Annotated in this window: 47 protein-coding genes (1 of these 47 running past the window's edge); 30 read left to right on the forward strand and 17 right to left on the reverse strand. The window is 57.9% G+C overall.

The features are described from left to right. Positions 1-209: 209 nt before the first annotated feature. Positions 210-599 (reverse strand): aspartate 1-decarboxylase autocleavage activator PanM, encoded by a 390-nt coding sequence (gene panM, locus K5E19_RS15685; protein WP_023310021.1) that lies wholly within the window; start codon positions 597-599, stop codon positions 210-212. 424 nt (positions 600-1023) lie between these two features. On the opposite strand from panM, the gene livK reads away from it, so the two are divergent. The 10 genes from livK (at position 1024) to ugpQ (ending at position 11072) form a co-directional block, all read left to right on the forward strand. Beyond that, complete coding sequence (livK, locus tag K5E19_RS15690; protein WP_024906696.1) at positions 1024-2133, forward strand: high-affinity branched-chain amino acid ABC transporter substrate-binding protein LivK; 1110 nt, start codon at positions 1024-1026, stop codon at positions 2131-2133. 46 nt (positions 2134-2179) lie between these two features. Then, positions 2180-3106, forward strand: a complete 927-nt coding sequence (gene livH, locus K5E19_RS15695) for a high-affinity branched-chain amino acid ABC transporter permease LivH (RefSeq protein WP_221552028.1) — start codon at positions 2180-2182, stop codon at positions 3104-3106. Next, a complete protein-coding gene (livM, locus tag K5E19_RS15700) occupies positions 3103-4380 on the forward strand; it encodes a branched chain amino acid ABC transporter permease LivM (protein WP_063145307.1) in 1278 nt (425 codons plus the stop codon). The genes livH and livM overlap by 4 nt, the downstream gene beginning before the upstream one ends. After that, positions 4377-5144, forward strand: coding sequence for a high-affinity branched-chain amino acid ABC transporter ATP-binding protein LivG (gene livG, locus K5E19_RS15705; RefSeq protein ID WP_023310024.1), 768 nt, complete (start codon positions 4377-4379; stop codon positions 5142-5144). Before livM ends, livG begins: the two co-directional genes overlap by 4 nt. 1 nt (position 5145) lies before the next feature. Next, positions 5146-5859, forward strand: coding sequence for a high-affinity branched-chain amino acid ABC transporter ATP-binding protein LivF (gene livF / locus K5E19_RS15710; RefSeq protein ID WP_008500102.1), 714 nt, complete (start codon positions 5146-5148; stop codon positions 5857-5859). A 247-nt stretch (positions 5860-6106) separates the two neighbouring features. Further along, positions 6107-7423, forward strand: a complete 1317-nt coding sequence (gene ugpB / locus K5E19_RS15715) for a sn-glycerol-3-phosphate ABC transporter substrate-binding protein UgpB (protein WP_221552030.1) — start codon at positions 6107-6109, stop codon at positions 7421-7423. Between the two features lie 104 nt (positions 7424-7527). Continuing rightward, positions 7528-8415 (forward strand): sn-glycerol-3-phosphate ABC transporter permease UgpA, encoded by an 888-nt coding sequence (ugpA, locus tag K5E19_RS15720; protein ID WP_033144396.1) that lies wholly within the window; start codon positions 7528-7530, stop codon positions 8413-8415. After that, positions 8412-9257 (forward strand): sn-glycerol-3-phosphate ABC transporter permease UgpE, encoded by an 846-nt coding sequence (ugpE, locus tag K5E19_RS15725; protein ID WP_028015153.1) that lies wholly within the window; start codon positions 8412-8414, stop codon positions 9255-9257. The genes ugpA and ugpE overlap by 4 nt, the downstream gene beginning before the upstream one ends. A 1-nt stretch (position 9258) precedes the next feature. After that, positions 9259-10329: a sn-glycerol-3-phosphate import ATP-binding protein UgpC gene (locus K5E19_RS15730; RefSeq protein WP_080329950.1), complete on the forward strand. Its 1071-nt coding sequence runs from the start codon at positions 9259-9261 to the stop codon at positions 10327-10329. After that, on the forward strand, positions 10326-11072 hold the full coding sequence (gene ugpQ / locus K5E19_RS15735) for a glycerophosphodiester phosphodiesterase (protein ID WP_221552032.1): 747 nt from the start codon (positions 10326-10328) through the stop codon (positions 11070-11072). Before K5E19_RS15730 ends, ugpQ begins: the two co-directional genes overlap by 4 nt. Here the strand turns inward: ugpQ and K5E19_RS15740 are convergent. Then, positions 11056-11433, reverse strand: coding sequence for a DUF2756 family protein (locus tag K5E19_RS15740; RefSeq protein ID WP_126816077.1), 378 nt, complete (start codon positions 11431-11433; stop codon positions 11056-11058). The two genes, ugpQ and K5E19_RS15740, sit on opposite strands and share 17 nt — an antisense overlap. A 123-nt stretch (positions 11434-11556) precedes the next feature. Here K5E19_RS15740 and ggt point away from each other — a divergent pair, with 123 nt between their 5' ends. Continuing rightward, positions 11557-13302, forward strand: a complete 1746-nt coding sequence (gene ggt / locus K5E19_RS15745; protein WP_221552034.1) for a gamma-glutamyltransferase — start codon at positions 11557-11559, stop codon at positions 13300-13302. 86 nt (positions 13303-13388) lie between these two features. Here ggt and yhhY read toward each other — a convergent pair whose 3' ends face one another. Both yhhY and K5E19_RS15755 read right to left on the reverse strand, forming a co-directional pair. Then, positions 13389-13877 (reverse strand): N-acetyltransferase, encoded by a 489-nt coding sequence (gene yhhY / locus K5E19_RS15750; protein WP_221552036.1) that lies wholly within the window; start codon positions 13875-13877, stop codon positions 13389-13391. A gap of 220 nt (positions 13878-14097) precedes the next feature. Further along, positions 14098-14742 carry a polymer-forming cytoskeletal protein gene (locus K5E19_RS15755; protein WP_221552126.1) on the reverse strand — a complete coding sequence of 215 codons (645 nt, stop codon included), beginning with the start codon at positions 14740-14742 and terminating at the stop codon, positions 14098-14100. 157 nt (positions 14743-14899) lie between these two features. On the opposite strand from K5E19_RS15755, the gene K5E19_RS15760 reads away from it, so the two are divergent. From K5E19_RS15760 to gntU, 5 genes are all read left to right on the forward strand, one after another. Continuing rightward, positions 14900-15937, forward strand: coding sequence for an oxidoreductase (locus K5E19_RS15760; protein WP_221552038.1), 1038 nt, complete (start codon positions 14900-14902; stop codon positions 15935-15937). A gap of 123 nt (positions 15938-16060) precedes the next feature. Beyond that, on the forward strand, positions 16061-16756 hold the full coding sequence (locus tag K5E19_RS15765; protein ID WP_221552040.1) for a pirin family protein: 696 nt from the start codon (positions 16061-16063) through the stop codon (positions 16754-16756). Positions 16757-16847: 91 nt separating this feature from the next. After that, positions 16848-17843, forward strand: a complete 996-nt coding sequence (gene gntR, locus K5E19_RS15770) for a gluconate operon transcriptional repressor GntR (RefSeq protein ID WP_089598541.1) — start codon at positions 16848-16850, stop codon at positions 17841-17843. Positions 17844-17969: 126 nt separating this feature from the next. After that, a complete protein-coding gene (gene gntK, locus K5E19_RS15775) occupies positions 17970-18497 on the forward strand; it encodes a gluconokinase (RefSeq protein WP_008503362.1) in 528 nt (175 codons plus the stop codon). A 3-nt stretch (positions 18498-18500) separates the two neighbouring features. Continuing rightward, on the forward strand, positions 18501-19841 hold the full coding sequence (gene gntU / locus K5E19_RS15780) for a gluconate transporter (protein ID WP_181594201.1): 1341 nt from the start codon (positions 18501-18503) through the stop codon (positions 19839-19841). A 77-nt stretch (positions 19842-19918) separates the two neighbouring features. On the opposite strand, the gene yhgN is transcribed toward gntU, so the two are convergent. Next, positions 19919-20512, reverse strand: a complete 594-nt coding sequence (gene yhgN / locus K5E19_RS15785) for an NAAT family transporter YhgN (protein ID WP_003861574.1) — start codon at positions 20510-20512, stop codon at positions 19919-19921. 177 nt (positions 20513-20689) lie between these two features. Between yhgN and asd the strand changes: the two genes are divergently transcribed. The 6 genes from asd (at position 20690) to glgP (ending at position 31411) form a co-directional block, all read left to right on the forward strand. Then, positions 20690-21793, forward strand: a complete 1104-nt coding sequence (gene asd / locus K5E19_RS15790; RefSeq protein ID WP_033146834.1) for an aspartate-semialdehyde dehydrogenase — start codon at positions 20690-20692, stop codon at positions 21791-21793. A gap of 249 nt (positions 21794-22042) precedes the next feature. Continuing rightward, positions 22043-24229: a 1,4-alpha-glucan branching enzyme gene (gene glgB, locus K5E19_RS15795; protein ID WP_221552042.1), complete on the forward strand. Its 2187-nt coding sequence runs from the start codon at positions 22043-22045 to the stop codon at positions 24227-24229. Further along, entirely contained in the window at positions 24226-26199 is a 1974-nt protein-coding gene (gene glgX / locus K5E19_RS15800; protein ID WP_221552044.1) for a glycogen debranching protein GlgX, read from the forward strand. Before glgB ends, glgX begins: the two co-directional genes overlap by 4 nt. A gap of 17 nt (positions 26200-26216) precedes the next feature. Continuing rightward, entirely contained in the window at positions 26217-27512 is a 1296-nt protein-coding gene (gene glgC / locus K5E19_RS15805) for a glucose-1-phosphate adenylyltransferase (RefSeq protein WP_221552045.1), read from the forward strand. Then, positions 27512-28945 (forward strand): glycogen synthase GlgA, encoded by a 1434-nt coding sequence (gene glgA, locus K5E19_RS15810; protein ID WP_221552127.1) that lies wholly within the window; start codon positions 27512-27514, stop codon positions 28943-28945. Before glgC ends, glgA begins: the two co-directional genes overlap by 1 nt. 18 nt (positions 28946-28963) lie before the next feature. Then, positions 28964-31411, forward strand: coding sequence for a glycogen phosphorylase (gene glgP, locus K5E19_RS15815; RefSeq protein ID WP_221552047.1), 2448 nt, complete (start codon positions 28964-28966; stop codon positions 31409-31411). 95 nt (positions 31412-31506) lie between these two features. On the opposite strand, the gene glpD is transcribed toward glgP, so the two are convergent. Then, positions 31507-33015 carry a glycerol-3-phosphate dehydrogenase gene (gene glpD / locus K5E19_RS15820; RefSeq protein WP_221552049.1) on the reverse strand — a complete coding sequence of 503 codons (1509 nt, stop codon included), beginning with the start codon at positions 33013-33015 and terminating at the stop codon, positions 31507-31509. A 284-nt stretch (positions 33016-33299) separates the two neighbouring features. On the opposite strand from glpD, the gene glpE reads away from it, so the two are divergent. Genes glpE through K5E19_RS15835 form a run of 3 tightly spaced genes read left to right on the forward strand, consistent with a single transcriptional unit; the run spans position 33300 to position 35285 of the window. After that, positions 33300-33632, forward strand: coding sequence for a thiosulfate sulfurtransferase GlpE (gene glpE / locus K5E19_RS15825; RefSeq protein ID WP_006177908.1), 333 nt, complete (start codon positions 33300-33302; stop codon positions 33630-33632). A gap of 47 nt (positions 33633-33679) precedes the next feature. Continuing rightward, positions 33680-34510 (forward strand): rhomboid family intramembrane serine protease GlpG, encoded by an 831-nt coding sequence (gene glpG, locus K5E19_RS15830; RefSeq protein WP_108417707.1) that lies wholly within the window; start codon positions 33680-33682, stop codon positions 34508-34510. A gap of 16 nt (positions 34511-34526) precedes the next feature. Then, positions 34527-35285, forward strand: a complete 759-nt coding sequence (locus K5E19_RS15835; RefSeq protein ID WP_008503060.1) for a DeoR/GlpR family transcriptional regulator — start codon at positions 34527-34529, stop codon at positions 35283-35285. An 81-nt stretch (positions 35286-35366) separates the two neighbouring features. Here the strand turns inward: K5E19_RS15835 and malT are convergent, their stop codons facing one another. Beyond that, complete coding sequence (gene malT / locus K5E19_RS15840) at positions 35367-38072, reverse strand: HTH-type transcriptional regulator MalT (protein ID WP_221552050.1); 2706 nt, start codon at positions 38070-38072, stop codon at positions 35367-35369. 574 nt (positions 38073-38646) lie between these two features. On the opposite strand from malT, the gene malP reads away from it, so the two are divergent. Beyond that, positions 38647-41040 carry a maltodextrin phosphorylase gene (gene malP, locus K5E19_RS15845; RefSeq protein WP_221552051.1) on the forward strand — a complete coding sequence of 798 codons (2394 nt, stop codon included), beginning with the start codon at positions 38647-38649 and terminating at the stop codon, positions 41038-41040. Between the two features lie 9 nt (positions 41041-41049). Beyond that, a complete protein-coding gene (malQ, locus tag K5E19_RS15850; RefSeq protein ID WP_221552052.1) occupies positions 41050-43128 on the forward strand; it encodes a 4-alpha-glucanotransferase in 2079 nt (692 codons plus the stop codon). Positions 43129-43238: 110 nt separating this feature from the next. Here malQ and gntT read toward each other — a convergent pair whose 3' ends face one another. The 3 genes from gntT to gntX form a co-directional block, all read right to left on the reverse strand. Next, complete coding sequence (gene gntT, locus K5E19_RS15855; RefSeq protein WP_108417710.1) at positions 43239-44555, reverse strand: gluconate transporter; 1317 nt, start codon at positions 44553-44555, stop codon at positions 43239-43241. 362 nt (positions 44556-44917) lie between these two features. Continuing rightward, the gene (nfuA, locus tag K5E19_RS15860) at positions 44918-45493 is read right to left on the reverse strand and encodes a Fe-S biogenesis protein NfuA (RefSeq protein ID WP_010436427.1); all 576 of its coding nucleotides are present in this window, start codon (positions 45491-45493) and stop codon (positions 44918-44920) included. A 61-nt stretch (positions 45494-45554) separates the two neighbouring features. Then, positions 45555-46238, reverse strand: a complete 684-nt coding sequence (gene gntX / locus K5E19_RS15865; protein ID WP_221552053.1) for a DNA utilization protein GntX — start codon at positions 46236-46238, stop codon at positions 45555-45557. 35 nt (positions 46239-46273) lie between these two features. On the opposite strand from gntX, the gene bioH reads away from it, so the two are divergent. Further along, on the forward strand, positions 46274-47056 hold the full coding sequence (gene bioH / locus K5E19_RS15870; RefSeq protein ID WP_221552054.1) for a pimeloyl-ACP methyl ester esterase BioH: 783 nt from the start codon (positions 46274-46276) through the stop codon (positions 47054-47056). On the opposite strand, the gene feoC is transcribed toward bioH, so the two are convergent. The 5 genes from feoC to greB all read right to left on the reverse strand — a co-directional run bounded on the left by feoC (position 47028) and on the right by greB (position 53062). Continuing rightward, positions 47028-47267 (reverse strand): [Fe-S]-dependent transcriptional repressor FeoC, encoded by a 240-nt coding sequence (gene feoC, locus K5E19_RS15875; RefSeq protein ID WP_221552055.1) that lies wholly within the window; start codon positions 47265-47267, stop codon positions 47028-47030. The genes bioH and feoC overlap by 29 nt on opposite strands. An 11-nt stretch (positions 47268-47278) precedes the next feature. Continuing rightward, on the reverse strand, positions 47279-49597 hold the full coding sequence (feoB, locus tag K5E19_RS15880) for a Fe(2+) transporter permease subunit FeoB (protein ID WP_221552056.1): 2319 nt from the start codon (positions 49595-49597) through the stop codon (positions 47279-47281). Positions 49598-49626: 29 nt separating this feature from the next. Next, on the reverse strand, positions 49627-49854 hold the full coding sequence (gene feoA / locus K5E19_RS15885) for a ferrous iron transporter A (protein WP_010436417.1): 228 nt from the start codon (positions 49852-49854) through the stop codon (positions 49627-49629). Positions 49855-50173: 319 nt separating this feature from the next. After that, positions 50174-52501: a Tex family protein gene (locus K5E19_RS15890; RefSeq protein WP_221552058.1), complete on the reverse strand. Its 2328-nt coding sequence runs from the start codon at positions 52499-52501 to the stop codon at positions 50174-50176. 87 nt (positions 52502-52588) lie between these two features. Beyond that, on the reverse strand, positions 52589-53062 hold the full coding sequence (gene greB / locus K5E19_RS15895; RefSeq protein WP_221552059.1) for a transcription elongation factor GreB: 474 nt from the start codon (positions 53060-53062) through the stop codon (positions 52589-52591). Between the two features lie 228 nt (positions 53063-53290). Here greB and ompR point away from each other — a divergent pair, with 228 nt between their 5' ends. Continuing rightward, positions 53291-54010, forward strand: a complete 720-nt coding sequence (ompR, locus tag K5E19_RS15900) for a two-component system response regulator OmpR (RefSeq protein WP_001157751.1) — start codon at positions 53291-53293, stop codon at positions 54008-54010. Further along, the gene (envZ, locus tag K5E19_RS15905; protein ID WP_221552061.1) at positions 54007-55353 is read left to right on the forward strand and encodes a two-component system sensor histidine kinase EnvZ; all 1347 of its coding nucleotides are present in this window, start codon (positions 54007-54009) and stop codon (positions 55351-55353) included. Before ompR ends, envZ begins: the two co-directional genes overlap by 4 nt. Before the next feature lie 126 nt (positions 55354-55479). Here envZ and pckA read toward each other — a convergent pair whose 3' ends face one another. Together pckA and hslO are read right to left on the reverse strand one after the other, a co-directional pair. Continuing rightward, entirely contained in the window at positions 55480-57096 is a 1617-nt protein-coding gene (gene pckA / locus K5E19_RS15910; RefSeq protein WP_221552062.1) for a phosphoenolpyruvate carboxykinase (ATP), read from the reverse strand. Positions 57097-57429: 333 nt separating this feature from the next. Continuing rightward, positions 57430-57671, reverse strand: the 3' portion of a protein-coding gene (gene hslO, locus K5E19_RS15915; RefSeq protein WP_010436401.1) for an Hsp33 family molecular chaperone HslO. 637 nt of this gene lie beyond the right edge of the window; the window shows 242 of its 879 coding nt (coding positions 638-879); the start codon falls outside the window, past its right edge — the gene reads right to left on this strand; the stop codon is at positions 57430-57432.

Raw genomic sequence — 57671 nt, forward strand, 5'->3', positions numbered from 1 at the left:
TACGTAATGACATGGTATCTCTCGCATCCCAGGGCATAAGCGACTCCATAAACGGGTTCTTATGCCTTAGTTGTAAGTGTCTACCATGTCCCCGAACAAGTGTTCACTATGTCCCCGGACCGTACACTCCCACGGGGGAGAGGGGACCGCTCGGTGTTCTCCCTCTCCCCGTGGGAGAGGGCCGGGGTGAGGGCATCAGGCCGCACAAATCAACCCTGGCGCTTCTCCCACCCGCTCTCCTGAGCCGTAAACCCTAACGCCTGCATAAACGCCGCCATCACGCCGCGGTCTTCCACGCCCACGTCGGCCATCCACCATGAGGTCACGCTCGGGTTTTCACGGATCACTTCTTCAATTAAATACTGTCCCACACCGCGACGACGGGTGACGTCACGTACGCGCAGCGAGTCCAGCGCCCCTTCAGTACCGCTCAGTGTTACGCGAACCGCAGCCAGCAGGCGCTCGTTAAAACGCGCGGCATAAATACGGTGGGTCTCATCAACGCGCAGCGACGAAGGGGAATATTCCGGCCAGATCTTGCCCAGGTCGATATGATCCTGGTCGCTAAAGGTCACCAGACGCACGATAGTCAGTTTCATTAGCTACTTGTCCAAATCAGATTGAGTAGGGGCAGTGTACTCAATTTATTCACTCAGCGGCTTCCTCTTTTTATTCTCATTAACCAGGTGATTAGTTTTTTGGCAACGCGATGGGCAGTTTGAAAACACATGGATCGAAAAATAAGCAGAATTTTAACCTGAAGGGTAGTGTTTTATTCGGCGCTTTGTACCGTTATTTTATGCTGCAAACTGCGCTTTTATTTGTTTATCTCTGCCTGATTTCAGAATATTATCTTTGCTTAATCGCCTGAAAAATAGAGATTTTAGTCTGGTTTTTGACAAAAACCTGCGCTAAACCATTAAAGGCACTGGTAAAAATAGCGTTGTTCATTAAAAGTACAGAATGCTTTTTAACCATAATAAAACAAAATATAAACACGACATCACGAATGGGGATTCAGAGATGAAAAGGAACGCGAAGACGTTAATCGCGGGGATGGTCGCACTGTCGATCTCGCATGCCGCTATGGCGGAGGACATTAAAGTTGCGGTAGTGGGTGCGATGTCCGGCCCTGTTGCCCAGTGGGGTGACATGGAGTTCAACGGCGCGCGCCAGGCCATTAAAGACATCAACGCCAAGGGCGGCATCAAGGGCGACAAGCTGGTGGGCGTGGAATATGACGACGCCTGCGATCCGAAACAGGCCGTCGCGGTCGCCAACAAAATCGTCAACGACGGTATCCAGTATGTGATCGGCCACCTGTGTTCATCCTCCACCCAGCCTGCGTCTGATATCTACGAAGACGAAGGCATTCTGATGATCACCCCAGGCGCAACGAACCCGGAACTGACCCAGCGCGGCTATCAGCACATCATGCGTACCGCCGGTCTGGACTCCTCGCAGGGTCCCACCGCCGCCAAATACATCCTCGAGACCGTTAAGCCACAGCGCATTGCCATTATTCATGACAAACAGCAGTACGGCGAAGGCCTGGCGCGCTCCGTGCAGGACGGCCTGAAAAAAGGCGGCGCGAATATCGTCTTCTTCGACGGCATTACCGCAGGCGAGAAAGACTTCTCCGCGCTGATCGCCCGTCTGCAAAAAGAGAACATCGACTTCGTTTACTACGGCGGCTACTACCCGGAAATGGGCCAGATGCTGCGTCAGGCGCGCGCCACCGGCCTGAAAACCCAGTTTATGGGGCCAGAGGGCGTGGGCAACGCCTCTCTGTCGAACATCGCGGGGGATTCTGCCGAAGGCATGCTGGTGACGATGCCAAAACGCTATGACCAGGATCCGGCCAACAAGGCTATCGTGGATGCGCTCAAGGCGCAGAAGAAAGATCCGAGTGGTCCGTACGTCTGGATCACCTATGCAGCCGTACAGTCTCTGGCCACCGCGCTGGATCGCTCCGGCAGCAAAGAACCGCTGGATCTGGTGAAAGATTTAAAAGCACACGGGGCGAACACCGTGATTGGGCCGCTGAACTGGGATGAGAAAGGCGATCTGAAGGGATTTGAGTTTGGTGTCTTTAAGTGGCACGCCGACGGTTCGTCCTCGGCCGCCAAATAATTATCCCACCGCCCGGCATGACGGGCGGGTATAAAAAGGTTTGCATATGTCCGAGCAGTTTCTCTATTTCCTGCAGCAGATGTTTAACGGCGTTACGCTGGGAAGCACCTACGCGCTGATCGCCATCGGCTATACGATGGTTTACGGCATTATCGGCATGATCAACTTCGCCCACGGCGAGGTGTACATGATCGGTAGCTACGTCTCCTTTATGATCATTGCCGCCCTGATGATGATGGGCATAGACAGCAGCTGGCTGCTGGTCGCCGCCGGGTTTGTCGGCGCGATTGTGATAGCCAGCGCCTACGGCTGGAGCATTGAGCGCGTGGCCTACCGGCCGGTGCGCAGCTCCAAGCGCCTGATTGCGCTGATCTCCGCGATCGGTATGTCCATCTTCCTGCAAAACTACGTCAGCCTGACCGAAGGCTCGCGCGACGTGGCGCTGCCAAGCCTGTTTAACGGCCAGTGGATTGTGGGGGCAAGCGAAAACTTCGCGGCCACTATCACCACCATGCAGTTGGTTATCTGGGTGGTGACCTTTATTGCGATGCTCGCCCTGACCATTTTTATCCGCTACTCACGCATGGGTCGCGCCTGCCGCGCCTGCGCAGAAGACCTGAAGATGGCGAGTCTCCTCGGCATCAACACCGACCGCGTGATTGCCCTGACCTTCGTGATTGGCGCAGCGATGGCTGCCGTCGCAGGTGTCCTGCTCGGCCAGTTCTACGGCGTGATCAACCCGTACATCGGCTTTATGGCCGGGATGAAAGCCTTCACCGCGGCGGTTCTGGGCGGTATCGGCAGTATTCCGGGCGCGATGATCGGCGGCCTGATCCTGGGCGTGGCGGAAGCGCTCTCCTCGGCGTACCTGAGCACGGAATATAAAGACGTGGTGTCGTTTGCCCTGCTGATTCTGGTTCTGCTGGTGATGCCTACCGGTATTCTGGGCCGTCCGGAGGTAGAGAAAGTATGAAACCGATGCATTTTGCAATGGCGCTGCTCTCTGCCGCCATGTTCTTCGTGCTGGCGGGCGTCTTTATGGGCGTCCAGTTAGGTCTGGACGGCACGAAGCTGGTGGTGGACACCGCCCCCGACATCCGCTGGCAGTGGGTGTTTATCGGCACCGCCGTGGTGTTCCTGTTCCAGCTGCTGCGTCCGCTGTTCCAGAAGACGCTGAAAAACGTCTCCGGGCCCAAATTTGTGCTGCCGGCAATCGACGGCTCTACCGTTAAGCAGAAGCTGTTCCTCGTGGCGCTGCTGGTGGCCGCCGTGGCGTGGCCGTTTGTGGTGTCTCGCGGCACCGTGGATATCGCCACCCTGACCATGATCTACGTGATTCTCGGTCTTGGTCTGAACGTGGTGGTGGGGCTCTCTGGCCTGCTGGTGCTGGGCTACGGCGGCTTCTACGCCATCGGTGCCTACACCTTCGCGCTGCTGAACCACTATTACGGCCTCGGCTTCTGGACCTGCCTGCCGCTGGCGGGGCTGGTCTCTGCCGCCGCGGGCTTCCTGCTCGGCTTCCCGGTGCTGCGCCTGCGCGGTGACTACCTGGCGATTGTGACCCTGGGCTTCGGCGAAATCGTCCGTATCCTGCTGCTCAACAACACCGAAGTGACCGGCGGCCCGAACGGCATCAGCCAGATCCCGAAACCGACCTTCTTCGGCCTGGAGTTCAGCCGTACCGCCCGCGAAGGCGGCTGGGATACCTTCAGCAACTTCTTTGGCATCAAGTACGACCCGTCCGACCGCGTGATCTGGCTCTATCTGGTGGCGCTGCTGCTGGTGGTGATTACCCTGTTTGTGATCAACCGTCTGCTGCGCATGCCGCTGGGTCGCGCGTGGGAAGCGCTGCGTGAAGATGAAATCGCCTGCCGCTCCCTGGGCCTGAACCCGACCCGCATCAAGCTGACCGCGTTCACCATCAGCGCCGCGTTTGCCGGTTTCGCCGGAACGCTGTTTGCCGCGCGTCAGGGCTTCGTCAGCCCGGAATCCTTCACCTTTGCCGAATCCGCCTTCGTGCTGGCGATTGTGGTGCTCGGCGGGATGGGCTCGCAGTTCGCCGTGATCCTCGCGGCCATCCTGCTGGTGGTCTCGCGCGAGCTGATGCGCGACTTTAACGAATACAGCATGCTGATGCTGGGTGGTTTGATGGTGCTGATGATGATCTGGCGTCCGCAGGGTCTGCTGCCGATGACCCGTCCACAGCTGAAGCTGAAGAACGGGCAAGCGAAAGGAGAGCAGGCATGAGTCAGCCATTATTATCCGTTAACGGTCTGATGATGCGTTTTGGCGGCCTGCTGGCGGTCAACAACGTGAATCTGGATCTGCACAAGAAAGAGATTGTCTCCCTGATTGGCCCGAACGGCGCGGGAAAGACCACGGTCTTCAACTGTCTGACCGGCTTCTACAAGCCGACGGGCGGCACCATCATGCTGCGCGACCAGCACCTGGAAGGGCTGCCGGGCCAGCAGATCGCCCGCATGGGCGTGGTGCGTACCTTCCAGCACGTGCGTCTGTTCCGCGAGATGACGGTAATTGAGAACCTGCTGGTGGCACAGCATCAGCAGCTGAAAACCGGGCTGTTCTCCGGCCTGCTGAAAACCCCGGCCTTCCGCCGCGCGCAGGATGAAGCGCTCGACCGCGCTGCCACCTGGCTCGACCGAATTGGCCTGCTGCAGCACGCCAACCGTCAGGCGAGCAACCTGGCCTACGGCGATCAGCGTCGCCTGGAGATTGTGCGCTGCATGGTGACGCAGCCGGAAATCCTGATGCTCGACGAACCGGCGGCAGGGCTCAACCCGAAAGAGACCAAAGAGCTGGACGAGCTGATTGCCGAGCTGCGCGATAGCCACGACACCACCATCCTGCTGATTGAGCACGATATGAAGCTGGTGATGGGCATTTCTGACCGCATCTACGTGGTCAACCAGGGCACGCCGCTGGCAAACGGCACGCCGGAAGAGATCCGCAACAACCCGGACGTGATCCGCGCATACCTTGGTGAGGCATAAGATGGAAAAAGCGATGTTAACGTTCGACAAGGTCAACGCGCACTACGGCAAGATCCAGGCGCTGCACGACGTCAGCCTGCATATCAATCAGGGGGAAATCGTGACCCTGATTGGCGCCAACGGCGCGGGCAAAACCACGCTGCTCGGCACCCTGTGCGGCGACCCGCGCGCCACCAGCGGGCGGATTGTGTTCGATGGTAAAGACATTACCGACTGGCAGACCGCCAGAATCATGCGCGAGGCGGTGGCGATTGTCCCGGAAGGGCGTCGCGTGTTTTCCCGCATGACGGTGGAAGAGAACCTGGCGATGGGCGGGTTCTTCGCTCATCGCGATGAATACCAGACCCGCATCAAGTGGGTGTACGAGCTTTTCCCGCGCCTGTGGGAGCGCCGCATCCAGCGTGCGGGCACCATGTCCGGCGGTGAGCAGCAGATGCTGGCGATTGGCCGCGCGCTGATGAGCCAGCCGCGCCTGCTGCTGCTGGACGAACCGTCGCTCGGTCTGGCGCCGATCATCATTCAGCAGATTTTCGACACCATCGAACAGCTTCGCAAAGAGGGGATGACCATCTTCCTCGTCGAGCAGAACGCCAACCAGGCGCTGAAGCTCGCCGACCGCGGCTACGTGCTGGAGAACGGCCGCGTGGTGCTGGAGGATACCGGCGACGCGCTGCTGGCGAACGAAGCGGTGCGGAGCGCGTATTTGGGCGGCTGAGCCGTCTGTATCGCCCGGTGGCGCTGCGCTTACCGGGCCTACAGGGATCGAGTAGGCCGGGTAAGGCGTAGCCGCCACCCGGCTTTTTTAACCACAACACCCCTTCACACAACCATCATCCCCCTGACGCCTGGTTGTCACTTATCTGTAAACAAACAGTTATTTTTCTGTAATTCGAGCATGTCATGTTACCTCGCGAGCATAAAACGCGTGATATCGCGCATCCGGCACAATAAGAGAGATGACAATGACATCGTTACGACACACAGCTTTGGGTCTGGCAATCGGTCTGGCTTTTGCGACGAACGCAATGGCTGTGACCACCATTCCGTTCTGGCATTCCATGGAAGGGGAGTTGGGTAAAGAGGTTGACTCCCTGGCGCAGCGTTTCAACGACACCCATCCGGATTACAAAATTGTGCCGGTATACAAAGGCAACTACGAGCAGAGCCTGAGCGCGGGCATCGCCGCCTTCCGTACCGGCAACGCGCCAGCCCTGTTACAGGTTTATGAAGTGGGCACCGCCACTATGATGGCCTCCAAAGCCATCAAGCCGGTGTATGAAGTGTTCAAAGAGGCGGGCATCAACTTCGACGAATCCCAGTTCGTGCCGACCGTTTCCGGTTACTACACGGATTCCAAAACCGGCCACCTGCTGTCCCAGCCGTTTAACAGCTCCACGCCGGTGCTGTACTACAACAAAGACGCCTTCAAAAAAGCCGGTTTAGACCCGGAGCAGCCGCCAAAAACCTGGCAGGATCTGGCCGAGTACACCGCGAAGCTGAAGGCGGCGGGAATGAAGTGCGGCTACGCCAGCGGCTGGCAGGGCTGGATCCAGATTGAAAACTTCAGCGCCTGGCACGGCCTGCCGGTTGCCACCAAAAACAACGGCTTCGACGGCACCGACGCGGTACTGGAGTTCAACAAGCCGGAGCAGGTGAAGCACATCGCGCTGCTGGAAGAACTCAATAAGAAGGGCGACTTCAGCTACTTCGGGCGTAAAGACGAATCCACCGAGAAGTTCTACAACGGCGACTGCGCCATTACCACCGCCTCTTCCGGCTCGCTGGCGGATATTCGTCACTATGCCAAATTCAACTACGGCGTGGGCATGATGCCGTACGACGCTGACGTGAAGGGCGCGCCGCAGAACGCCATCATCGGCGGGGCGAGCCTGTGGGTGATGCAGGGCAAAGACAAGGGCACCTACAAAGGCGTAGCCGAGTTCCTCGACTTCCTGGCCAAGCCGGAAAACGCCGCCGAGTGGCACCAGAAGACCGGCTACCTGCCGATCACCAAAGCCGCGTACGACCTGACCCGCGAGCAGGGCTTCTACAGCAAGAACCCGGGCGCAGACATTGCGACGCGTCAGATGCTGAACAAGCCGCCGTTGCCGTTCACCAAGGGCCTGCGTCTGGGCAACATGCCGCAGATCCGCACCATCGTGGATGAGGAGCTGGAAAGCGTCTGGACCGGTAAGAAAACGCCACAGCAGGCGCTGGATTCAGCGGTAGAGCGCGGAAATCAGCTGCTGCGCCGCTTTGAGCAGTCGACCAAATCGTAAAAAAATGCCCGGTGGCGGCTACGCCTTACCGGGCCTACGACGTGCCCCATGTAGGCCGGGTAAGGCGTAGCCGCCACCCGGAATTGTTCAGGAACCAAATCTCAATGTCATCATCCCGTCCGGTGTTCCGTTCCCGCTGGCTGCCGTACCTGCTGGTCGCGCCGCAGCTGGTCATCACCGTTATTTTCTTTATCTGGCCTGCGGGCGAAGCGCTGTGGTACTCGGTACAAAGCGTCGATCCGTTCGGGCTTTCCAGCCAGTTTGTCGGGCTGGACAACTTCACCGCGCTGTTCCATGACAGCTACTACCTGGACTCCTTCTGGACGACGATGAAGTTCAGCGCGCTGGTGACCGTCAGCGGCCTGGTTGCCTCGCTGTTTTTCGCCGCGCTGGTAGACTACGTGGTGCGCGGCAGCCGTATTTATCAAACCCTGATGCTGCTGCCTTACGCCGTGGCTCCCGCCGTCGCCGCCGTGCTGTGGATCTTCCTGTTTAACCCGGGGCGCGGGCTGATTACCCACTTCCTGGCAGAGTTCGGCTACGACTGGAACCACGCCCAGAACAGCGGGCAGGCAATGTTCCTGGTGGTGTTCGCCTCGGTGTGGAAGCAGATCAGCTACAACTTCCTGTTCTTCTTTGCCGCGCTGCAGTCCATTCCGCGTTCGCTGGTGGAAGCCGCGGCAATTGACGGAGCAGGGCCCATTCGTCGTTTCTTCAGGTTGTCACTGCCGCTGATCGCCCCGGTGAGTTTCTTCCTGCTGGTAGTTAACCTCGTGTACGCCTTCTTCGACACCTTCCCGGTGATCGACGCGGCGACCGCAGGCGGCCCGGTGCAGGCGACAACGACGCTGATCTACAAGATCTACCGCGAAGGTTTTGCGGGGCTGGATCTATCCGCCTCTGCCGCCCAGTCTGTCGTGCTGATGTTCCTCGTCATCATCCTCACGGTGGTGCAGTTCCGCTATGTCGAAAGTAAGGTGCGCTACCAATGATTGAGAACCGTCGCGGGCTGACGATTTTCAGCCATACCATGCTGATTTTAGGGATTATCGTCATCCTGTTCCCGCTGTACGTGGCGTTTGTCGCCGCCACGCTGGACACCAAAGCTGTATTTGATACGCCGATGACGCTGATCCCCGGTGGGCATCTGTTCGAGAACATGAAGACCATCTGGACCCAGGGCGTGGGCGCCAACAGCGCGCCGTTCTGGCTGATGATGCTCAACAGCTTCATCATGGCGTTTGGCATTACGGTCGGCAAAATTACGGTGTCGATGCTGTCGGCCTTCGCCATCGTCTGGTTCCGCTTTCCGCTGCGTAACCTGTTCTTCTGGATGATCTTCATCACCCTGATGCTGCCGGTGGAAGTACGTATCTTCCCGACGGTGGAAGTGATCGCCAACCTGAAGATGCTCGACAGCTACGCGGGCTTAACCCTGCCGCTGATGGCCTCGGCGACCGCCACCTTCCTGTTCCGCCAGTTCTTTATGACCCTGCCGGACGAGCTGATTGAAGCGGCGCGCATCGACGGCGCGTCGCCGATGCGCTTCTTCCGCGACATCGTGCTGCCGCTGTCGAAAACCAACCTCGCGGCGCTGTTTGTGATCACCTTTATCTACGGCTGGAACCAGTACCTGTGGCCGCTGCTGATTATTCAGGACGTCAACCTCGGCACTGCCGTGGCGGGCATCAAAGGCATGATCGCCACCGGCGAAGGCACCACCCTCTGGAACCAGGTGATGGCAGCGATGCTGCTCACCCTTATCCCACCCGTAGTCATTGTTTTAGCCATGCAGCGTGCGTTTGTCCGCGGCCTGGTCGATAGCGAGAAATAAGATGGCAGGTTTAAAACTTCAGGCAGTAACCAAAAGCTGGGACGGCAAAACCCAGGTCATTCAGCCGTTAACGCTCGACGTGGCGGACGGGGAATTCATCGTGATGGTCGGCCCGTCCGGCTGCGGCAAATCCACCCTGCTGCGCATGGTGGCGGGGCTGGAGCGCGTGACCTCCGGGGATATCTGGATTGACCGTCAGCGCGTCACCGAAATGGAGCCGAAAGACCGCGGTATCGCGATGGTGTTCCAGAACTACGCCCTCTATCCGCACATGAGCGTGGAAGAGAACATGGCCTGGGGGCTGAAAATCCGCGGTATGGGCAAAGGCCATATCGACGAGCGGGTGAAAGAGGCGGCGCGTATCCTTGAGCTGGACGGTCTGCTCAAGCGTCGCCCGCGCGAGCTCTCCGGCGGCCAGCGCCAGCGCGTGGCGATGGGGCGCGCCATCGTGCGCGATCCGGCGGTATTCCTGTTCGACGAGCCGCTCTCAAACCTCGACGCCAAGCTGCGCGTGCAGATGCGTCTTGAGCTGCAGCAACTGCACCGTCGTCTGAAAACCACCTCCCTGTACGTGACCCACGATCAGGTCGAAGCCATGACCCTCGCCCAGCGCGTAATGGTGATGAACAAAGGCATCGCCGAGCAGATTGGCACCCCGGTGGAAGTGTACGAGAAACCGGCCACCCGCTTTGTGGCGAGCTTTATCGGCAGCCCGGCAATGAACCTGCTGGAAGGGCGTATCAGCAGCGCGGGCACGCATTTTGAGCTGGAAAGCGGGATGGCGTTGCCGATCAACTGGTACTATCGTGGCTACGCCGGGCGTAAGATGACGCTCGGTATCCGCCCCGAGCATATCGGTTTAACCTCGCAGGCGGACGGCGGCGTGCCGCTGGTGATGGACACGCTGGAGATGTTGGGTGCAGATAACCTGGCGCACGGGCGCTGGGGCGAGCAAAAAATGGTGGTGCGCCTGGCACATCAGGAGCGCCCTAAAGCAGGCAGCACGCTGTGGCTGCACCTGCCGGAAAACCATCTGCACCTGTTTGACGGTGAAACAGGACAACGAGTATGAGCAACTGGCCTTATCCCCACGTCGTCGCCCACCGGGGCGGCGGTAAGCTGGCGCCGGAAAACACCCTGGCGGCGATTGACGTTGGCGCGCGCTACGGTCACACGATGATTGAGTTCGATGCCAAGCTGTCGAAAGACGGCGAAATTTTCCTGCTGCATGACGATAACCTCGAGCGCACCAGCAACGGCTGGGGCGTGGCGGGCAAACTGCCGTGGCGCGATCTGCTGAAGGTGGACGCCGGAAGCTGGTACAGCGGCGAGTTCAAAGGCGAACCGCTGCCGCTGCTGGCGGAAGTGGCGGATCGCTGTCGCCAGCACGGCATGATGGCCAATATCGAAATCAAACCGACCACCGGCACCGGGCCGCTGACGGGCAAAGTGATTGCGCTGGCCGCGCGCGAGCTGTGGGAAGGGATGACCGCGCCGCTGCTCTCCTCGTTTGAAATTGACGCGCTGGAGGCGGCACAGGCGGCCGTGCCGGAGCTGCCGCGCGGGCTGCTGCTTGACGAGTGGCGCGAGGACTGGCGCGAGCTGACGACGCGCTTAGCGTGCGTCTCTATTCATCTCAATCACAAGCTGCTGGATGAGGCGCGGGTGAAGATGCTGAAAGACGCGGGTCTGCATATTCTGGTCTACACCGTTAACAAACCCCAGCGCGCAGCCGAGCTGCTGCGCTGGGGCGTGGACAGCATCTGTACCGATGCGATCGACCTCATCGGCCCGGACTTTAGTTCTGCGGATTAAGCATACTGCCATTCGACTGCGGCGGCAGCATATGCTGCTGGCCGCTGTTCAGGGTTGACCCCCCGCCTAACATCCCGCCGTTTTTATTCGGCAGCGGCTGCTCACGCACCTGACCCTGTTGGATGCGCTGGGTATTGGCGTTCATCTGGTTTTGCAGGCTCTGCTGTTGCATCTGGGTCTGCGTTTTCAACTGCTGATTGAGCATCCCTTTCTGCTGCTGTTGCTGGCTCATCATCTCCGTCTGCATACGCTGCTGGCTCGGGATAACGTAACCCTGCTGGTTCGGGTTGTTCATCGTATTGAGTGGCTGTGCGAGCGCGGCAAACGGGATCAGTGCCGTAAGAATCATCAAGCGTTTCATTGTCATCTCCTCCTTTTGAGGTTTCTCTTAAGTTTACCCCGATTTCACCATGACGATGATTTTTTAGGAGTTGTGAACCAGGCTTAAGCGGGGAGTATGGACCCCTTCACCTGGAGAACAATAATGATGAAACCAACGTTTTTGCGCTGGGTAGCGATCGCCGCGCTGATGGCAGGCGGCACATTTAGTGTGGCGGCCAACCCGCCCGCGGCACCTCCTGTCTCCTACGGCGTGGAGGAAGACGTTTTCCATCCCGTGCGGGCGACGCATGGCATGGTGGCCTCGGTTGACGCGCTGGCAACCCAGGTTGGGGTCGATATTCTCAAGCAGGGCGGTAACGCGGTAGATGCGGCGGTTGCGGTAGGGTACGCGCTGGCGGTCACGCACCCGCAGGCGGGTAACCTCGGCGGCGGCGGGTTTATGATGCTGCGGACCAAAGACGGGAAAACCACCGCCATCGATTTCCGTGAGATGGCACCGAACCAGGCCTCCCGCGATATGTTCCTGGACGAGCAGGGCAACCCGGACAGCAAGAAATCCCTGACCTCGCACCTCGCCTCCGGCACGCCGGGTACCGTCGCGGGCTTCTCGCTGGCGCTGGAAAAGTACGGCACGATGCCGCTGAACAAGGTGGTACAGCCTGCCATCAAGCTGGCGCGGGAGGGATTTGTGGTCAATGACGCGCTTGCGGACGATCTCAAAACCTACGGCAGTGAAGTCATTCCGAATCATGAAAACAGTAAGGCCATCTTCTGGAAAGACGGCGAGCCGCTGAAGAAGGGCGATAGGCTGGTGCAGAAGAACCTGGCAACCAGCCTGGAGCGGATTGCGGAACACGGCCCGGATGCCTTCTATAAAGGCGCAATTGCTGACCAGATTGCCGATGAAATGCAAAAGAACGGTGGGCTCATCACCAAAGCGGATCTGGCGGAGTACAAAGCGGTGGAGCGCGAGCCGATTAGCGGCACCTATCGCGGCTACGAGGTCTTCTCCATGCCGCCGCCGTCCTCCGGCGGGATCCACATCGTGCAGATCCTCAATATTCTTGAAAACTTCGATATGCACAAGTTCGGCTTCGGCAGCGCGGACGCCATGCAGGTGATGGCGGAAGCGGAAAAACGCGCCTACGCCGACCGCTCGGAATATCTCGGCGATCCGGACTTCGTGAAGGTGCCGTGGCAGGCGCTGACCAACAAGGCCTATGCCAAATCCATTGCGGAACAGATCGACATCAACAAGGCTAAGCCGTCGAGCGAGATCCGCCCAGGCAAGCTGGCACCGTATGAAAGCAACCAGACCACCCATTTCTCGGTGGTGGATAAAGACGGCAACGCGGTGGCGGTGACCTATACGCTGAATACCACCTTTGGTACCGGGATTGTGGCGGGCAACAGCGGTATTCTGCTGAACAACGAGATGGATGACTTCTCCGCCAAACCGGGCGTGCCGAACGTCTACGGGCTGGTAGGCGGCGATGCGAATGCGGTAGGGCCGAAGAAGCGTCCGCTGTCCTCCATGTCGCCTACCATCGTGGTGAAAGACGGGAAAACCTGGCTGGTAACCGGCAGCCCGGGCGGGAGTCGAATTATTACCACCGTGCTGCAGATGGTGGTGAACAGCATCGACTTTGGGATGAACGTCGCCGAAGCGACCAACGCTCCGCGCTTCCATCACCAGTGGCTGCCGGATGAGCTGCGCGTCGAGAAGGGCTTTAGCCCGGACACCATCAAGCTGCTGGAACAGCGAGGTCAAAAGGTGGCGGTGAAAGAGGCAATGGGCAGCACCCAGAGCATTATGGTGGGGCCGGATGGGGCACTGTTTGGCGCATCGGACCCGCGTTCGGTGGATGATTTGACGGCGGGGTATTGATGTTTTGCCCGGTGGCGCTGCGCTTACCGGGCCTACAACTGCACGAACGTAGGCCGGGTAAGGCGAAGCCGCCACCCGGCAAATAACTACTTCATTCTCGCCATATAATACGCATCCACATACTCGCCGTTGCGCAGGGCAAATTTCCTGCCGGTGCCTTCGATTTCAAAACCAAACTTCCGGTACAGCGCCAGTGCAGCAGGGTTATCGGCAAAAACCGTTAACTCGATACGTTCGATGCGCATCCAGTTATCGCACAGGTTGATCATCTCGCGCATGAGCGCACTCCCCACGCCGCGCCCCTGGGCGTGCGCCGCAACGCTGATACCAAAGGTTGCCACATGGCTGCGTCGCGGGCTGGCTTCTACCTGCAGCGCCAGGTCACCGACGATGTTCTCATCAATGCAGGCGACCAGACGTTTTTGACCGGATTTAGGATTCAGGCGTTCTTGCCACATCTCAAGGGAAGGATGAGGTAGCTGTAGCGTGTCGTGATACACCCCCGGATGCATATAGTTCTGGCGTAAAGCTTCGGCATCTTTCGGTTCTGCGTGGCGTATCACTATCTCACTCATTCCTTGTTCCTCAGTCAGTTAAATGTCCTTTCCAACATCAATGACTTTAAAATTTGAGTCAACCGCTATTTTTTGCAAAAAAAAGTGGACAAGTGCGAATGAGAATGATTATTATTGCTCTGCATTCAGGAAGACCGCTACGGGAACCTGAAAGCACGACATTGCTCACATTGCTTCCAGTATTACTTTAGCCAGCGTTTCGCTGGCTTTTTTTTGCTTATTATTTAGCGAGTTCGCACGCTTCCGGAGCGTCAGTGGTGCTGTCCTTGATCAGGCCAACGACGTTGTTCTTTTCGATAGCGGCGGGAAGCATCTCTGCAATACCGGAAAACATCCCGCCTTTTTTGACGGCCAGCGCCCGGTAGGAAAGCGTTCCCGTGACCTCACCATTTTCGCAGATTTCAATGGCATCGCTGTGGCATTCGCCAATCACGGCCCCGTCAATAATCAACTCGCGGCAGGTGATGTTTCCCTCAACCCGTCCCCCGCGCATGATTTTGATCAGACTCTGTTCAGAGGCAATATTGCCGATGAGCTCACCGTGCACATAGACGTGACCCGCCGAAACGATATTGCCTTCAACGCGGACGTCAGTGGCAATCACCGTGGTGCCGTGCTTCTCGGTGGCGGTAGGTTCTTTTTCCATGACAGGAGCCGGGGGAAGGGCGGTTGGCACCTTGATTTCATTAATTTTATTCTTCTTAAACATAACATTACCCAGGTTGATAAGCAGAGGGAGAGTGAAGGCCAATAAAGACAGTGCTGCGAAGATCCATGCGAGTTGACGGGTGGCGAAGCACCAGGCGGCAAGCGAAAGCAGCCAGAAGAGAAGCGCACTGTTTAAGGCGAGATATTTCCTTTCCATAGAAATAGGCGCGACTCCATTCGCGAGCATAGATTTGACCTTCACCTTATCGTGGTTTTTAGCAGCAGGGTCAAGGCAAGTGCCGCCATTTTAGGATTCTATTGGGCAAGTTTATCGCTATAGTGAAAACAGAAACCTGATAAAAAAGGACGGAACCATGACCCTGAACTGTGCGTTTATCGGCTTTGGTAAAAGCACCACCCGCTATCACTTACCCTATGTTCTCAACCGTAAAGACAGCTGGCACGTTGCCCATATCTACCGACGCAGCGCGAAGCCGGAAGAGCAATCTCCGCAATATTCCCACATCCATTTCACCAGCGATCTGAACGAGGTGCTTCACGATCCGCAGGTGAATTTGATCATTGTCTGCACTCATGCCGACAGCCACTTCGACTACGCGAAGCGCGCGCTGGAAGCGGGCAAAAACGTGCTGGTGGAAAAGCCGTTCACTCCGACCATCGCCGAAGCGAAGGAACTGTTCGCGCTGGCGAAAAGCAAAGGCCTGACCGTGACGCCGTATCAGAACCGCCGCTTTGACAGCTGCTTCCTGACGGCGAAAAAGGCGATTGAGAGCGGCAAGTTGGGCGACATTGTGGAAATCGAAAGCCACTTCGACTACTACCGTCCGGTCGCGGAAACCCAGCCCGGCCTGCCGCAGGACGGCTCGTTCTATGGTCTGGGCGTGCACACCATGGACCAGATCATCTCCCTGTTTGGCCGCCCGGACCACGTGGCGTACGACATCCGCAGCCTGCGCAACAAAGCCAACCCGGACGACACCTTTGAAGCGCAACTGTTCTACGGCGACCTGAAGGCCATCGTTAAAACCAGCCATCTGGTGAAAATCGACTATCCGAAATTTATCGTTCACGGCACCCGAGGCTCGTTTATCAAATACGGCATTGACCAGCAGGAGACCAGCCTGAAGGCCAACATCATGCCGGGCGAACCGGGCTTTGCGGCGGATGATTCCGTGGGCGTGCTGGAGTATGTGAACGATGAGGGCGTAACGGTCAGGGAGGAGCTGAAACCGGAAATTGGCGACTATGGCCGCGTCTACGATGCGCTGTTTGAGACGCTCACAAACGGCACGCCGAATTACGTCAAGGAATCTGACGTTCTGACCAATCTCGAAATCCTTGAACGGGCCTTTGAGCAGGCTTCCCCTGCCACGGTAACCCTCGCGAAATAAGCAAAAACGGCTCCTCTTCGCTTGTTCATAATTTTTGAACAGAGGAGTCAATTTTCACCCTCTATGATCCCAGGCGGTTTGCGTCCACACTTACTCCATCGAAACGAACTGAGGGTGAAAACAATGATCTACTTACGCAAAGCAAACGAACGTGGTCACGCGAATCATGGCTGGCTGGACTCATGGCATTCATTCTCGTTTGCCGACTACTACGACCCGAACTTTATGGGCTTCTCCGCACTGCGCGTGATTAACGACGACGTGATTGATGCAGGCCAGGGCTTCGGTACTCACCCGCACAAGGACATGGAAATCCTGACTTATGTGCTCGAAGGTGCCGTGGCGCACAAAGACAGCATGGGTAACGAAGAGCAGGTTCCGGCGGGCGAGTTCCAGATTATGAGCGCGGGTACCGGGGTGCGTCACTCCGAGTACAACCCGAGCAAAACGGAAAAACTGCACCTGTATCAAATCTGGATCATTCCAGAAGAGACCGGCATCACGCCGCGCTACGAGCAGCGCCGCTTCGACGCCAAACAGGGCAAACAGCTGGTGCTGTCCCCGGATGCGCGTGAAGGTTCCCTGAAAGTGCATCAGGATATGGAGCTGTACCGCTGGGCGCTGGCGAAAGACGAACAGTCCGTGCACCAGATTGCCGCCAACCGCCGCGTCTGGATCCAGGTAGTGAAAGGCGAAGTGTCCATCAACGGCACCAAAGCCACCACCGCCGATGGCCTGGCCGTCTGGGATGAGCAGGCGCTCTCCGTGCATGCCGACAGCGAAAGCGAAATCCTGCTGTTTGACCTGCCGCCGGTATAAATAATTTCTCAACCTTCCCTTTAAACGGGGAAGGTTGAGCTTTGTCCGTGATAAACTGAGAAAATCTCTCACTTCAAGATTTCTCAGGACGATGAAAAAGAAACGCCCCGTACTTCAGGATGTCGCCGATCGCGTCGGTGTGACCAAAATGACGGTCAGCCGTTTTTTACGTAACCCGGAGCAGGTTTCCGTGGCGTTGCGTGGCAAGATTGCCGCTGCCCTTGATGAACTGGGTTACATCCCCAACCGCGCACCCGATATTCTCTCCAATGCGACCAGCCGTGCGGTGGGCGTCCTGCTTCCTTCCTTGACCAACCAGGTTTTCGCCGAAGTATTACGTGGAATCGAAAGCGTGACCGATGCCTTTGGCTATCAGACCATGCTCGCGCACTACGGGTACAAGCCGGAACTGGAAGAGGAACGTCTTGAATCGATGCTTTCCTGGAACATCGACGGCCTGATTTTAACGGAACGTACCCACACTGCCCGCACGCTCAAAATGATTGAAGTGGCCGGTATCCCGGTGGTGGAGCTGATGGACAGCCAGTCGCCGTGTCTCGACATTGCCGTTGGGTTCGATAACTTTGAAGCGGCGCGTCAGATGACGGCGGCGATCATCGCGCGCGGTCATCGCCACATTGCCTATCTGGGTGCACGCCTTGATGAACGTACTATCATCAAACAGAAGGGATACGAGCAGGCGATGCTCGACGCCGGTTTAACCCCGTACAGCGTGATGGTGGAGCAATCCTCGTCCTACACCTCGGGTATTGAGCTGATGCGTCAGGCGCGACGCGAGTATCCGCAACTGGACGGTATTTTCTGTACCAACGATGACCTTGCGGTCGGCGCGGCGTTTGAGTGTCAGCGTCTGGGGCTGAAGATCCCCGACGATATGGCGATTGCCGGTTTCCACGGCCACGACATCGGCCAGGTGATGGAGCCGCGTCTGGCGAGCGTCCTGACCCCGCGTGAACGTATGGGCCGCATCGGTGCAGAACGCCTGCTGGCGCGCATTCGTGGTGAGGCAGTTACCCCTAAAATGTTAGATTTAGGTTTCACCTTGTCACCGGGTGGATCTATTTAATCCGACAAATTTGAAGTAGCTCACACTTATTCACTTCGCGCACGTTTGGATATTGCTTCTCTTTTGCCCCGGCAGGACAATGTTACCGATAACTGTTACCCGTAACAATTGACTGAGGGACACCCTTTGAGCACGACTAATCACGATCACCACGTTTACGTCCTGATGGGCGTGTCCGGTAGCGGTAAATCTGCCGTGGCGAGCGAAGTGGCGCATCAACTCCAGGCTGCGTTTCTTGATGGCGACTTCCTCCATCCGCGCAGCAACATCATGAAAATGGCCTCCGGCGAGCCGCTGAACGACGACGACCGCAAACCGTGGCTGCAGGCGCTGAACGATGCCGCCTTTGCGATGCAGCGTACCAACAAAGTCTCCCTGATCGTCTGCTCCGCGCTGAAAAAAACCTACCGCGACCTGCTGCGCGACGGCAACCCGAACCTCTCCTTCATCTATCTGAAGGGCGATTTCGAGGTGATTGAAAGCCGCCTGAAGGCCCGTAAAGGTCACTTCTTCAAAACCCAGATGCTGGTCACGCAGTTCGAAGCGCTGCAGGAGCCGGGTGAAGATGAGAAAGACGTTTTAGTGGTTGATATCGATCAGTCACTGGAAGGTGTTGTCGCCAGCACCATCGAGGTCATCAATAAAAGGCAGTAAGTTTTGAGTACATTAACGCTTGTTTTGACAGCAGTCGGTTCCGTTTTGCTGCTGCTGTTTTTAGTGATGAAGGCGCGTATGCACGCCTTCGTTGCTTTGATGGTGGTTTCTATTGGTGCGGGTCTCTTTTCCGGTATGCCGCTCGACAAGATCGCTGCGACGATGGAAAAAGGGATGGGCGGCACGCTGGGCTTCCTGGCGATTGTGGTCGCGCTCGGCGCGATGTTTGGCAAGATTTTGCACGAGACGGGCGCGGTCGACCAGATTGCCGTCAAGATGCTGAAATCCTTCGGGCACAGCCGCGCGCACTACGCGATTGGTCTGGCTGGTCTGATTTGCGCGCTGCCGCTGTTCTTCGAAGTGGCGGTAGTGCTGCTGATTAGCGTCGCGTTCTCCATGGCGCGCCATACCGGCACTAACCTCGTGAAGCTGGTCATTCCGCTGTTTGCGGGCGTGGCGGCGGCGGCGGCGTTTCTGCTGCCGGGACCTGCGCCGATGCTACTGGCCTCCCAGATGCACGCTGATTTTGGCTGGATGATCCTGATTGGCCTCTGCGCCGCGATCCCGGGAATGATTATTGCCGGTCCGCTGTGGGGCAACTTCATCAGCCGCTACGTTGAGCTGCATATTCCTGATGACATCTCCGAGCCGCACCTGGGCGAAGGCAAAATGCCGTCCTTCGGCTTCAGCCTGTCGCTGATCCTGCTCCCGCTGGTGCTGGTGGGTCTGAAAACCATCGCCGCGCGCTTTGTGCCGGTCGGTTCCAGCGCCTACGAGTGGTTTGAGTTCATCGGCCATCCGTTCACCGCGATCCTGGTGGCCTGTCTGGTGGCGATTTACGGCCTGGCGATGCGTCAGGGCATGCCGAAAGACCGGGTGATGGAGATCTGCGGTGCCGCGCTGCAGCCTGCGGGTATCATCCTGCTGGTGATCGGTGCCGGTGGCGTGTTCAAGCAGGTGCTGGTGGATTCCGGCGTGGGTCCGGCTCTGGGTGAAGCGCTGACCGGAATGGGCCTGCCGATTGCGGTCACCTGCTTCGTGCTGGCCGCGGCGGTGCGCATCATTCAGGGTTCCGCGACCGTGGCGTGTTTAACCGCCGTGGGTCTGGTGATGCCGGTGATTGAACAGCTGAACTACTCCGGTGCACAGATGGCGGCGCTGTCTATCTGTATCGCGGGCGGTTCGATTGTGGTTTCTCACGTTAACGATGCAGGCTTCTGGCTGTTCGGTAAATTTACCGGCGCGACCGAAGCGCAAACCCTGAAAACCTGGACGCTGATGGAAACCATCCTCGGCACGACGGGTGCGATTGTCGGGATGATTGCGTTTACGCTGCTGAGCTAACTGGTTTTCCCCCTCTCCCACAGAGAGAGGGAGCAAACACTAAAAACGGCAATCTAAGATTGCCGTTTTGCTTTTACCTACCCCTTCATCCACGCCCGTATCCCGTCCAGGAACATCTGCGTCGCCATCATCACCAGAATCAGCCCCATCAGGCGCTCCAGCGCGTTCACCCCTTTTTCGCCCAGCAGGCGCAGGAACAGGGACGACTGCAGCAGGATGATAAACGTCCCGCCCCAGGCAATCAGCAGGGCAATCACCAGGTGGCTCATCTGGTTCGGGTACTGGTGCGACAGCAGCATCAGCGTGGCAAGAATGGTCGGCCCGGCGACGAGTGGAATCGCCAGCGGCACGATGAACGGCTCTTCACCCGCAGGCAGGCCGCTGCTGCTGCCTTCCGCGCTCGGGAAAATCATTTTGATGGCAATCAGGAACAGAATAATCCCGCCGGAAATCGAAACGGTTTCCGCGCGTAAGTTCAGGAACGCGAGGATCTTTTCCCCGGCAAACAGGAAGATAAACATCACCAGCAGAGCGATGAGCAGCTCGCGGATCATGATCGCCCGACGGCGCTTCGGCTCGGTGTGCTTTAACACCGACATGAAAATCGGCAGGTTTCCCAGTGGATCCATTATCAGGATCAATAAAACCGCCGCGGAAATGATTTCACTCATGTAAATTATCCCTGAAACTCTCTATGGTTATTATGATAATTAGCTGTATTTCTGATTGCCGGGCAATCATCGATTAATTTCGCTTGCGACTTTGGCAGCATTTTGTAATGTGAAGCATATCCCAGTTCAATACTGGCTTGCACAATCAGCACACACCCTCAGCAGGAAAAAAATGCTATGAAAAACGTTGGTTTTATCGGCTGGCGCGGTATGGTCGGCTCTGTACTCATGCAACGCATGGTTGAAGAGCGCGATTTCGACGCTATCCGCCCGGTCTTCTTCTCCACTTCCCAGCTCGGCCAGGCTGCTCCGTCCTTTGGTGGTACCACAGGCACGTTGCAGGATGCTTACGATCTGGAAGCGCTGAAGGCACTCGACATTATTGTGACGTGCCAGGGCGGCGATTATACCAACGAAATCTATCCAAAGCTGCGTGAAAGCGGCTGGCAGGGCTACTGGATTGACGCGGCCTCTTCGCTGCGCATGAAGGACGATGCCATCATCATTCTCGACCCGGTTAACCAGGGCGTCATCACCGACGGCCTGAACAACGGCGTGAAAACCTTTGTCGGCGGCAACTGTACCGTCAGCCTGATGCTGATGTCCCTCGGCGGCCTGTTCGCGCAGGATCTGGTGGAGTGGGTCTCCGTGGCGACCTACCAGGCCGCGTCCGGCGGCGGCGCGCGTCACATGCGCGAACTGCTGACCCAGATGGGCCAGCTGCACCAGAGCGTCGCAACCGAGCTGGCAAACCCGGCGTCCGCTATTCTTGATATCGAGCGTAAGGTCACCCAGCTGACCCGCAGCGGCGAGCTGCCGGTGGACAACTTCGGCGTACCGCTGGCCGGTGGCCTGATCCCGTGGATCGACAAACAGCTGGATAACGGCCAGACCCGCGAAGAGTGGAAGGGCCAGGCCGAGACCAACAAAATCTTGGCGACCGCGAACACCATTCCGGTTGACGGTCTGTGCGTACGTATCGGCGCGCTGCGCTGCCACAGCCAGGCCTTCACCATTAAACTGAAAAAAGATGTGTCTATTCCGACCGTGGAAGAGCTGCTGGCCGCACACAACCCGTGGGCGAAAGTGGTGCCAAACGATCGCGATATCACCATGCGTGAACTGACCCCGGCAGCCGTGACCGGCACGCTGACCACGCCGGTTGGCCGTCTGCGCAAGCTGAACATGGGGCCGGAGTACCTCTCCGCGTTCACCGTCGGCGACCAGCTCCTGTGGGGCGCCGCCGAACCGCTGCGCCGTATGCTGCGCCAGCTGGCGTAATAATTTGTTAAATACCGGGGGTGATTTTCACCCCCTTTTTTTGCGTACTACATGGAGTAACACGCGGATGTCTTATTTTTTATCAGGAGTCATTTAGAGCGTTGGCTATGCTTTAAGGAAGAGTCATTTCTTACCTGAGGTTCGAACGGAGCAGAAAGGATGCACATATTTGTGCTGTCCCGTTCAGGTCACATTAAAAGTCGTCCCGGAGCGCGTAAAAAGGACGACATAAAAAACAGGATGAATACCATGTCCGATCGTGTGGATAGAGACGTGATTAATGCGCTTATTACGGGTCATTTTGCTGACCCCTTTTCTGTGCTTGGGATGCACCGAACGGAGGCTGGACTGGAAGTTCGGGCGCTGTTGCCGGATGCCACAGAAGTTTGGGTGATTGAGCCCAAAACCGGCCGCAAGGTCGGCAATCTGGAATGCCTCGATTCTCGCGGCTTCTTCTCGGGCGTGATGCCCCGTCGTAAAAACCCTTTTCGCTATCAGCTTGCCGTCATCTGGCACGGCCAGCAGAACCTGATTGACGACCCTTACAGCTTCGGCCCGCTCCTGAAAGAGATGGACGCCTGGCTGTTGTCCGAAGGGACTCACCTGCGGCCCTATGAAACGCTGGGCGCGCATGCCGATACCATGGACGGGATCACCGGCACGCGCTTTTCCGTATGGGCTCCGAATGCCCAGCGGGTCTCCGTTGTCGGGCAGTTCAACTATTGGGACGGTCGTCGTCATCCGATGCGCCTGCGCCGTGAAACCGGCATCTGGGAGCTGTTTATCCCCGGCGCGCAAAACGGCCAGCTCTATAAGTTTGAGATGATCGATGCCAACGGCAAGCTGCGCATTAAGGCCGACCCGTATGCCTTTGAAGCGCAGATGCGCCCGGATACCGCGTCGCTGATTTGCGGGCTGCCGGAGAAGGTCGTCCAGACGGAAGAACGCAAGCAGGCCAACCGCTTCGACGCGCCAATCTCCGTCTATGAGGTCCACCTCGGCTCCTGGCGTCGCCACACCGATAACAACTTCTGGCTCAGCTACCGCGAGCTGGCCGATCAGCTGGTGCCGTACGCCAAATGGATGGGCTTTACTCACCTTGAGCTGCTGCCGGTTAACGAACATCCGTTCGACGGAAGCTGGGGCTACCAGCCTACCGGGCTGTATGCGCCAACGCGTCGCTTCGGCACGCGCGATGATTTCCGCTATTTCATCAATGCCGCCCATGCCGCCGGGCTGAACGTGATCCTCGACTGGGTGCCCGGCCACTTCCCGTCTGATGATTTCAGTTTGTCGGAATTTGACGGCACGAAGCTGTACGAGCACAGCGACCCGCGCGAAGGCTATCACCAGGACTGGAACACGCTGATCTACAACTACGGCCGCCGTGAAGTGACAAACTACCTGGTGGGCAACGCGCTGTACTGGATCGAGCGCTTCGGTATTGATGCCCTGCGCGTCGATGCGGTGGCGTCGATGATCTACCGCGACTACAGCCGCAAAGAGGGGGAGTGGATCCCGAACGAGTATGGCGGCCGTGAAAATCTGGAAGCCATTGAGTTCCTGCGCAGCACCAACCGCATTCTCGGCGAGCAGGTGGAAGGCGCGGTAACGATGGCGGAAGAGTCCACCGACTTCCCCGGCGTCTCTCGCCCTCCGTCAATGGGCGGTCTGGGCTTCTGGTACAAGTGGAACCTGGGCTGGATGCACGACACGCTCGACTACATGAAGCTCGACCCGGTTCACCGCCAGTATCACCACGACAAGCTCACCTTCGGGCTGCTCTACAACTACACCGAAAACTTCATGCTGCCGCTGTCGCACGATGAAGTGGTGCACGGCAAAAAATCCATTCTTGACCGCATGCCGGGCGACGCGTGGCAGAAGTTTGCCAACCTGCGCGCTTACTACGGCTGGATGTTCGCCTTCCCGGGCAAGAAACTGCTGTTTATGGGCAACGAATTCGCGCAGGGCCGCGAGTGGAACCACGATTCCAGCCTCGACTGGCACCTGCTGGAAGGCGGTGACAACTGGCACCACGGCGTACAGCGTCTGGTGCGTGACCTGAACCTGACCTATCGCCACCACAAAGCGCTGCACGAGCTGGATTTTGACCCGTACGGCTTCGAGTGGCTGGTGGTGGACGATCGTGAACGTTCGGTATTTATCTATGTGCGCCGTGATAAAGCAGGCAATGAAATTATCGTTGCCAGCAACTTTACGCCGGTGCCGCGCGAACATTACCGCTTCGGCATTAACCAGGCGGGGAAATGGCGCGAAATACTGAACACCGATTCCATGCATTATCACGGCAGCAACGCGGGTAACGGCGGTCTGGTGCAGAGCGACGCACTCGAAAGCCACGGGCGCCCTAATTCCCTGAGCCTGACGCTGCCGCCGCTTAGCACCATCTGGCTGGTGCGGGAGGGGGAATGACGCAGCTTACGGCAGGTAATCCCGAACCGCTCGGGGCGCGCTTTGACGGGAAGGGCGTGAACTTCACGCTCTTTTCCGCGCACGCGGAGCGGGTAGAACTCTGTGTGTTTGACGGGGAAGGTAACGAGCACCGTTACGATTTACCGTCCCGCACGGGGGATATCTGGCACGGTTACCTGTCCGGCGGGCGTCCGGGAATGCACTACGGTTTTCGCGTTCACGGCGCATGGGAGCCTTCACAGGGACACTGGTTTAACCCGGCGAAGCTGTTGATTGACCCCTGTGCGCACCGGGTGGACGGCGAGTTTAAAGACGACCCGATATTCCACGTCGGCTACGGCGAGCCCGACCACCGCGACAGCGCGCCGCTCGCGCCAAAAAGCGTGGTGGTGAACGACCTCTACGACTGGGAAGACGATGCCCCGCCGCGCACGCCGTGGGGCAATACCGTCATTTACGAAGCGCATGTGAAGGGGCTGACGTATCTGCACCCGTCGATCCCCAAAGAGATGCGCGGCACCTATAAAGCGCTCGGGCATCCGACCATGGTTGCCTACCTGAAGCACTTAGGGATCACCGCGCTGGAGCTGCTGCCCGTGGCGCATTTCGCCAGCGAGCCGCGGTTACAGCGCCTTGGGCTGAGCAACTACTGGGGTTACAACCCGCTGGCGATGTTCGCCCTTGAACCCCGCTATGCCGCCCATCCTGAAAAAGCCCGGGACGAATTCCGCGATGCGGTGAAGGCACTCCACGCAGCGGGCATTGAGGTCATTCTGGACGTGGTGCTCAACCACAGTGCCGAAAGCGATCTCGATGGCCCGACGCTCTCGCAGCGCGGAATTGATAACCGTAGCTATTATTGGATCAGGGACGATGGCGATTACGCCAACTGGACCGGCTGCGGTAACACGCTCAATCTCAGCCATCCGGCGGTGACGCACTATGCGTATGAGTGCCTGAAATATTGGGTGGAAACCTTCCACGTCGACGGTTTTCGTTTCGACCTGGCCCCCGTTATGGGTCGCACGCCGGCGTTCAGCCAGCAGGCACCGCTGTTTCAGGCAATCAAAAATTGCCCGGTGTTGTCGCAGGTGAAGCTGATTGCCGAGCCGTGGGACATCGGTGAGGGCGGCTATCAGGTGGGAAATTTCCCGCCGCTGTTTGCCGAGTGGAACGATCATTACCGCGACGCCATCCGCCGCTTCTGGCTGGCGCGCGATCTGTCGTTGGGCGAATTCGCAGGACGTTTTGCCGGTTCCAGCGATCTCTTTAAGCGCGACGGCAAACGTCCGTCGGCCACCGTTAACCTGGTGACGGCGCACGACGGCTTCACGCTTCGCGACTGCGTTTGTTTCAATCAGAAACACAATGAGGCAAACGGTGAGGAGAATCGCGATGGGACTAACAATAACCATAGCTTTAACCATGGTATAGAAGGGTTAGGCGGAAGTCTGGATGTGATCGAGCGGCGACGCACCAGCGTTCATGCGCTGCTGACGACGCTTTTACTGTCGCAGGGTACGCCGATGCTGCTGGCGGGCGACGAGCACGGTCACAGCCAGCACGGCAACAACAACGCCTATTGCCAGGATAACACCTTAACCTGGCTCGACTGGGAAGAAGCGAACAGCGGGTTAACCCATTTCACCGCGGCGCTAATCCACCTTCGCCAGCAAATCCCGGCGCTGACCGCCGACAGCTGGTGGGAAGAGGGCGACGGCAACGTTCGCTGGCTGAACAAAGACGCGCAACCGCTGAGCGCGCAAGAGTGGCAACACGGCATAACCTGTCTGCAAATCCTGCTGTCGGATAAGTGGCTGGTCACGCTGAACGCGACGGATGACGTCGCAGAGATTGTTTTACCTGACGGGGAGTGGCGAGCCGTTCCCCCCTTTGCCGGAGCGGATAATCCGGTTGTTATGGCTGTCTGGCACGGGCCTGCGCACGGAGTGTGCGTATTCCAAAGATGATAAAAAAGGAGTTAGTCATGGTTAGATTAGAGAAGAACGATCCCTTAATGTTGGCGCGCCAGCTACCATTAAAAACGGTTGCCCTGATACTCGCGGGCGGGCGTGGTACCCGTCTGAAAGATTTGACCATCAAGCGCGCCAAACCGGCCGTTCACTTTGGTGGTAAGTTCCGCATCATCGACTTTGCGCTCTCCAACTGCCTGAACTCAGGCATTCGCCGCATTGGCGTCATTACTCAGTATCAGTCGCACACGCTGGTGCAGCACATCCAGCGCGGCTGGTCATTCTTCAGCGAAGAGATGAACGAGTTTGTCGATCTCCTTCCTGCTCAGCAGCGCGTTCACGGGGAAAACTGGTATCGCGGCACGGCGGATGCGGTGACCCAGAACCTCGACATCATTCGCCGCTACAGCGCGGAATACATCGTCATCCTCGCGGGCGACCACATCTACAAGCAAGACTACTCCCACATGCTCATCGACCACGTCGAAAAAGGGGCGCGCTGCACCGTGGCGTGTCTGCCGGTGCCCGTTGCTGAGGCGACGGCGTTTGGCGTGATGCACGTGGATGCCGACGACAAGATTATCGACTTTGTTGAAAAACCGGCGAACCCGCCGACCATGCCGGGAGATGACACCAAATCGCTCGCCAGCATGGGGATCTATATCTTTGATGCAGAATACCTTTATGAGCTGCTCGAAGAAGACGACAAAGACGAAAGCTCCAGCCACGACTTCGGTAAAGACATCATCCCGAAAATCACTAAAGCTGGCATGGCGTATGCACATCCTTTCCCGCTCTCCTGCGTGCAGTCAGACCCGAATGCGGAACCTTACTGGCGCGACGTCGGTACGCTGGAAGCCTACTGGAAAGCGAACCTCGACCTGGCGTCCGTGACGCCTGAACTGGATATGTACGACCAGAACTGGCCGATTCGCACCCACATGGAATCGCTGCCGCCCGCGAAGTTCGTGCAGGACCGTTCCGGCAGCCACGGCATGACGCTGAACTCGCTGGTATCCGGCGGGTGCATTATCTCCGGCTCCGTGGTGGTGCAGTCCGTGCTGTTCCCCCGCGTGCGCGTGAATTCATTCTGTAATATCGACTCGGCAGTCCTGCTGCCGGATGTCTGGGTAGGGCGCTCGTGTCGTCTTCGCCGTTGCGTGATCGACCGTGCCTGCGTCATCCCTGAGGGGATGGTGATTGGTGAAAACGCGGAAGAAGATGCGCGTCGCTTCTACCGTTCTGAAGAGGGGATCGTGTTAGTCACACGGGAAATGTTGCGGAAGCTGCAAATCAAACAGGAGCGATGATGCAGGTTTTACACGTATGTTCTGAGATGTTCCCGTTGCTGAAGACGGGCGGGCTGGCGGACGTTCTTGGCGCATTACCGGCGGCGCAGATCGCCGGTGGGGTGGATACCCGAGTCCTGTTGCCCGCCTTCCCGGATATCCGGCGTGGTATTCCTGATGCAAAAGTGGTTACCCGCCGTGAAACCTTCGCCGGACGCATCACCCTGCTGTTTGGACATTACAATGGCGTAGGGATTTACCTGATCGACGCGCCGCACCTATACGACCGACCGGGCAGTCCGTATCACGATACGAACCTGTTCGCCTATACCGACAACGTGCTGCGCTTTGCGCTGCTCGGTTGGGTGGGGGCGGAGATGGCCGTTGGGCTGGATCCGTTCTGGCGACCGGATGTGGTACACGCGCACGACTGGCATGCTGGCCTGGCGCCTGCGTATCTGGCGGCGAAAGGTCATCCGGCCAAATCGGTCTTTACGGTGCACAACCTGGCGTATCAGGGCATGTACTATGCCCATCATATGAATGACATCGATCTGCCATGGTCGTTCTATAACATGCACGGTCTGGAGTTTAAAGGGCAGATCTCGTTCCTGAAGGCGGGGCTGTACTACGCCGATCACATCACGGCAGTGAGCCCAACCTACGCGCGTGAAATCACCCAGCCAGAGTTTGGCTACGGTCTGGAAGGGCTGTTACAACAGCGCCACCGTGAAGGCCGTCTGTCGGGCATTCTGAACGGCGTGGATGAAAAGATCTGGAGCCCGGATACCGATCTCCTTTTGGCTGCGCGCTATGGCCGCGATTCGGTGGAAGACAAAGCCGAAAACAAACGCCAGCTGCAAATCGCGATGGGGCTGAAGGTGAACGACAAAGTGCCGCTGTTCGCCGTGGTGAGCCGCCTGACCAGCCAGAAAGGGCTGGATTTGGTGCTCGAAGCGCTACCGGGATTACTGGAGCAGGGCGGCCAGCTGGCTCTGCTTGGCGCGGGCGACCCGGTGTTGCAGGAAGGTTTCCTTGCTGCCGCCGCGGAACATCCGGGGCAGGTGGGCGTGCAGATTGGTTACCACGAAGCGTTCTCGCACCGCATCATGGGCGGGGCGGACGTCATTCTGGTGCCGAGCCGCTTTGAACCCTGCGGCCTGACGCAGCTCTACGGCCTGAAATACGGCACGCTGCCGCTGGTACGCCGCACGGGTGGGCTGGCGGATACGGTGTCCGACAGCTCTCTGGAAAACCTGGCGGACGGTATCGCCAGCGGCTTTGTTTTTGAGGACAGTAATGCCTGGTCGCTGCTTCGCGCGATTCGGCGTGCTTTCGTCTTGTGGTCCCGTCCATCGCTGTGGCGTTACGTACAACGTCAGGCGATGTCCATGGACTTTAGCTGGCACGTCGCGGCGCAGTCCTACCGCGACCTTTATCAACGCTTGATGTAACGAGGCGAAGTTACTGATATGAATGCTCCATTTAGCTACTCTTCACCCACGCTCAGCGTTGAGGCGTTAAAGCACTCCATCGCCTACAAGCTGATGTTCACCATCGGGAAAGATCCGGTTATCGCCAACAAGCACGAGTGGCTGAACGCCACCCTGTTTGCGGTGCGTGACCGTTTAGTTGAACGCTGGCTGCGCTCCAACCGCGCCCAGCTCTCGCAGGAAACGCGTCAGGTTTACTACCTGTCGATGGAATTTTTGATTGGTCGCACCCTCTCCAACGCGCTGCTGTCGCTCGGTATTTATGACGACGTGAAAACCGCTCTGGAAGAGATGGGGCTGGATTTAGAAGAGCTGATCGACGAAGAGAACGACCCCGGCCTCGGCAACGGCGGTCTGGGACGTCTCGCCGCCTGCTTCCTCGACTCGCTGGCGACGCTGGCGCTGCCGGGCCGCGGCTACGGTATTCGCTACGACTACGGCATGTTCAAACAGAACATCGTCGATGGCCGTCAGAAAGAGTCCCCGGACTACTGGCTGGAATACGGCAACCCGTGGGAGTTTAAGCGCCACAATACGCGCTACAAAGTGCGCTTTGGCGGGCGTATCCAGCAGGAAGGAAAAAAGTCCCGCTGGGTAGAAACTGAAGAGATCCTCGCCGTGGCCTATGATCAGATCATCCCCGGCTACGACACCGACGCCACCAACACGCTGCGCCTGTGGAACGCCCAGGCCAGTAGCGAGATCAACCTCGGTAAATTTAACCAGGGCGATTACTTTGCGGCGGTGGAAGATAAAAACCACTCTGAGAACGTCTCCCGCGTCCTGTACCCGGATGACTCCACCTATTCCGGCCGCGAGCTGCGCCTGCGTCAGGAGTATTTCCTCGTCTCCGCGACGATTCAGGACATCCTCAGTCGCCACCATCAGCTGCACAAAACCTACGCCAACCTGGCGGAGAAAACGGCGATTCACCTTAACGACACCCACCCGGTGCTCTCCATTCCTGAGCTGATGCGCCTGCTGATCGACGAGCATAAGTTCAGCTGGGACGACGCGTTTGAGGTGACGTGCCAGGTGTTCTCCTACACTAACCACACGCTGATGAGCGAAGCGCTGGAAACATGGCCGGTGGATATGCTCGGCAAAATCCTGCCGCGCCATCTGCAGATTATCTTTGAGATCAACGACTATTTCCTCAAGACGCTGCAGGAGCAGTATCCGAACGATACCGGCCTGCTGAGCCGAGCCTCGATTATTGATGAATCCAACGGCCGTCGCGTGCGTATGGCCTGGCTGGCGGTGGTGATCAGCCACAAGGTGAACGGGGTGTCTGAACTCCACTCAAACCTGATGGTGCAGTCCCTGTTTGCAGACTTCGCGAAGATCTTCCCGACGCGCTTCTGTAATGTCACCAACGGCGTCACGCCGCGCCGCTGGCTGGCGCTGGCGAACCCGCCGCTGTCTGACGTGCTGGACGAGAATATCGGCCGCACCTGGCGCACCGATTTGAGCCAGCTGAGCGAGCTGGAGCAGCACATTGATTTCCCGACGGTAAATAAGGCCGTGCGCGAAGCCAAGCTGCTGAACAAAAAGCGTCTGGCGGTCTGGCTGGCGATGCACCTCAACGTGGTGGCGAACCCGAAAGCGCTGTTTGACGTGCAGATCAAGCGTATCCATGAGTACAAACGCCAGCTGATGAACGTGCTGCATGTGATCACGCACTACAACCGTATCAAGGCCGACCCGACGGCCGACTGGGTGCCGCGCGTGAAAATCTTTGCCGGTAAGGCGGCCTCCGCCTATTACATGGCGAAGCACATCATCCACCTGATCAACGACGTGGCGAAGGTGGTGAACACCGATCCGGACATCGGCGACAAGCTGAAGGTGGTGTTCATCCCTAACTACAGCGTGAGCCTGGCGCAGTTGATCATCCCGGCGGCGGATCTCTCAGAGCAGATTTCCACGGCGGGGACGGAAGCGTCCGGCACCAGTAACATGAAGTTTGCCCTGAACGGCGCGCTGACCATCGGCACGCTGGACGGCGCGAACGTCGAGATGCTGGAGCATGTGGGGGAAGAGAATATCTTCATCTTCGGTAACACCACGGAAGAGGTGGAGGCGCTGCGCAGGAAAGGTTACTCGCCGCGTGAGTTCTATGAAGGGGATGAAGAGCTACGTCAGGTTCTGACGCAGATCGCGACCGGCGTGTTCAGCCCCGACGAACCGGGCCGCTATCGCGATCTGGTGGATTCGCTGATTAACTTTGGCGACCACTATCAGGTGCTGGCGGATTATCGCAGCTACGTGGACTGCCAGGACCGGGTGGACGAGCTGTATCGTCAGCAGGAGAAGTGGACCAGCGCCGCGATGCATAACATCGCCAATATGGGGTATTTCTCGTCTGACAGGACCATCAAGGAGTATGCCGAGACGATCTGGCATATTGATCCGGTGCGGTTATAAAAGCAAAACGGCAACCTCGGTTGCCGTTTTTAGTGTTTGTTCCCTCTCCCTGTGGGAGAGGGTCAGGGTGAGGGCATCAGCCCGCACCGATCGTATTACGACGCGAGTGACAATTCACGCTTTCCCGCATGCTGCTGCAGCCACTGCGCCACGCGAGACTGCTGCTCGGCGTTGAGCCACATCCCTTCTTTGGTACGACGCCAGATGGCATCATCCAGGCGGCGAACCCACTCGTGCTCGACCAGGTAACGCAACTCGGCTTCGTACAACTCGTGGCCGAAATGCTCGCCCAGATCCGCTAGCGTTTTCGCGTCACCCAGGAACAGCTCGGTGTTGCTACCGTAGGTGCGGGCATAGTGGCGCGCCATGCCTTCGGTAATGAACGGGAAGCGACGGCGCAGCTTGGCGGCATAATCATCGCGGTTATCGCCGATATCACCGCCGGGCAGGACCGCGCCTTTAGTCCATGCCGGGCCAATGCCTTTGTAATACGGCGCCAGTTTTTCCAGCGCGTGCTCGGCCAGCTTGCGGTAGGTGGTCAGCTTGCCGCCAAACACGGAAAGCAGCGGCGCCTGACCGTCAACGTCGTGAATATCGAGCGTATAGTCGCGGGTGATGGCCTGCGGAGAGTCAGACTCGTCATCGCACAGCGGACGCACGCCGGAGTAGGTCCAGACCACGTCATCGCGCGCCAGCTGCTTCTTAAAGTGCGCGTTATACACTTTCAGCAGGTAGTTCACTTCGCTCTCGTCGATCTCGACGTTTTTCGGATCGCCTTTGTACTCCACGTCGGTTGTACCGATGATCGAGAACTCGTCCATCCACGGGATGACAAACACGATGCGTTTATCTTCGTTCTGCAGAATGTAGGCTTGCTTCTGGGTATGCACGCGCGGCACCACAATGTGGCTGCCCTTGATCAGGCGGATGCCGTACGGAGAAGGCAGGTGCATGCCGTCATCGAAGAACTGCTTCACCCACGGGCCGGTGGCGTTCACCAGACCGCGCGCTTTCCAGCTGAACTTCTCGCCAGTATCCACGTCTTCCGCTTCCACAATCCACAGGCCGTTTTCACGACGCGCGGCGGTGGCGCGGGTGCGGGTTTTCACCTCGCCGCCTTTTTTCTCCACCATCTGCGCATTCGCCAGCACCAGACGCGCATCGTCCACCCAGCAGTCGGAATATTCGAAACCGCGCACGATTTCAGGCTTAAGGACCGATTCTGAGCCAAAACGCAAACCGTTCGAACCCGGCAGGCTGGTGCGTTTACCCAGGTGATCGTACATAAACAGACCAATTCGGATCATCCACGCCGGGCGCAGGTGCGGGCGATGGGGCAGGCGGAAGCGCATCGGAATAGCCAGATGCGGGGCCATTTTTAGCAGCACTTCGCGTTCGGCCAGGGCTTCGCTAACCAGGCGGAATTCGTAGTGTTCCAGGTAGCGCAGGCCACCGTGAATCAGTTTGGAGCTGGCGGACGAGGTCGCGCAGGCGAGATCGTTAGCTTCCAGCATCAGTACGGATAAACCGCGTCCTGCGGCATCGACCGCAATACCGGCACCGTTGATGCCACCGCCTATCACAATCAGATCTTTGGTTTCCATAACACCCTCACGCACTTTCGTTAAAGCTCAGAAATGTTCGATATCGCTCATAATAGCAAAGGAACGCGCTTTTGGTAACATCAAAAAAACAATTTAGAGTGATATGGATAACATAATGGCGTTTACCCGCCGCCAGGACGTACACTACGGGGTAAAATAGTGCGGTCTGATGCCCTCACCCCAGCCCTCTCCCATGGGGAGAGGGGGATCCGTTTCCCTATCCCTCAGGGAGAGGGTAGGGTGAGGGGAAAACGCACCACACCCGAATATAAGATGAGAACACCATGGATCAGTTTGAATGTATTAACGTAGAAGAAGCCCACCAGAAGATGCACCAGGGAAAAGCGGTGCTGGTGGACATCCGCGATCCGCAAAGCTTTGCGATGGGCCACACGCCGGGCGCGTTCCATCTCACCAACGACACGCTGGGCGCGTTTATGCGCGATAACGACTTCGAGACGCCGGTCATGGTGATGTGCTACCACGGCAACAGCAGCAAAGGCGCGGCGCAGTATCTGCTTCAGCAGGGCTACGACGCGGTATACAGCGTCGACGGCGGCTTCGATGCCTGGCATCGTCATTTCCCGGCAGAAGTGGAATACGCTTTTGAGCGCTGATCCCGCTATACTGTCCCCTTTTGTGTGGAAATAAGCGACCGCCGCCCATGTTGATGATTACCTCCTTTACCAACCCGCGCGTCGCCCAGGCGTTTGTCGACTATATGGCGACGCAGGGCGTTATCCTGACTATTCAGCAACATAACCAGACCGACGTCTGGCTGGCCGACGAGAGCCAGGCCGCGCGCGTAAATGAAGAGCTGGCGCGTTTTCTTGAGAACCCTGGCGATCCGCGCTATCTGGCGGCAAGCTGGCAGTCCGGCCACACCGGCAGCGGGTTGCACTACAGCCGTTTTCCTTTCCTTGCCACCATCCGCGAACGCGCAGGGCCGTTCACGCTGCTGCTGATGGCGGCCTGCATTATCGTCTTCATCATTATGAACGTGGCGGGCGACCAGAGCGTGATGATTGCCCTGGCGTGGCCGTACGATCCGTCGCTGCAGTTTGACGTCTGGCGCTACTTTACCCACGCGCTGATGCACTTCTCGGTGATGCACATCCTCTTTAACCTGCTGTGGTGGTGGTATCTCGGCGGTATCGTGGAGAAGCGGCTCGGCAGCGGCAAGCTGATCGTTATCACCATTATTAGCGCCCTGCTGAGCGGCTATGTGCAGCACAAATTCAGCGGCCCGTGGTTCGGCGGATTGTCTGGCGTGGTGTACGCCCTGATGGGCTATGTCTGGCTCAGAGGCGAGCGCGACCCTGAAAGCGGCATCTATCTGCAACGCGGATTGATAACCTTTGCGTTAATATGGCTAATTGCCGGATGGTTTGATCTGTTTGGTATGTCTATCGCCAACGGTGCGCACGTCACCGGGCTGGCCGTGGGGCTGGCGATGGCCTTCGCCGACACGCTCCATGCGCGAAAACGAACATAATTCTCAGGGATAATTGATGAAACAAACACAACGTCATGACGCCATTATCGAACTGGTTAAAAAACAGGGATACGTCAGCACCGAAGAGCTGGTAGAGCAGTTCGCCGTCAGCCCACAAACCATCCGTCGTGACCTGAACGACCTGGCCGATCAGAACCGCATTCTGCGCCACCACGGCGGGGCGGCGCTGCCGTCCAGTTCGGTGAATACCTCCTGGCACGACCGTAAAGCGACGCAAACGGCAGAGAAAGAGCGTATTGCCCGTAAAGTGGCAAGCCAGATCCCGAACGGGGCGACGCTGTTTATTGATATCGGCACCACGCCGGAAGCGGTGGCCCATGCGCTGCTGGATCACGAGAACCTGCGCGTGGTCACCAATAACCTTAACGTGGCCAATACCCTGATGCAGAAAGACGATTTCCGCATCATCCTCGCGGGCGGCGAGCTGCGCAGCCGCGACGGCGGGATTATCGGCGAAGCGACGCTCGATTTTATCTCCCAGTTCCGCCTCGACTTCGGCATTCTGGGGATCAGCGGCATCGACAGTGACGGCTCGCTGCTGGAGTTTGATTATCACGAGGTGCGCACCAAGCGCGCAATTATTGAAAACTCACGCCACGTGATGCTGGTGGTGGATCACTCCAAGTTTGGCCGTAACGCGATGGTGAACATGGGCAGCATCAGCATGGTGGATGCGGTCTATACCGACGTGATGCCGCCAGCGGGCGTGATGCAGGTGATTAAAGATAATAATTTGCAGCTGGAACTGTGCTAACGGTTGTGTCGGGTGGCGCTGCGCTTACCCGACCGACAAAACCCGTAGGCCCGTGCAAGCGTAGCGCCGCCGGGCAATGAATTACACGCCGTATCCCATCATCTTCAACAATTGCTGCGCATGCTGCACCGCATCCTGACGGTGCGCCACGCCCAGCTTCTGATACAGATTGCGAATATGCGTTTTGATGGTGGTCGCCGCGACCGCCAGCTCACCGGCAATCTGCTCATTGCTGTAGCCGGAATAGATCAGCCCGAGAACCTGCCATTCACGCTGGGTGAGCGGGCTGGTGCGGATAAGTTCCGGGACTTCCGGGTGGTTCAGCAGGCGTTCTACAAAGTTCTCATCGAAATGGGCGAACTTATGGCGATGGTGCTGGTTAATTTCGCGCAGAATACGCTGGGCGCGATGCTGATCCAGTTCCGGCAGCGTATTGAGCTGAATAAGCTGGCGCAACTGCTGCGCCATGACTTCACCTTCAATAACAAAGTGGCTGACAAACCCGGTGCGGTTAGCCAGCTGTAGGGCTTCCAGCAGCACGCGCTGGGCGTCATTTTTACGCCCGGCCTGCCAGTAGAGCTGGTTCAGCAGCAGCAGGTTGCGGTTCAGGTCGCTCATCAGCCGCAGGCTGCGTGCGTTTTCGTTTAGCTCTTCCAGCACGATCTCAGCCGGTTCAAACTCACCCAGCAGGATCTGCGCGCGGGCAATGTTCCGCCACTGGCTTTGCAGGAAGTGGTTGTTGGCAAATTCCGGTTTCGGCGTCTGACGCAGCCAGTTGGCGGCGGACTTTTTATCGCCAATCATCTGCCAGTAAATCACCCGGACCTTATCGGCATTCGACACCCAGTCGCTGTGATACTGACCGTTGCCGAGCAGGTTTTCCAGGCGGTTAAGGTGGTTGCGGGCATTATCCAGATCCCCACGCGCCAGCGAACACTGGACCAGAAGCGCCAGACATTGCAGCTGCTGCTGAGGCTGGAAGCTGGAGAGTACGTCTACACCCTGACGGGCACAGCTTTCGGCCTCGTCCAGACGCGCCCACGCCCACAGCAGCTGAGCGCGAATACGCAACAGGAACTCGTGCATCGGCAGCTGTTCCAGATGCTGTTCACGAATCAGCTGGAACGCTTTTTCCTGGTTTTCCCAGGCGGCCTGCAGGAACCCCTGCGCAAATAAAATCTCGCTTTGCTGGATCAGGCTCCACAGCGCGTAGTGCCAGACATCGTGGCGACGCGCCATCTGTTCCGTTTGCTGCATCAGTGAAAGCGAACGGGTGAGGTCGCCCTTGCAGTGCAGCACTTCGCCGTGCACCGAGGTCGCAACGATGCGGCTGTAGAAGTTAGCCAGCGGCAGCTCGTCCAGCGCGACCATCGCCAGGCGTTCTGCCTCTTCCGGGTCACCGTCGTTGATCGCCACCTGAGCGCGCAGCGCGTTAAACTCGCCGTGCAGGGTGGTATCCATTTCGCTTTCCATCTCCTGCTCGGCGCGCGCCAGCAGAGTGTTCACTTCGCTGTAGCGATGCTGGCTCTGCATCAGCCAGGCCTGCAGCAGCACCAGACGCGGGTTTTCCAGCAGGCTTTCCCACGGCAGCGCTTTTAACGACTCTTCAAGCAGCGTCAGTTCGCTGTGGTTGAACAGGCCCCATGCATGGTTGAGAAGGATATCGCGCAGCATGCTGGCGTCACCGGCGGCCAGCGCGTGATGGATGGCCTCGCTCGGGAAGCCTTGTGCCATCCAGCTTTCGGCAGCGGCGCGGTGGATTTCCGGCAACTCGACGGCAAGCTCCCACTGGCAGCGCTGGCGCAGGAAGCTGCCAAACAGCGGGTGATAGCTAAACCACTCGCCGGGATCGTCCATGCGCGTCAGGAACAGCCCCTGACGTTCAATCTCTTCAAGCTGCAGCTGGCCGTTCTCACAGCCGGTGACGCGCACAATCAGCGCGTCGTTCATGGAACGCAGCAGGGAGCTTTTCAGCAGGAAATTACGGGTGGAGGGATCGACGCTGTCCAGCACCTCATCCACCAGATAATCAGAAAGGTGGCTGGCGTTAATACCGGCCAGACGCCGCGCAGACTGATGCGCCGGACTGTTGTTTTGCCGGGCAGAGAGCGCGATAAGCTGCAGCGCCGTTGCCCAGCCCGCGACATCATCACACAGGCGGCTGCTTTCGGCGGCCTCAATCGGTGAGGTCAGGCGGCAGTCAAAGAACTGTTTTGCTTCCTGATGGGTGAATGCCAGCTGCTGGCTGCCCACTTCGAGAAGCTGATCGCGCACGCGCAGGTTGGCGATACCCAGCTGCGGCAGGTTACGCGACAGGACAACTAAGGTCAGGTTTTCCGGCTGATGGCGCAGGAAGAAGCGCATTGACTCGTGGATCACCGGGTTTGTGATCAGATGATAGTCATCAATTACCACGTAAAGCGGGCGATGCCATTCGGCCAGTTCGATAAACAGCTGTGAGAAAAGGGACGACAGGCTGGCGTACTGGCGCTTTTGCACCATCACCTCACTGGCGACACAATGCCCATTGGTGGCCTGTTGGATGGCGGCAATCAGATAGCTTGCGAAACGCTCCTGCTGGTTATCACCCTCGTCGAGGGAGTACCAGCCAAGATCGCTTTTACCTGCGGCCCATTGCGAAATGAGCGTTGTTTTTCCATAGCCAGCAGGGCTCGTAACCAGCGCCAGTCGGAAATTATGCGCGCCGGAAAGTTTAGCCAACAGACGCTCGCGGACCACTGTATGGTCAAGACGAACCGGGCGACTTAATTTAGACGGAATCAACATAGGTTTCACTTCACTGTGGGGAACGAGAGTTTTTATTTTTTTTGCGCTTCGTAATTAATGGATATAAGGTCGGCCAATAAGTTAACTATTGCAAGTTATGTCTGGATTTGGTGGCTCTGAATTTGCACTCTGTCACAAAACATTCAGGCAGATGATGGAACTTTCTGGAAAGGTCTTTGACGCCCCGTCAATGCTGGCTTGTATGGCTGTGTTGTGGCTGCGCTGAAACTGGTTTCAGAAAGGGATAGTGACGCTAAATTTAATATACTTGTGGTAAAGTTAAGGGAGATAAATAATCTCCTTAGTTATTACCCGATTGCAGAAATATTATTGTACGTAAGTAATCATTTCCACGAGGAATAATTTCTTACGAAACTGCATTTCATTTTTTTGACACTCTTCCAGGATATCTTTTCTCCCACCGTGCACACTCACAGAGTGGCCTCGATCACACTTTTATGCTCATCCCCGCTACTCCTCCCTGTCTAATCCCCCACAGGAGGAGGAAGAGGCGGAATGAGCCAGGCACACTAGCGCCAACATGTGTTTTCTTTCTACAGGATGCCAATTCCCTATGTCACAGCCTACTTTCAACAAAGCTCAATTCCAGGCTGCCCTGACGCGTCAGTGGCAGCGTTTTGGCCTTCGTGCTGCAAACGAAATGACGCCTCACCAGTGGTGGCAGGCGGTGAGCGGTGCGCTCGCAGAGCAACTGGATGCTCAACCGGTGGCGAAGCCTGTTAAAGGCCAGCGCCACGTGAACTATATCTCGATGGAATTCCTGATTGGCCGTCTGACGGGCAACAACCTGCTGAACCTCGGCTGGTATCAGGACGTCGGCGATGTGCTGAAAGAACACGACATTAACCTGACCGACCTGCTGGAAGAAGAGACTGACCCGGCGCTGGGCAACGGCGGTCTGGGTCGACTGGCGGCCTGTTTCCTGGACTCTATGGCGACCGTCGGCCAGTCGGCGATCGGCTACGGTCTGAACTATCAGTACGGCCTGTTCCGTCAGTCGTTTGCCGACGGGCATCAGATGGAAGCGCCGGACGACTGGCATCGCAACACCTATCCGTGGTTCCGCCACAACGCGCAGCTGGATGTGCAGGTCGGCATTGGCGGGAAAGTCACTAAGCAGGGGCACTGGGAACCGGCGTTCACCATTACCGGTGAAGCCTGGGATCTGCCGGTGCTCGGCTACCGTAACGGCGTGGCGCAGCCGCTGCGTCTGTGGCAGGCGAAGCACGCGCATCCGTTTAACCTGACCAAATTTAACGACGGCGATTTCCTGCGCGCCGAGCAGCAGGGCATCGACGCCGAGAAGCTGACCAAAGTCCTCTACCCGAACGACAACCACCTGGCGGGTAAAAAGCTGCGCCTGATGCAGCAGTACTTCCAGTGCGCCTGCTCCGTGGCGGACATCCTGCGTCGCCATCACCTGGCGGGCCGCAAGCTGGCGCAGTTGCCGGACTTCGAGGTGATTCAGCTCAACGATACGCACCCGACCATTGCCATCCCGGAACTGCTGCGCGTGCTGATCGATGAACATCAGCTGAGCTGGGACGACGCATGGGCCATCACCAGCCGTACCTTTGCCTACACCAACCACACCCTGATGCCAGAAGCGCTCGAGTGCTGGGATGAGAAGCTGGTGAAAACGCTGCTGCCGCGCCACATGCAGATCATCAACAAGATTAACGACCAGTTTAAAACCCTGGTGGATAAAACCTGGCCGGGTAACAAAACGGTCTGGGCGAAGCTGGCAGTGGTTCACGACAAGCAGGTGCGCATGGCGAACATGTGCGTAGTCAGCGGCTTTGCGGTGAACGGCGTGGCCGCGCTGCACTCGGATCTGGTGGTCAAAGATCTGTTCCCGGAATACCACCAGCTGTGGCCGACCAAATTCCACAACGTGACCAACGGCATCACGCCGCGTCGCTGGATCAAGCAGTGCAACCCGCTGCTGGCTGGCCTGCTGGACAAGACCCTGAAGAAAGAGTGGGCCAACGATCTGGACCAGCTCATCAACCTGGAAAAACAGGCTGACGACGCGAAGTTCCGCGAGCAGTACCGCGCGATCAAGCTGGAGAACAAAGTTCGCCTGGCGGAGTTCGTGAAAGTACGTACCGGGATTGAGATCAACCCGAACGCCATTTTCGATATCCAGATCAAACGCCTGCACGAGTACAAACGTCAGCACCTGAACCTGCTGCACATTCTGGCGCTGTACAAAGAGATCCGCGAGAACCCGCAGGCTGACCGCGTGCCGCGCGTGTTCCTGTTCGGTGCGAAAGCGGCGCCGGGCTACTACCTGGCGAAAAACATTATCCTTGCCATTAATAAAGTGGCGGCGGCGATCAACAGCGATCCGAAAGTGGGCGACAAGCTGAAGGTCGTGTTCCTGCCGGATTACTGCGTCTCGGCGGCTGAAATGCTGATCCCGGCGGCGGATATCTCCGAGCAGATCTCAACCGCAGGGAAAGAGGCGTCCGGTACCGGCAACATGAAGCTGGCGCTGAACGGCGCGCTGACCGTCGGTACGCTCGATGGAGCAAACGTCGAAATCGCCGAGAAGGTCGGTGAAGAGAATATCTTCATCTTCGGCCATACCGTGGAAGAGGTGAAAGCCATCAAAGCCAAAGGCTATGACCCGGTGAAATGGCGTAAGAAAGACAAAGTGCTGGATGCGGTGCTGAAAGAGCTGGAAAGCGGCAAATACAGCGACGGCGACAAGCACGCGTTTGACCAGATGCTGCGCAGCATGGACAAACACGGCGGTGACCCGTATCTGGTGATGGCGGACTTCACGGCCTACGTTGAAGCGCAAAAGCAGGTCGACGTGCTGTATCGCGACCAGGAAGCGTGGACCCGCGCGTGCATCCTGAACACCGCCCGCTGCGGCATGTTCAGCTCTGACCGCTCGATCCGTGATTATCAGGCCCGTATCTGGCAGGCAAAACGCTAAGGAAGCGCGATGGAGAGTAAACGTCTGGACAGCGCCGCGCAGGCGGCGGGGATCAGCCTCAGTTACATTAATGCTCACGGCAAACCGCAGTCTATTGGCGCCGACACCAAAAGACGTTTGCTGGACGCCATGCACAAAGCCGACGCGAAAGCGTCGGTTGCACCGGTGCCTAACGTGAAGGTATTCACCGCAGGCAAAAAGATGCCGCTGGCGGTGGAGGGGCGCGGCGAGTTTAGCTGGCTGCTCACCACCGAAGAGGGGCATCAGCACAAAGGCCACGCAACCGGTGGCAAAACGCTTAACCTTCCGGCGAAGCTGCCGGAGGGCTATCACACCCTAACGCTCACCCAGGACGATCTGCGTTTCCACTGCCGGGTGATCGTCGCGCCAAAACGCTGCTACGAGCCGCAGGCTCTGCTCGAAGGTAAAAAGCTGTGGGGCGCCTGCGTGCAGCTCTATACGCTGCGTTCCGACAGCAACTGGGGCATCGGTGATTTTGGCGATCTGAAAAAGATGCTGGTGGATGTGGGCGAGCGCGGCGGCGCGTTTATCGGCCTCAACCCGATCCACGCGCTCTATCCGGCCAACCCGGAAAGCGCCAGCCCGTATAGCCCGTCGTCCCGTCGCTGGCTGAACGTGATTTACATCGACGTTAACGCGTTAGATGACTTCAAAAACAGCAAAGAAGCGCAGGCGTGGTGGAACCTCAGCACCACGCAGCAGGCGCTGAAGCAGGCGCGGGACGCAGACTGGGTGGACTATTCCACCGTCACGGCGCTGAAAATGGCCGCGCTGCGTCTGGCATGGAAAGGTTTTGCGAAGCGCGATGACGAGCAGATGGCCGCGTTCCGCCAGTTTGTGACGCAGGAGGGCGAGAGTCTGTACTGGCAGGCGGCGTTTGATGCGCTGCACGCGTATCAGGTAAAAGAGGACGAAATGCGCTGGGGCTGGCCGGTCTGGCCTGACGCGTATCAGTCCATCGACACACCTGAAGTGAAAGCGTTCTGTGAAAAATATGCCGATGAAGTGGACTTCTACCTGTGGCTACAGTGGCTGGCGTACAGCCAGTTTGCCGCCTGCTGGCAGGTGAGCCAGGGCTATAAGATGCCCATCGGCCTGTATCGTGACCTCGCCGTCGGCGTGGCGGAAGGCGGCGCGGAAACCTGGTGCGACCGTGAGCTTTACTGTCTGAAAGCCTCCGTCGGTGCGCCACCGGATATCCTTGGCCCGCTCGGTCAGAACTGGGGATTGCCGCCGATGGATCCGCACGTGATGGCGGCGCGCGCCTACGAGCCGTTTATCGACCTGCTGCGCGCCAACATGCAGAACTGCGGCGCGCTGCGTATCGACCACGTGATGTCCGTGCTGCGCCTGTGGTGGATCCCGTACGGTGAAACGGCGGATCACGGGGCGTACGTGCAGTACCCGGTTGACGATCTGCTGTCGATCCTGGCGCTGGAAAGTAAGCGTCACCAGTGCATGGTGATCGGTGAAGATCTCGGTACCGTGCCGGTGGAAATTGTCAGCAAGCTCCGCGACAGCGGCGTCTACTCCTATAAAGTGCTCTATTTTGAAAACGACCATGAGAAAACCTTCCGCGCGCCGAAAGCGTACCCTGAACAGTCAATGGCAGTCGCGACGACGCATGACCTTCCTACGCTTCGTGGCTATTGGGAAAGCGGCGATCTGACGCTCGGCAAAACGCTTGGGCTGTATCCTGATGAAGAGGTTCTGCGCGGCCTGTATCAGGATCGCGAGCTTTCTAAACAGGGGTTGCTGGATGCGCTGCACAAGCAGGGCTGTCTGCCGAAGCGCGCCGGACATAAGGCGTCGTTGATGTCGATGACCTCCACGCTTAACCGTGGCTTGCAGCGCTATATTGCTGACAGCAACAGCGCCCTGCTGGGCCTGCAGCCGGAAGACTGGATTGATATGGCGGAGCCGGTGAACATCCCGGGCACCAGCTATCAGTACAAGAACTGGCGTCGCAAGCTGTCCACAACGCTTGAGAAGATGTTTGCTGATGACGGGGTGAACAGGCTGATTAAGGATTTGGACAAGCGGCGAAAAGCAGCCGCGAAGAAGTGATAAAAAACCCGCCAGTGGCGGGTTTTTTATTGCCCGGTGGCGCTACGCTTACCGGGCCTACATGGAGCGAGTAGGTCGGGTAAGGCGTAGCCGCCACCCGACTTAATACATCAAACCACCATATTCAATAGCAGCACCCCGACCAGACCGCACACTGAAATAATGGTTTCCAGCGCGGACCAGGACTTGATGGTTTCACCGATCGTCAGGTTGAAATACTCCTTGAACAGCCAGAAGCCAGGGTCGTTAACGTGAGAGAAAATCACGCTACCGGAACCGACGGCGATAACCATCAGCTCAGGGCTTACGCCCGTGGTCGCAATCAGCGGGGCAACGATACCGCCTGCGGTGATCGCCGCAACGGTCGCCGAACCCAGCGCAATACGCAGCACGGCAGCGATAGACCAGGCCATCAGGAGCGGTGACACGTTGGTTTCATGCATCATGGCAGCGATGTATTTGTCCACGCCGCTGTCGACCAGAACCTGCTTGAACGCACCGCCACCGCCGATGATCAGGAGCATCATGGCAATGATTTTGATGGAAGAGGTCAGCGTGTCGTTGATCTGATCCATTGAACGGCCACGGTTCAGACCGAAGGTAAACATTGCGATCAGCACCGCAATCAGCGTTGCCATCACCGGGTCACCGAGGAATTCCGCAACGGCCAGGAATGCGTGACCTTTTGGCAGGATCATCTCCGCCACGGCGCGCATCGCCATCAGAATGACCGGCACCAGAGAGGTCCAGACGCTGACGCCAAAGCCAGGCATCTCTTCTTCGGTGAAGGTTTTAGCGCTGTACAGACCTTCCGGGATCGGCTTATCAATGCCTTTCAGGAAGCGGGCATAAACCGGGCCTGCCAGAATCACGGTTGGGATTGCCAGAATCGTACCGAACAGCAGGGTTTTACCCATATCCGCGTGGAAGATGGTGGCGATAGCGGTTGGACCCGGGTGCGGCGGCAGGAAGCCGTGGGTCACGGACAGCGCAGCAGCCATTGGCACACCGACATACAGCAGCGGGATGTTTGCCGCAGCCGCGATGGTGAACACCAGCGGCAGCATCAGCACGAAGCCCACTTCATAGAACAGTGCGAAACCGACGGTAAAACCGGTTAACACCACCGCCCACTGGATGTTTTTCTTGCCGAATTTGGCAATCAGCGTGGTGGCGATACGCTGCGCACCCCCGCAGTCCGCCAGCATTTTGCCGAGCATGGCACCGAAGCCCATGATCAACGCCAGGCTGCCGAGCGTGCCGCCGACACCGGCTTTAATCGAGCTGATGACTTTCACCAGCGGCATCCCTTGCATCAGACCGACTGCAAGTGCCACCAGAACCAGAGCGATAAATCCGTTCATTTTGAAACGGATCATCAAGAGCAGTAATAACACAACACCGATAGCGACGATGACTAATGGCATGATTTACCTGGCCTTTGAATTGTTATGGGTAACGTCATTGTTTCAACGACAAATTCCGATTGTCCCAATTGGGAACAGAGCGTTAACGGCACTCATACTGATGCCTACGAAACCATTAAGTTTAGTCGGCTGTTATAAGGGTGTTGAGTGCCCACGAGAATGATACGGGTAACATGATGTGATTGAGAATCACCCAGGCAGGCAAAATGTGAATTATGAGACGCAGGTCAACATATACAGAAGGGAACGGGGGGAAAAAAAGCCGGGTGGCAGCTTCGCCTTACCCGGCCTACGATTCGTGCAGACTGTTTTTGTAGGCCCGGTAAGCGCAGCGCCACCGGGCAATTCGAGCGAATACTGACTTAGTAGTAAGAGTGCTCGCCGCGCTGGTGCTCGGTCAGATCGCGCACGCCTTTCAGTTCCGGGAATTCGTTCAGCAGCTGCTTCTCGATCCCTTCCTTCAGGGTCACATCGACCATAGAACAGCCGTTACAGCCGCCGCCGAACTGCAGGATCGCCAGACCGTCTTCCGTGATTTCCATCAGGGTTACACGGCCACCGTGTCCTGCCAGCTGTGGGTTGATCTGCGATTGCAGCAGATACTCAACGCGCTCCATCAGCGGGGCATCGTCAGACACTTTACGCATTTTCGCGTTCGGTGCTTTCAGGGTCAGCTGAGAGCCCAACTGGTCTGTGACAAAGTCGATTTCCGCATCGTCAAGATACGGCGCGCTCAGTTCATCGACGTAAGCGGTGAGCTGTTCAAATTTAAGGGCAGTGTCAGTTGCTTCCACAGCGTCCGGAGGACAATACGAGACACCACATTCTGCATTCGGTGTGCCTGGATTGATCACAAACACGCGGATCTGCGTCCCTTCTTCCTGATTTGCCAGCAATTTGGCAAAGTGCGCTTGTGCAGAATCGGAAATACGGATCATAGCTTTGGCCTAATAGTTGACTAAATTACCTGGGTATAATCATACGCCCATTGAAGAAGGGCTACAAGGTACGGCACAGACACCATACCTGAACCGACGCGGCGCCGCTTTGCAAAAGCAGTCGGGAAAGTTCAGCAACGGTACTGCCCGTGGTGACGACATCATCCACAAGCGCGATATGGAGGCCGTGAACCGGCAATTCAAGGCGGAAGGCATTTTTCAGGTTTCTTTTGCGCAGCCGCGCGCTGAGCTGATGCTGTATTGCGGTTGCCTGCACGCGCCTGAGCGCTGAGGCAGCGTAACGGCATCCGAGCCAGCGGGCGAGCGGACGACAGAGCAGGTCGCTTTGATTATAGCCGCGCCGCCAGTGGCGACGGTGGTGCAGGGGGACATTCATCAGCATGTCGACCCGCGGCAACGCGCGCGTTCGTCGCGCCTGCAAAACGGCGAGAAGCAGCAGGCGGGCAAGGGGCGTCGCCAGTACGCTTTGGTGGGAAAACTTCAGCGCGTGGATAAGCGCGCTGAGCGGCGGAACATAATTATCCACCGCCACAAGCGCATGCCACGGCGGCGCTTTTCTCAGGCAGCGGCCGCAGGGGATCGCCGGGCTGACCGCCGGTAACCCACACTGCGGACACCCGGCGATGCGTCCTTCCAGCGAGCGGGTGCAGACGGAACAGATCCCCCACGCGCTGAGCGCAAGCGGCATTCGGCATAGCCAGCACAAGCCGGGCACTGTTAGCATAGACAACCTCCATGTAAAAAAGAGAACGATAGCTGATGAAGACGCTGTGGTGGCAGACCGTCGGGACGGGAAATTGTCATCTTGTGCTGCTGCACGGATGGGGACTGAATGCTGAAGTGTGGCGTTGCATAAGTGAGGAACTCGCCTCGCAGTTTACGCTGCATCTGGTGGATTTGCCGGGCTATGGCCGCAGCCGCGGCTTTGGCGCGATGTCGCTTGATGAGATGGCGCAGCAGGTTCTGGACGCCGCGCCGCAAAACGCCGTCTGGCTGGGCTGGAGCCTGGGTGGGCTGGTGGCAAGCAAAATTGCGCTGGAAAACCCCGAGCGCGTGAGCGCCCTGGTTACCGTGGCATCGTCACCGTGCTTTAGCGCGCAGGACGCGTGGCCGGGTATCAAGCCTGAAGTGCTGGCCGGGTTCCAGCAGCAGCTAAGCGAAGACTTCCAGCGGACGGTGGAACGTTTTCTCGCGCTGCAGACGATGGGAACAGAAACTGCGCGTCAGGATGCGCGCACGCTGAAACAGACCGTGCTTTCGCTGCCAATGCCGGACGTTGAGGTGCTTAACGGGGGGCTTGAGATCCTCAAGACAATCGATCTGCGTGAACCGCTGGCGTCGGTGGCAGTACCGCATTTGCGTATTTATGGCTATCTGGACGGGCTGGTGCCGCGCAAGGTGGTTCCGCTGCTGGATGACCTGTGGCCGGAGAGTGCATCGCTGGTGGTTGATAAAGCGGCACACGCGCCGTTTATCTCGCACCCTGGCGAGTTTTGTTCGGCGCTGTCCGGCTTTATTCGCGCAGTGTCCACCACTCCCTGAGGCAGGCTTTCCCTTCCGGGCAATGTTTACAGCTGCCGGACAAACAACCGTCCGGCTCTTCCTGAATGCGCACGGCTTTTCCCATCGCTTCGAGTCTTTCCAGCATGGCATCGATCATCGGCTGGGGCGTATGCAGGCTGAGGCTCAGCTGCGTTGCCTCCATGCGCCCCTGTAACGCCAGTAAATCACGAACCTGAATCAACGATGCCATCTGTTTGCCCCTTAGTGACAGTCGCCAGCCGGGCTGTTGCAGCAGGAACTCGGGGTTTTACGCGTCGCCAGCAGGTTGATATCCACGCGGCTACGCGCCCGGCGCAGCAGGCCAATGACCATCACGTTAAACAGGATCACCGCCAGGATGCAGACCAGGCTGTAACGCGGGTGCTGGCTGAAGTTAACGGTCTGATAGAACACCGTCGCCAGCGAGTAAGCGATATTCAACCCCCACAGAATGGAGAAGCCCATCCAGCCACGGCTGGACTCACGGGCAATCGCCCCCATCACCGAGATGCACGGAATGTACAGCAGCACGAAGATGAGATAGCTGTAGGCCGCTGACGCGCTGCCGAATTTCTCGCTCATCACGCCCATGGCGCCGGTCGCCATTTCGCCGTCGCCTTTACTGGCCTCAATCGGGTTCGCCAGTACGCTCAGGCTGAAGGTGTCTTTCAGGCTCTGCCAGGTTTCCTCAACGGCACCCAAGAGTTCGTCGCCGAGGTGAAACTCTGCCGGATTGAACTCTTGCTCCTGAATGTTCTCTGCGGTGTAGAGCGTGTTCAGCGTCCCGACAACCACCTCTTTCGCCATTGCGCCGGTGAACAGGCCAACGGTCGCCTGCCAGTTATCCTCCTGCACGCCAATCGGTTTGAAGACCGGCGTGATGACGCGGCTGACGGAGGCGAGGGCAGAGTCGTTGATATTATCTGCCGCCTGACCGCTCAACGTGAAGCTGTTCAGTGCGCTCAGGAAGATGCTGACGATGACAATCACCTTACCGGCGCGCAGCACGAAGCCTTTCAGGCGCTGCCAGGTCTGGATCGCCAGGCTTTTCAGATGCGGCACGTGGTAAACCGGCAGCTCCATCACGAACGGTGACGCTTCACCGCGCATAATGGTGTGCTTGAGCATCAGACCGGTCAGGATGGCCATTACGATGCCGAGCACGTACAGCGAGAAGACCGCCAGCGCGCCCTGCTGACCAAAGAAAGCGGCGGCAAAGACCGCAAAGATGGCCAGACGCGCACCGCAGGACATAAACGGCGCCATCATGATGGTCATCAGCCGTTCACGCGGCGCATCAAGCGTACGTGCACCCATCACCGACGGCACGTTGCAGCCAAAGCCAACGATCAGCGGCACGAAGGATTTACCCGGCAGCCCCAGCGCCTGCATCAGGCGATCCATCACGAACGCCGCGCGAGCCATATAGCCGGAGTCTTCGAGGAAGGAGAGGAACAGGTACATCATGCCGATCTGTGGCACCAGCGGCAGCACGGTGTTGATACCGCCGCCAATCCCCTGGGCGAGGAAGATGGTCAGCCATTCCGGGAAGTGCAGGGTGTAGCCCAGCCACTGGATACCGTGCACGAAGATCGCCACGGAACCGGCGTCAAAGACAGGCTGGAGCGCGCCGCCGATGTTAATGGCAAGCAGGAACATCAGGTACATCACCAGCAGGAAGATGGGCAAACCGAGGAAGCGGTTGAGCACGATTTTATCTACGGCGGCGGTAAAGCGGCTGGGTTCGGCCGTCAGGGCGTTGCTGACCACGTCGCAAATCGCGGCGATGGCCTGATAGCGCGCGTCCGCGATGTGCAGCGCCGGGTCATCCAGCTCGTCGCTCAGGCGTGCCAGCGCCACGTCGAGTTTATCTGCTGCGTCACCGGCATAGGCGCGGCTGTAGATATCGCCTTCCAGCATTTGCAGGCCGAGCCATTGACGCTGTCTGGCAGGCATGGCGGTGTCCATCTCCTGCGCCAGCTGGCTGGCTTCGCGAAGCAGCGGCTGCGCGTAGTGCACCAGTTCAACGTCGGCGTTACCTGCGTGGCGGTCAACGGCCAGCTTCAGGGCGTCAATGCCGCGCCCGCGGGTAGAGACCAGCGGAACCACCGGGCAGCCCAGGCGGGAGGAGAGGGCATCGACGTCGATGCGCAATTTCTGCTTCTCAGCGATATCAAGCATGTTAAGCGCCACGATGCAGGGAATACCCAGCTCAAGCAGCTGCAGCGTCAGATAGAGATTGCGCTCAAGGTTGGACGCATCCACCACGTTGATGAGCAGATCCGCATCGCCGCTCAGAATATAGTGACAGGCGATCTGCTCATCGAGCGATGTCTGAGAGGAAATCGTGGTGAGCGAATAGGTGCCCGGCAGGTCAACCAGCGTGACCTGATTGTCCGTCGTCGTGAACTGGCCTTCTTTACGCTCAACCGTCACGCCTGCCCAGTTGCCGACACGCTGGCGCGCACCGGTTAACTGATTAAATAAGGTTGTCTTGCCGGAATTAGGATTGCCAATTAAGCCAATAGTTAATTTTTTCATTGTAATAGACTCACTGAACCGCTGGCTTGTTATTGAGATAACGCTTCGACTTCAATTAAGGCGAGGTCTTTCTTACGCAGTACCAGATTGACGCGTCGGGTTTCGATATGAACGGGGTCGCCCAGCGGGGCCACGCGTACTACCTGGAATGACGAGCCGGGCAGCATGCCTAATGACAAGAGCTTTTGCCGATAGGCGGGGCTAATTTCACGAGTAAAACCGGTAATTTTCCATGCACTGTCTGGAGTGAATTGCATAGCGCCTGATTCCACGAGAGGTTAAATAATCTACACAATGATGATAATGAGAATAGTTTTTATCAGCAATATTAAAACTGTGACGGAATGTTGTTAATCGTATTAATTTGCGGTCTGATTGACCTTGCTCAATATTTGCAGAATTACCCGGGAAGGAATAAAAAACTTATTTGTTAATGGAGTGATAAATAATGGTTTAAATATAGGGGCGCCATATTTATTGTAATTCCCAGCGGCCTGCTTGCCGGGCGGCACTGCGTTTGCCCGGCCTACAAAACCGTAGGCCCGGTAAGCGTAGCGCCACCGGGCATTGACAACCTTAGCGTTTCTTACCCATTGCCGCTGCCAGCGCATCCATCATCGCGCTGTTGCCCGCAGGCTGGGCGTCACGTCCGCGCGGTTTCGCGGCCTTCGCGGCCGGACGCTGCTGCTCGCGACCGCCGCCGTTGCCACGGCGCGCGTTGCTTTCGCCCGGCTGCTCGTCCAGACGCATGGTCAGGGCGATACGCTTGCGCTGCAGGTCCACTTCCAGCACTTTCACCTTCACAATGTCGCCCGCTTTGACCACGGTGTGCGGGTCTTCAACGAACTTGTCGGCGAGGGAAGAGATATGGACCAGACCGTCCTGATGCACGCCGATATCCACAAACGCGCCAAAGTTGGTCACGTTGGTGACCGCACCTTCGAGCACCATGCCCGGCAGCAGATCGTTCATCGTCTCCACGCCGTCAGCAAAGGTCGCCGTTTTGAACTCAGGACGCGGATCGCGGCCCGGTTTTTCCAGCTCTTTGATGATGTCGGTGACCGTCGGTACACCGAACTGTTCGTCGGTGAAATCCGATGCTTTCAGGTTACGCAGCGCGCTGCTGTCGCCCATCAGTTCTTTCAGCGCCTGTTGGGTCGCGGCCAGAATGCGCTCCACAACAGGGTAGGCTTCCGGGTGAACGGTAGAGGCATCCAGCGGGTTATCGCCGTGGTTGATGCGCAGGAAGCCCGCGCACTGTTCAAAGGCTTTCGGCCCCAGACGGCTCACCTTCAGCAACTGCTGACGGTTCTGGAACTGACCGTTCTCATCGCGCCAGGAGACGATGTTCTGCGCCATCATGCGGGTTAAGCCCGCCACGCGGGTCAGCAGGGGAACCGACGCGGTGTTCAGGTCGACGCCAACAGCGTTTACGCAGTCTTCCACGACCGCATCCAGCTTGCGCGCCAGCTGTGTCTGGCTCACGTCGTGCTGATACTGGCCCACGCCGATGGACTTCGGATCGATTTTCACCAGCTCCGCCAGCGGATCCTGCAGGCGGCGAGCGATTGAAACCGCACCGCGCAGGGAAACGTCAAGGTCCGGGAACTCCAGTGCCGCCAGCTCGGACGCGGAATAGACGGATGCCCCCGCTTCGCTGACGATCACTTTCTGCGCCGTCACTTTCGGGAACTGCTTCTGCACGTCGAGGTAGAAGCGCTCGGTTTCACGTGAGGCCGTACCGTTGCCGATGGCGACCAGCTCAACGTTGTACTTCTCGCACAGCGCCGCCACCACGACGGCCGCTTTGGCTGCCTGGCCGGTGTGCGGATAAATGGTGTCAGTCGCCACCAGCTTGCCGGTGCCGTCAACCACAGCGACCTTCACGCCGGTACGCAGGCCCGGGTCGAGACCCATGGTTGCGCGCAGTCCTGCAGGAGCGGCCATCAGCAGGTCGTGCAGGTTACGGGCGAAAACGTTAATCGCTTCATCTTCAGCGCGCTCGCGTACGGTGCCCATCAACTCGGTTTCGAGGTGCATCAGCACCTTGATGCGCCAGGTCCAGCTCACCACGCCTTTGCGCCAGCTGTCCGCCGGGGCGTTGTTCAGGCGCAGGCCAAGGTGGTCGATAATGATCTGCTCGCAGTGGCTCTCTTTCGGCGGCTCGTCAAACTGCGGGTCGGCGTTCAGGGAGAGCTGGAGCACGCCTTCGTTGCGGCCGCGGAACATCGCCAGCGCGCGGTGAGACGGCGCGGTAGAAATCGGTTCGTGGTGATCGAAGTAGTCGCGGAATTTCGCGCCTTCTTCCTCTTTGCCCGCGACGACGGTAGAGACGATGTGGGCGTTTTTCCACAGGTAATCACGCACTTTGGCGAGCAGGGCGGCGTCTTCAGAGAAACGCTCCATCAGAATGTAGCGTGCGCCGTCGAGGGCGGCCTTGGTGTCCGCAACGCCTTTGTCGGCGTCGATAAATTTGGCGGCTTCGGTTTCCGGGTCGTGAGACGGCTCGTTCCACAGCAGGTCGGCCAGCGGCTCAAGACCCGCTTCAATCGCAATCTGCCCGCGCGTGCGGCGCTTCGGTTTATACGGCAGATAGAGATCTTCGAGTTCGGTTTTGCTCAGGGTGCCGTTGATGGCGTTTTCCAGCTCGCTGGTCAGTTTGCCCTGTTCGCCGATGGATTTGAGGATCGCCTGACGACGGTCTTCCAGCTCGCGCAGATAGCCCAGACGCGTCTCCAGGTTACGCAACTGTGTGTCATCCAGACCACCGGTGACTTCCTTACGATAGCGTGCAATAAACGGCACGGTGTTCCCTTCATCAAGCAGGCGAACGGCAGCTTCTACCTGTTCGGCTCTGGCCTGAATATCACCCGCAATAATGCGGCAGAGCGAATCTTTCATCATGGCTTTATCATCTGTTGAGTCGAAAAATCAGGGGATAGTTATACGGGCTGACACGGCAAAATGCCAGCCGGGGAGGGCGCTCTCGGACTATTTTACGTAGACGATCTCATTGACGTACCAGCTGGCTTCTCCGGCTGGGGTATGAACGACGGCCAGATCGCCCACTTCCTTTTTCAGCAGCGCGCGGGCCATCGGGGAGTCGATAGAGATGTAATCCTTACGACCAAAAATTTCATCGTAGCCGACAATGCGAAAACGCAGGGTGTTGCCGTCGTCGTTTTCAATCTCCACCCACGCGCCGAAGAACACTTTGCCCTCCTGCTGCGGGGAGTAATCGACAATTTTCAGGTCCTCAAGGCACTTCGTCAGATAGCGAACCCGGCGGTCGATCTCACGCAGTCGCTTTTTGTTGTACTGGTAGTCAGCATTTTCGCTGCGATCGCCCAGGCTTGCGGCCCAGGTGACTTTTTTGGTCACCTCGGGACGCTCTTCGCGCCACAGGTAATCCATCTCTTTTTTGAGTTTCTCGTACCCTTCGCGGGTGATCAGGGGCGTTTTCATGGTGAAGCCTTTGCTGCCGATTTACTGTCTTGCGCACAATACGTACCACACAGTGTAACAGACAGGATTAATAATGATTTATGTGATGAAATGAGCAGATAAGCTGCTGTTAAATATGCTTTGTAACAATTTCGACTAGAATTTATACCAGAATTAGCTGGTCGAATACGTGCACTTTTTTAGAATACGCTGTTACAAAGACTATCCGAACCTTTGGGAGTACACACAATGCAAGAAAACTACAAAATTCTGGTCGTGGATGACGACATGCGCCTGCGCGCGCTGCTTGAGCGTTATCTGACCGAGCAGGGCTTCCAGGTTCGTAGCGTCGCGAACGCTGAGCAGATGGACCGTCTGCTGACCCGTGAATCTTTCCACCTGATGGTCCTTGACCTGATGCTGCCTGGCGAAGACGGGCTTTCCATCTGCCGCCGTCTGCGCAGTCAGAGCAACCCGATGCCGATCATCATGGTGACGGCGAAGGGCGAAGAGGTTGACCGTATCGTGGGCCTCGAAATTGGCGCAGACGACTACATTCCAAAACCGTTTAACCCGCGTGAACTGCTGGCGCGCATTCGCGCCGTGCTGCGCCGTCAGGCGAACGAACTGCCTGGCGCACCGTCGCAGGAAGAAGCCGTTATCGCCTTCGGCAAGTTCAAGCTGAACCTCGGCACGCGCGAGATGTTCCGTGAAGACGAGCCAATGCCGCTCACCAGCGGCGAGTTTGCGGTACTGAAAGCGCTGGTCAGCCACCCGCGTGAGCCGCTTTCCCGTGACAAGCTGATGAACCTGGCGCGCGGTCGCGAATACTCCGCAATGGAACGTTCCATCGACGTGCAGATCTCCCGCCTGCGCCGCATGGTGGAAGAAGATCCTGCGCACCCTCGTTATATTCAGACCGTATGGGGTCTGGGCTACGTGTTCGTCCCGGACGGCTCTAAAGCATGAGGCGAATGCGCTTCTCGCCGCGAAGCTCGTTTGCCCGCACCCTGTTATTGATCGTCACCCTGCTGTTCGTCAGCCTGGTGACGACCTATCTGGTGGTGCTGAACTTTGCGATCCTGCCGAGCCTCCAGCAGTTTAATAAAGTCCTGGCCTACGAAGTTCGTATGCTGATGACCGATAAGCTGCAACTGGAGGACGGCACGCAGCTGGTTGTTCCACCGGCGTTTCGCCGTGAAATCTACCGCGAGCTGGGCATTTCGCTCTATTCCAACGAAGCGGCGGAAGACGCTGGCCTGCGCTGGGCGCAGCATTACGAATTCCTCAGCCAGCAGATGGCGCAGCAGCTGGGCGGCCCAACGGAAGTGCGCGTTGAGGTCAACAAAAGCTCGCCGGTCGTCTGGCTGAAAACCTGGCTCTCACCCAATATCTGGGTGCGTGTCCCACTGACCGAAATCCATCAGGGCGACTTCTCGCCGCTGTTCCGCTACACCCTGGCGATTATGCTGCTGGCGATAGGCGGCGCGTGGCTGTTTATCCGTATACAAAACCGACCGCTGGTCGACCTGGAGCACGCTGCGCTGCAGGTCGGTAAAGGGATTATTCCTCCTCCGCTGCGCGAGTATGGCGCCTCGGAAGTCCGTTCGGTGACGCGTGCCTTTAACCATATGGCCGCAGGCGTGAAGCAGTTGGCGGATGACCGTACGCTGCTGATGGCGGGCGTCAGCCATGACCTGCGCACGCCGCTGACGCGTATTCGTCTGGCGACGGAGATGATGGGGGAAGAGGACGGTTACCTTGCCGAGTCCATCAACAAGGACATCGAAGAGTGTAACGCCATCATCGAGCAGTTCATCGATTACCTGCGCACCGGGCAGGAGATGCCGATGGAAATGGCTGACCTGAACGCGGTGCTGGGCGAAGTGGTTGCGGCGGAAAGCGGCTACGAGCGCGAGATTGATACCGACCTGCAGGCGGGCGAGATCCAGGTGCGCATGCACCCGCTCTCCATCAAACGCGCACTGGCGAACATGGTGGTCAACGCGGCGCGCTACGGCAATGGCTGGATTAAAGTCAGCAGCGGGTCTGAACTCAACCGCGCCTGGTTCCAGGTGGAGGACGATGGCCCCGGTATTAAGCCCGAGCAGCGTAAGCATCTGTTCCAGCCGTTTGTGCGCGGCGACAGCGCGCGCAGCACCAGCGGAACGGGCTTAGGCCTGGCGATTGTGCAACGTATTATCGATAACCACAACGGGCTGCTGGAGATTGGTACCAGCGAGCGGGGTGGGCTGAGCATTCGCGCCTGGCTGCCGGTACCGGTGACGCGGGGGCAGGTGAAAGAGGGTTAAAAAAGGGTGGCGCTAGCCACCCCCCGACAAAATGTGGTCTCTGCGGCCTGATGCCCTCACCCCGGCCCTCTCCCACGGGGAGAGGGAGAAAACAATAAAAAAGGCAACTTACGTTGCCTTTTGCTTTTACCTTGGTCCCGCGCTCACCAGCGCAGCACCCGCCGGGGTATCGGTATACTTCTCGAAGTTCTCAATAAACAGCTTCGCCAGCGATTCCGCCTTCTCGCGCCACTGCTCCGGAGAACCGTACGTGTTGCGCGGGTCGAGGATATGCGTATCCACACCCGGCAGCGACGTTGGGATCGCCAGGTCAAACATCGGCAGCGTGAAGGTTTCGGCGTCGTCCAGAGAACCATCCAGAATGGCGTCGATAATCGCTCGGGTATCTTTGATGGAGATACGTTTGCCGGTACCGTTCCAGCCGGTGTTCACCAGGTAAGCCTGCGCGCCGGATGCCTGCATGCGTTTCACCAGTACTTCAGCGTACTGCGTCGGGTGCAGCGACAGGAAAGCCGCGCCGAAGCAGGCGGAGAAGGTTGGGGTTGGCTCCGTCACGCCGCGCTCGGTACCCGCCAGCTTGGCGGTAAAGCCGGAGAGGAAGTGGTACTGCGTCTGGCTGGCGGTCAGGCGAGACACCGGAGGCAGCACGCCGAACGCATCCGCTGTCAGGAAAATCACCTTCGTAGCGTGGCCCGCTTTCGACACCGGCTTCACGATATTGTCGATGTGGTAGATCGGGTAAGAGACGCGGGTGTTTTCCGTTTTCGACGCATCGTCGAAGTCAATTGAGCCGTCGGCACGTACGGTGACGTTTTCGAGCAGCGCATCGCGACGGATCGCGTGGAAGATATCCGGCTCGGCCTCTTCAGACAGGCGAATGGTCTTCGCGTAGCAGCCGCCTTCAAAGTTGAATACGCCGTCGTCGTCCCAGCCGTGCTCGTCATCGCCAATCAGGCGGCGTTTCGGGTCGGTAGAGAGGGTGGTTTTACCGGTGCCGGACAGGCCGAAGAATACCGCCACGTCACCTTTCTCACCGACGTTCGCCGAGCAGTGCATGGAGGCGATACCGCGCAGCGGCAGCAGGTAGTTCATGACCGAGAACATCCCTTTCTTCATCTCGCCGCCGTACCAGGTACCGCCAATCAGCTGGATACGCTCGGTCAGGTTGAAGGCAACAAAGTTTTCGGAGTTCAGGCCCTGCTCTTGCCACTGTGGGTTCGTGCATTTCGCACCGTTCATCACGATGAAATCAGGGTTGAAATCCTGCAGCTCTTCGTCGGTTGGACGAATGAACATGTTCTTGACGAAATGCGCCTGCCAGGCCACTTCGGTAATGAAACGTACGGAAAGTCGGGTGTCGGCGTTAGCGCCGCAGAAAGCGTCGACAATGAACAGACGCTTGCCGGAGAGTTGGTGAGTGACGAGCCCTTTCAGATGCTGCCAGGTTTCCGGGGAGAGCGGTTTGTTGTCGTTCTTCCCTTTGCCCTTATCAGCCCACCACAGCGTATCGCGGGTGGTTTCGTCTCGGACGATATACTTATCTTTCGGCGAACGACCGGTAAAAATACCGGTATCGACGGCGATAGCACCAAGATTTGTCAACACACCTCGCTCGTATCCTTCCAGTGCTGGATTGAGCTCTTCCTGATACAGCGTATCGTAATCGGGGTTGTAGACGATTTCCTGGACGTCGTGAATACCATAAGCCATGAGATCTTGCGGGGTTAAACCAGTAACACGCATATCACTGCTCCTTAGCCAATATGTACTGCCTGAAATTGTAGGGTTTTTCTGAGGTTGTTAACCGCGACGGGGCTCATAGATTTACGTATCTGGACAAAACCCTTACTAACGGAAAACGCTGCGACTCCAGTCACAGCGCAGGCGGATTATCGCAGGAATCGCTTTTTGGTTGTGGAAAATGTTCCTAAAAGGTTAAGGGTTGGTGAATTTAACCGAAGGAATGTGAATGTAATCGCATACACGTAAGAAAATTACGTAAGAGTTACATAGGGAAAACGATTCAGCTTTTGGGGGGATTTTTGCCCCCTCCCTTTCGGGAGAGGGTTAAGCGTATTAGTGAACCTGCGGATCCGCCGGGGAGGCGTTATTGCGGATCTCAGCGATATCCATCGAGTTGAACACGTAGTGCGTACCGCAGTAGTCACAGTGCATGTCGATTTCACCGTCTTCCGCCATGATGCTGTCGATCTCTTCATCCGGCAGGGTTTTCAGGGCGCCAGCGCAGCGCTCACGGGAGCAGGTGCACTTAAACTCCACCGCCTGCGGGTCGTATACCGTCACTTCTTCTTCGTGGT

This window comes from Enterobacter sp. RIT637, from assembly GCF_019718755.1.
Classification (GTDB): Bacteria; Pseudomonadota; Gammaproteobacteria; order Enterobacterales; family Enterobacteriaceae; genus Enterobacter.

Bases quoted from the DNA above. Each gene is read 5' to 3' on its own strand.
- glgC (WP_221552045.1), top strand. From the start codon at position 26,217: ATGGTTAGATTAGAGAAGAACGATCCCTTAATGTTGGCGCGCCAGCTA.
- feoC (WP_221552055.1), bottom strand. From the start codon at position 47,267: ATGGCATCGTTGATTCAGGTTCGTGATTTACTGGCGTTACAGGGGCGC.
- gntR (WP_089598541.1), top strand. From the start codon at position 16,848: ATGAAAAAGAAACGCCCCGTACTTCAGGATGTCGCCGATCGCGTCGGT.
- livH (WP_221552028.1), top strand. From the start codon at position 2,180: ATGTCCGAGCAGTTTCTCTATTTCCTGCAGCAGATGTTTAACGGCGTT.
- greB (WP_221552059.1), bottom strand. From the start codon at position 53,062: ATGAAAACGCCCCTGATCACCCGCGAAGGGTACGAGAAACTCAAAAAA.
- nfuA (WP_010436427.1), bottom strand. From the start codon at position 45,493: ATGATCCGTATTTCCGATTCTGCACAAGCGCACTTTGCCAAATTGCTG.
- ompR (WP_001157751.1), top strand. From the start codon at position 53,291: ATGCAAGAAAACTACAAAATTCTGGTCGTGGATGACGACATGCGCCTG.
- livM (WP_063145307.1), top strand. From the start codon at position 3,103: ATGAAACCGATGCATTTTGCAATGGCGCTGCTCTCTGCCGCCATGTTC.
- glgP (WP_221552047.1), top strand. From the start codon at position 28,964: ATGAATGCTCCATTTAGCTACTCTTCACCCACGCTCAGCGTTGAGGCG.
- envZ (WP_221552061.1), top strand. From the start codon at position 54,007: ATGAGGCGAATGCGCTTCTCGCCGCGAAGCTCGTTTGCCCGCACCCTG.
- bioH (WP_221552054.1), top strand. From the start codon at position 46,274: ATGAAGACGCTGTGGTGGCAGACCGTCGGGACGGGAAATTGTCATCTT.
- glgX (WP_221552044.1), top strand. From the start codon at position 24,226: ATGACGCAGCTTACGGCAGGTAATCCCGAACCGCTCGGGGCGCGCTTT.
- ugpA (WP_033144396.1), top strand. From the start codon at position 7,528: ATGTCATCATCCCGTCCGGTGTTCCGTTCCCGCTGGCTGCCGTACCTG.
- panM (WP_023310021.1), bottom strand. From the start codon at position 599: ATGAAACTGACTATCGTGCGTCTGGTGACCTTTAGCGACCAGGATCAT.
- ugpE (WP_028015153.1), top strand. From the start codon at position 8,412: ATGATTGAGAACCGTCGCGGGCTGACGATTTTCAGCCATACCATGCTG.
- glpG (WP_108417707.1), top strand. From the start codon at position 33,680: ATGTTGATGATTACCTCCTTTACCAACCCGCGCGTCGCCCAGGCGTTT.
- gntT (WP_108417710.1), bottom strand. From the start codon at position 44,555: ATGCCATTAGTCATCGTCGCTATCGGTGTTGTGTTATTACTGCTCTTG.
- gntX (WP_221552053.1), bottom strand. From the start codon at position 46,238: ATGCTAACAGTGCCCGGCTTGTGCTGGCTATGCCGAATGCCGCTTGCG.
- yhgN (WP_003861574.1), bottom strand. From the start codon at position 20,512: ATGAGTGAAATCATTTCCGCGGCGGTTTTATTGATCCTGATAATGGAT.
- pckA (WP_221552062.1), bottom strand. From the start codon at position 57,096: ATGCGTGTTACTGGTTTAACCCCGCAAGATCTCATGGCTTATGGTATT.
- K5E19_RS15740 (WP_126816077.1), bottom strand. From the start codon at position 11,433: ATGAAACGCTTGATGATTCTTACGGCACTGATCCCGTTTGCCGCGCTC.
- livF (WP_008500102.1), top strand. From the start codon at position 5,146: ATGGAAAAAGCGATGTTAACGTTCGACAAGGTCAACGCGCACTACGGC.
- glpE (WP_006177908.1), top strand. From the start codon at position 33,300: ATGGATCAGTTTGAATGTATTAACGTAGAAGAAGCCCACCAGAAGATG.
- feoB (WP_221552056.1), bottom strand. From the start codon at position 49,597: ATGAAAAAATTAACTATTGGCTTAATTGGCAATCCTAATTCCGGCAAG.
- malQ (WP_221552052.1), top strand. From the start codon at position 41,050: ATGGAGAGTAAACGTCTGGACAGCGCCGCGCAGGCGGCGGGGATCAGC.
- livK (WP_024906696.1), top strand. From the start codon at position 1,024: ATGAAAAGGAACGCGAAGACGTTAATCGCGGGGATGGTCGCACTGTCG.
- malP (WP_221552051.1), top strand. From the start codon at position 38,647: ATGTCACAGCCTACTTTCAACAAAGCTCAATTCCAGGCTGCCCTGACG.
- glpD (WP_221552049.1), bottom strand. From the start codon at position 33,015: ATGGAAACCAAAGATCTGATTGTGATAGGCGGTGGCATCAACGGTGCC.
- asd (WP_033146834.1), top strand. From the start codon at position 20,690: ATGAAAAACGTTGGTTTTATCGGCTGGCGCGGTATGGTCGGCTCTGTA.
- glgA (WP_221552127.1), top strand. From the start codon at position 27,512: ATGCAGGTTTTACACGTATGTTCTGAGATGTTCCCGTTGCTGAAGACG.
- livG (WP_023310024.1), top strand. From the start codon at position 4,377: ATGAGTCAGCCATTATTATCCGTTAACGGTCTGATGATGCGTTTTGGC.
- K5E19_RS15730 (WP_080329950.1), top strand. From the start codon at position 9,259: ATGGCAGGTTTAAAACTTCAGGCAGTAACCAAAAGCTGGGACGGCAAA.
- yhhY (WP_221552036.1), bottom strand. From the start codon at position 13,877: ATGAGTGAGATAGTGATACGCCACGCAGAACCGAAAGATGCCGAAGCT.
- K5E19_RS15890 (WP_221552058.1), bottom strand. From the start codon at position 52,501: ATGATGAAAGATTCGCTCTGCCGCATTATTGCGGGTGATATTCAGGCC.
- glgB (WP_221552042.1), top strand. From the start codon at position 22,043: ATGTCCGATCGTGTGGATAGAGACGTGATTAATGCGCTTATTACGGGT.
- feoA (WP_010436417.1), bottom strand. From the start codon at position 49,854: ATGCAATTCACTCCAGACAGTGCATGGAAAATTACCGGTTTTACTCGT.
- malT (WP_221552050.1), bottom strand. From the start codon at position 38,072: ATGTTGATTCCGTCTAAATTAAGTCGCCCGGTTCGTCTTGACCATACA.
- ugpQ (WP_221552032.1), top strand. From the start codon at position 10,326: ATGAGCAACTGGCCTTATCCCCACGTCGTCGCCCACCGGGGCGGCGGT.
- ggt (WP_221552034.1), top strand. From the start codon at position 11,557: ATGATGAAACCAACGTTTTTGCGCTGGGTAGCGATCGCCGCGCTGATG.
- K5E19_RS15760 (WP_221552038.1), top strand. From the start codon at position 14,900: ATGACCCTGAACTGTGCGTTTATCGGCTTTGGTAAAAGCACCACCCGC.
- K5E19_RS15765 (WP_221552040.1), top strand. From the start codon at position 16,061: ATGATCTACTTACGCAAAGCAAACGAACGTGGTCACGCGAATCATGGC.
- ugpB (WP_221552030.1), top strand. From the start codon at position 6,107: ATGACATCGTTACGACACACAGCTTTGGGTCTGGCAATCGGTCTGGCT.
- K5E19_RS15835 (WP_008503060.1), top strand. From the start codon at position 34,527: ATGAAACAAACACAACGTCATGACGCCATTATCGAACTGGTTAAAAAA.
- K5E19_RS15755 (WP_221552126.1), bottom strand. From the start codon at position 14,742: ATGGAAAGGAAATATCTCGCCTTAAACAGTGCGCTTCTCTTCTGGCTG.